This is a genomic window from Paraburkholderia phytofirmans OLGA172 (assembly GCF_001634365.1).
Taxonomy (GTDB): domain Bacteria; phylum Pseudomonadota; class Gammaproteobacteria; order Burkholderiales; family Burkholderiaceae; genus Paraburkholderia.
Genome location: NZ_CP014579.1, coordinates 173014 through 230315, shown reverse-complemented (window position 1 = coordinate 230315; position 57302 = coordinate 173014). Strand labels below are relative to the sequence as shown.

General features: G+C 56.9%; 59 protein-coding genes and 2 pseudogenes (1 of these 61 running past the window's edge). 27 read left to right on the top strand and 34 right to left on the bottom strand.

The genetic code is table 11. The features are described from left to right. The 7 genes and pseudogenes from AYM40_RS21420 to AYM40_RS43755 form a co-directional block, all read left to right on the top strand. A protein-coding gene (locus AYM40_RS21420; protein ID WP_063500606.1) for an ABC transporter permease subunit crosses the window boundary here: on the top strand, window positions 1-394 show its final stretch. The gene continues 407 nt to the left of window position 1, outside the view; only the last 394 of its 801 coding nucleotides appear in the window; its start codon lies beyond the left edge, outside the window; the stop codon is at window positions 392-394. Next, on the top strand, window positions 394-1095 hold the full coding sequence (locus AYM40_RS21415) for an ABC transporter ATP-binding protein (RefSeq protein ID WP_063498290.1): 702 nt from the start codon (window positions 394-396) through the stop codon (window positions 1093-1095). The genes AYM40_RS21420 and AYM40_RS21415 overlap by 1 nt, the downstream gene beginning before the upstream one ends. 24 nt (window positions 1096-1119) lie before the next feature. Beyond that, window positions 1120-2181, top strand: coding sequence for an NrtA/SsuA/CpmA family ABC transporter substrate-binding protein (locus tag AYM40_RS21410; RefSeq protein WP_236721052.1), 1062 nt, complete (start codon window positions 1120-1122; stop codon window positions 2179-2181). 64 nt (window positions 2182-2245) lie between these two features. Then, the gene (locus AYM40_RS21405; protein ID WP_082855226.1) at window positions 2246-3535 is read left to right on the top strand and encodes an acyl-CoA dehydrogenase family protein; all 1290 of its coding nucleotides are present in this window, start codon (window positions 2246-2248) and stop codon (window positions 3533-3535) included. After that, window positions 3532-5184: an FAD-dependent oxidoreductase gene (locus AYM40_RS21400; protein ID WP_063498288.1), complete on the top strand. Its 1653-nt coding sequence runs from the start codon at window positions 3532-3534 to the stop codon at window positions 5182-5184. Before AYM40_RS21405 ends, AYM40_RS21400 begins: the two co-directional genes overlap by 4 nt. Further along, window positions 5130-5285: pseudogene (locus tag AYM40_RS43760) on the top strand (4Fe-4S binding protein); the annotation flags it as partial. The gene AYM40_RS21400 and the pseudogene AYM40_RS43760, both read left to right, overlap by 55 nt. A gap of 30 nt (window positions 5286-5315) precedes the next feature. Then, a complete protein-coding gene (locus AYM40_RS43755) occupies window positions 5316-5534 on the top strand; it encodes a hypothetical protein (RefSeq protein ID WP_236721050.1) in 219 nt (72 codons plus the stop codon). Between the two features lie 299 nt (window positions 5535-5833). Here the strand turns inward: AYM40_RS43755 and AYM40_RS21390 are convergent, their stop codons facing one another. Further along, window positions 5834-7063, bottom strand: a complete 1230-nt coding sequence (locus tag AYM40_RS21390) for a porin (protein WP_063498286.1) — start codon at window positions 7061-7063, stop codon at window positions 5834-5836. Between the two features lie 645 nt (window positions 7064-7708). On the opposite strand from AYM40_RS21390, the gene AYM40_RS21385 reads away from it, so the two are divergent. Then, window positions 7709-8026: a hypothetical protein gene (locus AYM40_RS21385; RefSeq protein ID WP_063498285.1), complete on the top strand. Its 318-nt coding sequence runs from the start codon at window positions 7709-7711 to the stop codon at window positions 8024-8026. Window positions 8027-8041: 15 nt separating this feature from the next. Then, on the top strand, window positions 8042-8830 hold the full coding sequence (locus AYM40_RS42115) for a peptidoglycan-binding domain-containing protein (RefSeq protein WP_063498284.1): 789 nt from the start codon (window positions 8042-8044) through the stop codon (window positions 8828-8830). 115 nt (window positions 8831-8945) lie between these two features. On the opposite strand, the gene AYM40_RS21375 is transcribed toward AYM40_RS42115, so the two are convergent. From AYM40_RS21375 to AYM40_RS21350, 6 genes are all read right to left on the bottom strand, one after another. Then, the gene (locus AYM40_RS21375; protein ID WP_082855225.1) at window positions 8946-9659 is read right to left on the bottom strand and encodes a TetR/AcrR family transcriptional regulator; all 714 of its coding nucleotides are present in this window, start codon (window positions 9657-9659) and stop codon (window positions 8946-8948) included. Window positions 9660-9761: 102 nt separating this feature from the next. Then, on the bottom strand, window positions 9762-11237 hold the full coding sequence (locus tag AYM40_RS21370; RefSeq protein WP_063498282.1) for an NAD-dependent succinate-semialdehyde dehydrogenase: 1476 nt from the start codon (window positions 11235-11237) through the stop codon (window positions 9762-9764). Then, window positions 11238-12206: a PDR/VanB family oxidoreductase gene (locus tag AYM40_RS21365; RefSeq protein WP_063498281.1), complete on the bottom strand. Its 969-nt coding sequence runs from the start codon at window positions 12204-12206 to the stop codon at window positions 11238-11240. Window positions 12207-12395: 189 nt separating this feature from the next. Continuing rightward, window positions 12396-13097, bottom strand: coding sequence for a GntR family transcriptional regulator (locus AYM40_RS21360; protein ID WP_063498280.1), 702 nt, complete (start codon window positions 13095-13097; stop codon window positions 12396-12398). A gap of 15 nt (window positions 13098-13112) precedes the next feature. Next, on the bottom strand, window positions 13113-14132 hold the full coding sequence (locus AYM40_RS21355; protein ID WP_063498279.1) for an aromatic ring-hydroxylating dioxygenase subunit alpha: 1020 nt from the start codon (window positions 14130-14132) through the stop codon (window positions 13113-13115). Window positions 14133-14396: 264 nt separating this feature from the next. Then, window positions 14397-15440, bottom strand: a complete 1044-nt coding sequence (locus AYM40_RS21350; RefSeq protein WP_082855224.1) for a LysR family transcriptional regulator — start codon at window positions 15438-15440, stop codon at window positions 14397-14399. Between the two features lie 224 nt (window positions 15441-15664). Here AYM40_RS21350 and AYM40_RS21345 point away from each other — a divergent pair, with 224 nt between their 5' ends. The 5 genes from AYM40_RS21345 to AYM40_RS21325 all read left to right on the top strand — a co-directional run bounded on the left by AYM40_RS21345 (window position 15665) and on the right by AYM40_RS21325 (window position 19313). Further along, window positions 15665-16633, top strand: coding sequence for an NAD(P)-dependent oxidoreductase (locus tag AYM40_RS21345; protein ID WP_335341243.1), 969 nt, complete (start codon window positions 15665-15667; stop codon window positions 16631-16633). Beyond that, on the top strand, window positions 16630-16944 hold the full coding sequence (locus tag AYM40_RS21340) for an NIPSNAP family protein (RefSeq protein ID WP_063498277.1): 315 nt from the start codon (window positions 16630-16632) through the stop codon (window positions 16942-16944). Before AYM40_RS21345 ends, AYM40_RS21340 begins: the two co-directional genes overlap by 4 nt. Window positions 16945-17101: 157 nt before the next feature. Then, on the top strand, window positions 17102-17887 hold the full coding sequence (locus AYM40_RS21335; protein ID WP_236721137.1) for a VOC family protein: 786 nt from the start codon (window positions 17102-17104) through the stop codon (window positions 17885-17887). A gap of 84 nt (window positions 17888-17971) precedes the next feature. Further along, window positions 17972-18337: a YciI family protein gene (locus AYM40_RS21330; protein ID WP_063498275.1), complete on the top strand. Its 366-nt coding sequence runs from the start codon at window positions 17972-17974 to the stop codon at window positions 18335-18337. 10 nt (window positions 18338-18347) lie between these two features. After that, entirely contained in the window at window positions 18348-19313 is a 966-nt protein-coding gene (locus AYM40_RS21325) for a fumarylacetoacetate hydrolase family protein (protein ID WP_063498274.1), read from the top strand. 249 nt (window positions 19314-19562) lie between these two features. Here the strand turns inward: AYM40_RS21325 and AYM40_RS21320 are convergent, their stop codons facing one another. Beyond that, a complete protein-coding gene (locus tag AYM40_RS21320; RefSeq protein WP_063498273.1) occupies window positions 19563-20336 on the bottom strand; it encodes an IclR family transcriptional regulator in 774 nt (257 codons plus the stop codon). A 312-nt stretch (window positions 20337-20648) separates the two neighbouring features. On the opposite strand from AYM40_RS21320, the gene AYM40_RS21315 reads away from it, so the two are divergent. From AYM40_RS21315 to AYM40_RS21285, 7 genes are all read left to right on the top strand, one after another. Then, on the top strand, window positions 20649-20966 hold the full coding sequence (locus AYM40_RS21315) for a DUF485 domain-containing protein (RefSeq protein ID WP_063498272.1): 318 nt from the start codon (window positions 20649-20651) through the stop codon (window positions 20964-20966). After that, window positions 20963-22510 carry a cation acetate symporter gene (locus AYM40_RS21310; protein ID WP_063498271.1) on the top strand — a complete coding sequence of 516 codons (1548 nt, stop codon included), beginning with the start codon at window positions 20963-20965 and terminating at the stop codon, window positions 22508-22510. The genes AYM40_RS21315 and AYM40_RS21310 overlap by 4 nt, the downstream gene beginning before the upstream one ends. Beyond that, window positions 22511-23236, top strand: coding sequence for an aspartate/glutamate racemase family protein (locus AYM40_RS21305; protein WP_063498270.1), 726 nt, complete (start codon window positions 22511-22513; stop codon window positions 23234-23236). It begins immediately after the preceding gene. 74 nt (window positions 23237-23310) lie between these two features. Next, window positions 23311-23832, top strand: a complete 522-nt coding sequence (locus AYM40_RS21300) for a cupin domain-containing protein (RefSeq protein WP_063498269.1) — start codon at window positions 23311-23313, stop codon at window positions 23830-23832. Between the two features lie 111 nt (window positions 23833-23943). Beyond that, on the top strand, window positions 23944-24813 hold the full coding sequence (locus tag AYM40_RS21295) for an amidohydrolase family protein (RefSeq protein WP_063498268.1): 870 nt from the start codon (window positions 23944-23946) through the stop codon (window positions 24811-24813). Between the two features lie 192 nt (window positions 24814-25005). Next, a complete protein-coding gene (locus tag AYM40_RS21290; RefSeq protein WP_063498267.1) occupies window positions 25006-26193 on the top strand; it encodes a porin in 1188 nt (395 codons plus the stop codon). A gap of 203 nt (window positions 26194-26396) precedes the next feature. Next, window positions 26397-27752, top strand: a complete 1356-nt coding sequence (locus AYM40_RS21285) for a citrate synthase family protein (protein ID WP_236721049.1) — start codon at window positions 26397-26399, stop codon at window positions 27750-27752. Window positions 27753-27807: 55 nt separating this feature from the next. Here AYM40_RS21285 and AYM40_RS21280 read toward each other — a convergent pair whose 3' ends face one another. From AYM40_RS21280 to AYM40_RS21215, 14 genes are all read right to left on the bottom strand, one after another. After that, on the bottom strand, window positions 27808-28941 hold the full coding sequence (locus AYM40_RS21280; protein WP_063498266.1) for a porin: 1134 nt from the start codon (window positions 28939-28941) through the stop codon (window positions 27808-27810). Between the two features lie 100 nt (window positions 28942-29041). Further along, the gene (locus AYM40_RS21275; RefSeq protein ID WP_063498265.1) at window positions 29042-30382 is read right to left on the bottom strand and encodes an MFS transporter; all 1341 of its coding nucleotides are present in this window, start codon (window positions 30380-30382) and stop codon (window positions 29042-29044) included. A gap of 120 nt (window positions 30383-30502) precedes the next feature. Beyond that, entirely contained in the window at window positions 30503-31780 is a 1278-nt protein-coding gene (locus AYM40_RS21270) for an NAD(P)/FAD-dependent oxidoreductase (RefSeq protein ID WP_082855222.1), read from the bottom strand. A gap of 28 nt (window positions 31781-31808) precedes the next feature. After that, entirely contained in the window at window positions 31809-32780 is a 972-nt protein-coding gene (locus tag AYM40_RS21265; RefSeq protein ID WP_063500602.1) for a PdxA family dehydrogenase, read from the bottom strand. 47 nt (window positions 32781-32827) lie between these two features. Next, window positions 32828-33220: a non-heme iron oxygenase ferredoxin subunit gene (locus tag AYM40_RS21260; RefSeq protein WP_082855220.1), complete on the bottom strand. Its 393-nt coding sequence runs from the start codon at window positions 33218-33220 to the stop codon at window positions 32828-32830. Window positions 33221-33227: 7 nt separating this feature from the next. Then, window positions 33228-33680, bottom strand: a complete 453-nt coding sequence (locus AYM40_RS21255; protein ID WP_148662269.1) for an aromatic-ring-hydroxylating dioxygenase subunit beta — start codon at window positions 33678-33680, stop codon at window positions 33228-33230. Between the two features lie 55 nt (window positions 33681-33735). Next, window positions 33736-35007, bottom strand: coding sequence for an aromatic ring-hydroxylating oxygenase subunit alpha (locus tag AYM40_RS21250; RefSeq protein WP_236721048.1), 1272 nt, complete (start codon window positions 35005-35007; stop codon window positions 33736-33738). Between the two features lie 152 nt (window positions 35008-35159). Continuing rightward, a complete protein-coding gene (gene dmpG / locus AYM40_RS21245; RefSeq protein WP_063498263.1) occupies window positions 35160-36188 on the bottom strand; it encodes a 4-hydroxy-2-oxovalerate aldolase in 1029 nt (342 codons plus the stop codon). After that, on the bottom strand, window positions 36185-37177 hold the full coding sequence (locus AYM40_RS21240; RefSeq protein ID WP_063498262.1) for an acetaldehyde dehydrogenase (acetylating): 993 nt from the start codon (window positions 37175-37177) through the stop codon (window positions 36185-36187). The genes dmpG and AYM40_RS21240 overlap by 4 nt, the downstream gene beginning before the upstream one ends. Before the next feature lie 78 nt (window positions 37178-37255). After that, a complete protein-coding gene (locus AYM40_RS21235; RefSeq protein ID WP_063498261.1) occupies window positions 37256-38041 on the bottom strand; it encodes a fumarylacetoacetate hydrolase family protein in 786 nt (261 codons plus the stop codon). A 25-nt stretch (window positions 38042-38066) separates the two neighbouring features. After that, complete coding sequence (locus AYM40_RS21230) at window positions 38067-38768, bottom strand: class II aldolase/adducin family protein (protein ID WP_201788177.1); 702 nt, start codon at window positions 38766-38768, stop codon at window positions 38067-38069. Beyond that, a complete protein-coding gene (locus tag AYM40_RS21225; protein ID WP_063498260.1) occupies window positions 38765-39628 on the bottom strand; it encodes a VOC family protein in 864 nt (287 codons plus the stop codon). The genes AYM40_RS21230 and AYM40_RS21225 overlap by 4 nt, the downstream gene beginning before the upstream one ends. Window positions 39629-39733: 105 nt before the next feature. Continuing rightward, window positions 39734-40558 (bottom strand): alpha/beta fold hydrolase, encoded by an 825-nt coding sequence (locus tag AYM40_RS21220; protein WP_063498259.1) that lies wholly within the window; start codon window positions 40556-40558, stop codon window positions 39734-39736. Window positions 40559-41359: 801 nt separating this feature from the next. Further along, the gene (locus AYM40_RS21215) at window positions 41360-42259 is read right to left on the bottom strand and encodes a LysR family transcriptional regulator (RefSeq protein ID WP_063498258.1); all 900 of its coding nucleotides are present in this window, start codon (window positions 42257-42259) and stop codon (window positions 41360-41362) included. Between the two features lie 101 nt (window positions 42260-42360). Between AYM40_RS21215 and AYM40_RS21210 the strand changes: the two genes are divergently transcribed. From AYM40_RS21210 to AYM40_RS21200, 3 genes are all read left to right on the top strand, one after another. Further along, window positions 42361-43293, top strand: a complete 933-nt coding sequence (locus AYM40_RS21210; protein WP_236721047.1) for a pirin family protein — start codon at window positions 42361-42363, stop codon at window positions 43291-43293. A gap of 888 nt (window positions 43294-44181) precedes the next feature. Beyond that, window positions 44182-45462, top strand: coding sequence for an EAL domain-containing protein (locus tag AYM40_RS21205; RefSeq protein ID WP_082855216.1), 1281 nt, complete (start codon window positions 44182-44184; stop codon window positions 45460-45462). A gap of 344 nt (window positions 45463-45806) precedes the next feature. Then, a complete protein-coding gene (locus AYM40_RS21200) occupies window positions 45807-46106 on the top strand; it encodes a hypothetical protein (protein ID WP_082855215.1) in 300 nt (99 codons plus the stop codon). A 193-nt stretch (window positions 46107-46299) separates the two neighbouring features. On the opposite strand, the gene AYM40_RS21195 is transcribed toward AYM40_RS21200, so the two are convergent. After that, on the bottom strand, window positions 46300-47490 hold the full coding sequence (locus tag AYM40_RS21195) for an ammonium transporter (RefSeq protein WP_269465780.1): 1191 nt from the start codon (window positions 47488-47490) through the stop codon (window positions 46300-46302). On the opposite strand from AYM40_RS21195, the gene AYM40_RS42575 reads away from it, so the two are divergent. Next, entirely contained in the window at window positions 47459-47791 is a 333-nt protein-coding gene (locus tag AYM40_RS42575; protein WP_236721141.1) for a hypothetical protein, read from the top strand. The genes AYM40_RS21195 and AYM40_RS42575 overlap by 32 nt on opposite strands. A 2-nt stretch (window positions 47792-47793) precedes the next feature. On the opposite strand, the gene AYM40_RS21190 is transcribed toward AYM40_RS42575, so the two are convergent. Then, complete coding sequence (locus AYM40_RS21190) at window positions 47794-48132, bottom strand: P-II family nitrogen regulator (RefSeq protein ID WP_063498255.1); 339 nt, start codon at window positions 48130-48132, stop codon at window positions 47794-47796. 432 nt (window positions 48133-48564) lie between these two features. After that, window positions 48565-48768, bottom strand: coding sequence for a hypothetical protein (locus AYM40_RS40450; protein ID WP_148662268.1), 204 nt, complete (start codon window positions 48766-48768; stop codon window positions 48565-48567). Between the two features lie 281 nt (window positions 48769-49049). On the opposite strand from AYM40_RS40450, the gene AYM40_RS21185 reads away from it, so the two are divergent. Then, entirely contained in the window at window positions 49050-50108 is a 1059-nt protein-coding gene (locus tag AYM40_RS21185; protein ID WP_063500596.1) for a methyl-accepting chemotaxis protein, read from the top strand. A gap of 213 nt (window positions 50109-50321) precedes the next feature. On the opposite strand, the gene AYM40_RS21180 is transcribed toward AYM40_RS21185, so the two are convergent. Continuing rightward, window positions 50322-50513, bottom strand: a complete 192-nt coding sequence (locus tag AYM40_RS21180) for a hypothetical protein (protein ID WP_063498254.1) — start codon at window positions 50511-50513, stop codon at window positions 50322-50324. Window positions 50514-50551: 38 nt separating this feature from the next. Beyond that, window positions 50552-50800, bottom strand: coding sequence for a hypothetical protein (locus tag AYM40_RS21175; RefSeq protein ID WP_063500595.1), 249 nt, complete (start codon window positions 50798-50800; stop codon window positions 50552-50554). Window positions 50801-51208: 408 nt separating this feature from the next. Between AYM40_RS21175 and AYM40_RS21170 the strand changes: the two genes are divergently transcribed. Continuing rightward, window positions 51209-51769, top strand: a complete 561-nt coding sequence (locus AYM40_RS21170; RefSeq protein WP_082855214.1) for a TetR/AcrR family transcriptional regulator — start codon at window positions 51209-51211, stop codon at window positions 51767-51769. 18 nt (window positions 51770-51787) lie between these two features. Here the strand turns inward: AYM40_RS21170 and tnpC are convergent. The 7 genes and pseudogenes from tnpC to AYM40_RS21145 all read right to left on the bottom strand — a co-directional run bounded on the left by tnpC (window position 51788) and on the right by AYM40_RS21145 (window position 56418). Beyond that, window positions 51788-53335 (bottom strand): annotated as a pseudogene (gene tnpC, locus AYM40_RS21165) (IS66 family transposase). A gap of 82 nt (window positions 53336-53417) precedes the next feature. Next, the gene (gene tnpB, locus AYM40_RS43280) at window positions 53418-53663 is read right to left on the bottom strand and encodes a transposase (protein WP_256390505.1); all 246 of its coding nucleotides are present in this window, start codon (window positions 53661-53663) and stop codon (window positions 53418-53420) included. A 91-nt stretch (window positions 53664-53754) separates the two neighbouring features. Next, entirely contained in the window at window positions 53755-54078 is a 324-nt protein-coding gene (locus AYM40_RS43750; protein ID WP_420488499.1) for a hypothetical protein, read from the bottom strand. Continuing rightward, entirely contained in the window at window positions 54078-54263 is a 186-nt protein-coding gene (locus AYM40_RS43745; RefSeq protein ID WP_420488498.1) for a transposase, read from the bottom strand. The genes AYM40_RS43750 and AYM40_RS43745 overlap by 1 nt, the downstream gene beginning before the upstream one ends. A gap of 42 nt (window positions 54264-54305) precedes the next feature. Beyond that, entirely contained in the window at window positions 54306-54605 is a 300-nt protein-coding gene (locus tag AYM40_RS41450) for a hypothetical protein (protein ID WP_158515300.1), read from the bottom strand. Between the two features lie 167 nt (window positions 54606-54772). Then, window positions 54773-55237 (bottom strand): MarR family winged helix-turn-helix transcriptional regulator, encoded by a 465-nt coding sequence (locus tag AYM40_RS21150; protein WP_236721046.1) that lies wholly within the window; start codon window positions 55235-55237, stop codon window positions 54773-54775. A 305-nt stretch (window positions 55238-55542) separates the two neighbouring features. After that, window positions 55543-56418, bottom strand: coding sequence for a sugar phosphate isomerase/epimerase family protein (locus AYM40_RS21145; RefSeq protein ID WP_063498253.1), 876 nt, complete (start codon window positions 56416-56418; stop codon window positions 55543-55545). Window positions 56419-57302: the final 884 nt, after the last annotated feature.

Here is a 57302-nt window from a genome sequence, read left to right as displayed (position 1 = left end):
GTCGCTAGGCGTGATGTTCCCGATTTACATCAACACGGTGCTCGGCATCCGTCAGGTCGATCCGAAGCTGCTCGAACTGGGCCGCGTGATGGGCCTGTCAACGGACATTTTGATTCGCCGAATCGTGTTGCCGGGCGCCCTGCCATCAGTGCTTGCAGGAGTGCGCTATTCCCTCGCTACCGCATGGCTCGCGCTTGTCGTTGCAGAAACGATTGCGACAAGCACCGGAATCGGCTTTCTCGCTATGGACGCGCGAGAATTCCTGCGTACTGACGTGATCGTGATGACAATCGTGATCTACGCGGGAATCGGGGTGGCGACAGACGCGTGCGCGCGCTTTCTCGAGCGCCGGCTCCTCGCGTGGCATCCGAACTATACGAAGGGAGCACGTTAATGACGGGGCGTCGTAACGGGACAGGCGCCGCCGTCGTCGTGCACGACCTGCGCCGTGCATATGGCGCGCGTGTCGTTATCGATGGACTCAATCTGACCATCGAGCGTGGCGAGTTCGTCGCGTTGCTCGGTGAGAGCGGCTGCGGAAAGACCACGCTGCTGCGTGCGCTCGCAGGGCTTGACTCGGTCGACGCCGGTCGCATCGATGGTCCGCGTCTGCCAGCGGTCGTATTTCAGGAACCGCGTCTGCTGCCATGGGAAACGCTCGCGCGCAACGTCGCGCTCGGCCTTCCGCCGACGCCCGACCGTGAACAACGGGCGCAAGCGGCGCTTGCGGAAGTCGGCCTTGCCGAACGGTCGCACGACTGGCCGCGCAATCTGTCGGGTGGTCAGGCGCAACGTGTGGCGCTCGCTCGCTCGCTCCTGCAGGAGCCGCAACTTTTGCTACTCGACGAGCCGTTCGCTGCTCTCGACGCGCTTACGCGAATCAAGATGCAACGCCTCGTCAAGCAACTCGTGGAGCGGTATCGACCGGGCGTACTGCTCGTCACGCACGACGTAGACGAGGCGATCACGCTTGCAGACCGTGCGCTAGTGATGCGAGACGGCGCCATCGCGAGCGAGTACATCGTTCGTGAACATGCAAAGCAAACATTGCGCGACACGCTGCTAGCACACCTGGGCGTCGACGCCGAATCGTGATCCAGTTACTGCACGTGCGTTTCGTTGGCCATAGCGGCCATGCACCGCCCGTGCGCCCTTGAAAATCCCTTGCCGTCCTATCCCGCTAACATGCCCAACGCCTCACCTTCAATTAAATCCGTGTGGTCTCGTCGCCGCTTCCTTCAAACTGCAGCCGCGACTTCCGCATTCGCGACCGCTCTGACCGCGTGCGGTAGTCGCAAGGTCGACACCGTTCGCCTCGGCTGGAGTCCAGGCAGTCTGTCGATGATGGCAAAGGAGCGTGGTGACTTCGAGAAATGGCTCGGGAAAGACAACATCAAAGTCGAGTGGGTCGGGCCGTTCCCAAATCACGCGCCGTCGTTGCAGGCGGTCACGGGCGGTAGCGCTGATTTTAGCTTCGGTGGCAGTACAACGCCGGCACTGGCGGCGATGATTGCCGGATCCCCGCTTGTATTCGCCAGTTTCAATGCGATCGAGCCGCGTAGCACGGCAATCATCGCGCGCGACGGTTCAGGAATTGCACGCGTTGAGGACCTCGTCGGCAAGTCAGTTGCAGTCAATCGCTCCGGACTCGGGGAGCTTCTGCTGGTCGCTGCCTTGGAAAAACATCGCATCGATCGCAACTTGGTGAAGTTTGTGTACTTGAATCCGCCGGACGCAGCGCCTGCGTTTTCGCAAGGCAAGGTGGACGCGTGGGCAATGTGGAGCCCGACTGTCGACATCGCACGCGAAAATTACAAAGCTCACGACATCTTCGTAGATGGACGCGACCTGGATCTCCAAATCGATTTCCTGTCGTATGTGACAACGCGTAAATTTTCAACTGACAACCCCGACCTCGTCAGAGCCGTGAACGCCGCGTTTTCACAGGAGGCGAAGTGGGTGTCCGAAAATCCCGCCGATGCCGAAAGACTGTCTCAGGAAAAAGGCCACTATAGCGATTCCGTACGCGACTCGCTGACGGCGATGAAGCGGCAGTACGTCGTATACGGAGCTGGCGACCTAGGCTTCATTCGCAAGCTTCAGGTAGCAGCCGACTGGCTGGCTGCGCATCAGGTACTGCCAGAAAAAATCGCTGTCGCGGACTATCTGGCGAAGGCCTGAGGTCTGACGCGAGCGGCGATGATGAATACCGCGTCCTGCAGGACCATTTACGAGACTCGTCGCGATGACGCTCGTGCGGCCTGCCCCCGAATGTTTAGCTAGCGAGTCTACTGTGAATGCGCCCCTTATCTCAAGCACCGCGCCTGCTCGGCCGCGTGCGCCTTTTCCCGTCCCCGAATCTTCGATTTTCGGGGAAACCCTCCGAAATCTGACCGAAGAATTCGCCGCCACTGCAGCTGAATTGGACGCAAGCGGCGAATTTCCGCACGCCAACCTGAGCCGCTTACACGATCTCGGGTTGTCCGCGTTTACGGTACCTACCGCACTCGGCGGCAGCGGCGCGACGCTCGCGCAGGCAATGAAAGTTATTTCGGCCGTGGCGCGTGGTGAACCGTCTACCGCGCTGATCCTGGCAATGCAATACCTCCAGCATTTTCGTCTTCAACAGAACCCGCACTGGCCCGAGGCACTGCGCACGAAGGTCGCGCGCGACGCTGTCGAGAACGGCGCACTGATTAACACCTTGCGAGTCGAGCCCGAACTCGGAACCCCCGCGCGCGGAGGGCTGCCTGCGACCGTGGCGAGACGCGTGCCGGAAGGCTGGCTGATAAATGGCCGCAAGCTCTATTCGACCGGTATACCAGGACTGACCTGGCTAGCGGTTTGGGCGCGCAGTGACGACCACACGCCGCGCGTTGGCACGTGGCTCGTACGTCACGACACGCCTGGAATCCGAATCGGCAAGCGCTGGAACCAACTTGGGATGCGTGCAACGAACAGCCACGAAGTGATTTTCGACAACGTGCTGGTGCCTGCCGATCATGACGTCGACGCACACCCCCTAATCCCGACGGCGCCGCAGTTGGATCCAGTCGATTCGCTGTGGATGACAGCGTTGCTGTCTTCGATATACGACAGTGTTGCGCACGCTGCGCGAGACTGGCTGGTCAGCTGGTTGTTGGAGCGCAAACCGAGCAATCTCGGTGCTGCGCTCGCGACGTTACCCAAGTTTCAGCAAACGATCGGCACAATCGACACGCTACTGCTCAACAACCGGGTGCTGTTGGGTGCGGTGGCGGGTGGCACCGTCGATGCGACCAAAGCCGCGCAGATCAAACATCTGGTGACGACGAACGCTATTCGCGCGGTAGAACTCGCTGTCGAGTCGATTGGAAATCCGGCGCTCTCGCGCGATAACCCACTCGAACGGCATTTCCGCGACGTGCTGTGTGCGCGCATCCATACTCCCCAGGACGATACCATCCTCATCGGCGCCGGGCGCGCTGCGTTCACCGCGTTCTCGGCACCGCGACAAAAGCAGGGGCGCACGGTGTCTTCGCGTTCCGGACTATGAGCGCTTCTACTTCAGGGACAGTCCCGGCAGGCACCGCCAGTTATTCGAGCGCACATTTCTCGCGGCAGACCCGCGATCTCGAACTGAAAGCAGACGTGCTTGTCATCGGCGGCGGCCTGGCTGGCGCCTGGGCGGCGCTGGGCGCCGCGAGATCTGGTGCCAGCGTTGTGCTCGTGGACAAGGGCTACTGCGGCACCAGTGGCGTTACCGCGTCAGGCGGCCCAGGGCACTGGTGGGTCCCCCCGGATCCGGCGGTGCGCCGGGCGGCAATCGAAAAGCGCTCTGCGGCAGCCGAAGGGCTTGCCGATGAGCGCTGGATGGAACGCGTAATCGACCTTACATGGCGCACGTTACCGACGCTCGCGGGACACTACGATTTTCCCGTCGACGCGCAGGGCGTCACTCAGTATCGCGGCCTGCGCGGGCCCGAATACATGCGGGCAATGCGTAGTCTGGTCCAGCAGGCTGGCGTGCGGATCCTTGACCAGAGCCCAGCACTTGAGCTCCTAGCGGATCCGAGCGGCGGTGTCGCAGGCGCGCGCGGTGTTCGCCGGCAGGAGGGAGACAGCTGGTGCGTGAAGAGCGGTGCAGTTGTACTGGCCACCGGCGGCTGCGCGTTTCTGTCACGCCTGCTCGGCAGCGACACAAATACTGGCGACGGGTATCTGATGGGAGTCGAAGCTGGCGCGGAGCTATCGGGCATGGAATTCTCGAATTACTACACCGTCGCTCCTGCTAACTCAACCATGACCCGCTCAATGGCGTACGCGTTTGCAAACTACCATGACGCCGGCGGCAGGCTCCTGCCAATCGGCGCCGGCCCCGACTCCACCCGTGCGCTCGCCAAAGCACTGCTTGAAGGTCCAGTGTTTTGCCGGCTCAGCCGGATGCCCAACGACATACGGGAGATGCTTCCTCGCGTCTCGCCGAACGTTTCGCTTGCGTTCCGGCGACAAGGTATCGACCCATTCGTCGATGCATTCGAAGTGACGTTGCGAGGAGAGGGCACCGTGCGCGGCGTCGGAGGTCTGCGTGTGACCGACGACGAATGCCGCACCACAGTGCCCGGTCTTTACGCTGCGGGCGATGCTGCGAGCCGCGAGAACGTCGCGGGGGCGATCTCGGGCGGCGGCGCACAAAACTCAGCTTGGGCGCTGTCATCCGGACTTTGGGCTGGCCAAGGCGCCGCCCGCAAAGCGCTGGAACGACGTCAACGGGACGCCGTGCTGCGGCCGCTCGGTGAAGCGGCGCTAAGGCCGTCGACCCAGTCCGCTGTCGGCATAGATGATGCGATCCGTATCGTACAAGGCGAGATGCTGCCGCTCGACAAGAACCTGTTTCGCGACGGCCCGACGCTCACAAGTTCGTTGCAGACGCTGGATGCGCTGTGGACGGAAGCGCGTAGCCTCTCTGGTACGAACGTCCGGGACGTAGTGCGCGCACGTGAATCCGCAGCGCTGGTGGCGACAGGGCGCTGGTGTTACGCGGCTGCGCTCGCACGCACCGAAAGCCGAGGAATGCACCAGCGCAGCGACGCCCCCGCACAGGACCCGCACCTTGCGGTTCGCATCGCGGCAGGAGGCCTCGAGCGCGTGTGGACGCGGATCCCGCACCATCCTTTGACTTCAGTTCTCAAGGAGCACCTGTGATCGAACTTTTGCTCGACGACCGCTGCACCCAATGTAACCGTTGCGTCGACGTTTGTCCCACCAATGTTTTCGATGCTCGCCCGGACGGGCCGCCGCTTATCGCTCGCCAAGCCGATTGTCAGACCTGCTTCATGTGTGAACTGTATTGCCGGGACGATGCACTGTTCGTCGCGACAGATTGCGAGCACGTGACCGGCATCGATGCCGCGACCGTTCTCGAAGCCGGGTGGCTCGGCGACTTCAGGCGAGATTCCGGTTGGGACGAATGGAAAGACGATCCGCGCTATGCGAACGAACACTGGCGCATGGATGAGATTTTCATGCGGGCGCGCGCGCTCGTTTCGCCGTAGATTGACCGCCAAGGAGACTTCGTTCTGAGCAGTGGATCAATTACTGCGCAGGACCGAAGACGGCGAAATCTATGCTCGCCACAATTCCCCCTAACAGGACATGCAGCGTAAACGTGGCCGCGACATCTGGCTGGTGCGTTCAGCCACACTTGCCAATTTCAGACGCCGGTCGATCTGTTTGGCCTTTTGATCGAACAGCAGTTCAGACTGACAAGTTCCTAAGCGCGGACTGCTTTACCAAGCGACTCACTCGAGGCACTTCGCTACGTTCCGCGAAGTGCCTTATTCCCGTTTTCTGTTTAGAAAAGGTACTTGATGCCGGCAGCGACGGAAATCTGTTTATTCGTCGCGGACGGTGTTAGGTAGCCAATCTGGGCGACTGCGGCGCGTCCCAAAGAATCAACGCCGCTTGCGTGTTGAAGCGAGCTGGTTATGTACAGTTCTGTCCTCTTGGACAGCGAGTAGACACCCGCGAGATTCACCTGTTCATATTTGGCACCAGCGTTGCCGCCAGCGCTTCCGCCGGCCGTGTGATCGAACGAGGTGGCCATTCGAAAGAATGGGGTGAACTGATAGCGAAAGCTGGCGCCGACGGTGCGCAGATTCGTGGAGCCGCCGTAGTTTTTCGGGTTAAGCGAAGCAACCGATCCAAGGCCACGGAACTGGGCCGTCGAGTACGCGACGCCGAAAATCGCAGACCCCACGACGTAAGTCGTTGCAACCGCGATTGTTTGTTGGGTATGGGCCGACGCGAATCCTACGATTGCCGGATTGAATCCTGCCGCAGTCGCGGACCCCACAAAACCAAGGTTATTGCCTGTGGCAGTCGCATTGGCGTTAGTGCCGTAGAGGGAGTTGTTAGGGTTGCGCGCATTCACTACCGACGCGGCGACCGAAAGCGCTGCGCCGGTGTAACGGAAACCCGCCGACCAGATCTGGTTTTGTGTCAAGTCGCCTGCTGCGCCGCCCAAGCTGTAAAGCAGCCCGAATCGGAACCCCCTATAGGTATCAGACATGTACTTGATCGAATTATTGATTCGATGTGTGAAATTCAGGTTGTCGTAGTCGGCAGGATGGAACGCATTGTTTCCTATGTACCAGATCGGGAGTAGCGGCGACACGAATTCGATGGAAGGGTCACCCTGGCGTCCTAAGGTAAACGTGCCGTAGCGGTCGGCACTTAAGCCGACCCAGGCTTGCCGCCCGAATAGGGTTCCCCCTAATCCGAGGGTGCCATTGTTCTCGTTGATTGGGCTCTCAAGCACAAAAACCGTTTTGAGACCGCTGCCCAAATCTTCTGTGCCTTTCAGTCCCCAGCGGCTAACGTTGAGCCCCGCTGTGCCACTGTCGAGTTGGCCAACTAGCGCGGCACCGACCGGCTTTCCTGATTTTGAGGTCGCCGCCGTCTGTACATTGTTGGCGTATGTGATTCCGCCGGTCACGGTTCCATATAACGTGACGCTGCTCTGGGCACTTGCTGTCCCAGCCAACACGGAAGTAATTCCGAAAGCAAATAATAAATTCTTCATTTTAATTCGTAGTATTAAACGACTTTCACCCAGCAACCCCGCTGAGAGAGCCGAATGCGAGAAGTGCATTTTGTTTAAGAAATTTTTCGCACTTGATTTCTCCTGTGCACGTTGAGTGAACGTTTCGGAGACGGCGAAATATGTGGAAAAACATGTCTGTACAGCGTAGACATGCTATTTTCGATAGTTGGCACCCGCTCGGTCAAGTCAATTTCAGTAAACCAAAAAAATTAATTTATCTAACGTTATGTCATTTGCACTACTGAAGTTATACGCAAATATGCATTCATTTTTTTTACTTACAGCACTCTCCGACCAGCATGGTTAAGCAGAAAAGATAAGAATCGCTCCGCTACTTAGCGCATGAAAATATCGGCCATAAGTTGCAGTGGTCAAATAAATAACGAGTCGGCAAAGCGCGTTTCGTTGACCGCACATGGGAGGACCTGAAACACGGTACGGAGGCGCCTCAGATAGGCTTCCTCTGCAAATAGCGAATTTAGCGCGGCGGCACTCAAGCTTCGTGTTATGCGATGTCACTTGACAAGGAATAGAGGTCGCCTACTATCAATCTGCAGGCTCGTTTGAAGCTACCTGTGATTCAAAGTGCCGCCCGCACCTAACATACTGGAAGATGGGGGAACTGTGCTCGCTCACATCCTAGCTGAAGTCAATCAGATTTCGGATGATTTCCAGCAGACTACGCAAGTTCAGATTTCGAAGAACACGCGAGGGCTGATTGCGGAAACAATCAGCTCCATTATTCAGGATCCTCATCCGGCCTGGCAGTTGCCAGCCGGTCGCAATGAACAGTATGCTCGCGCGTATCTTCAGGCTCTGCCTCTCTTTTTCTATGGCATGCTGAAAGAAGACCCGATGAACGGCCCGATTAGCGCATTTCAGTTCCTTCACTGGCTATCGAATAACCTGAACTTCAGCCTTTGTATCATCAAAAAACCGTAGAGGAAGCTGGCAATCATGCCTCCGCCACCCACAGATGACGCTCCTAGCGGGTGGTTCGTTCTTAACGATTTCACAAAGACAATAATTACGCTGTCCAGCGCGCTGTTTGCGCTTTCGGTTACGTTCTCGGCGAACCTTCTGGGTAAGACGACAGCCGAATATCAGATCGTGCTGCTGGTAGCCTCATGGGTCGGGCTTGCTTTGTCGATTGCATTTGGCGTTGCCTCCCAAGGATTATTGATTAACTACCTGAGAGTTGGAAAAAACGGTGGCGCCACAGTGGGATGCGCGAACCTTTCCTTCCTGCTGGTCTCCGTTTCGGTCCTTCTGTTCCTTGCTTTTGCATTGGCAACATTCAACGGTGCAGGAAACTCGACTTCTGATGTGCTCTCCGCGCTTCCGAAAGCGCGAGATGCCGTACGTCAGGCATCAGGAATTTCCACGCTTCAAATGAAGGCGGAATTCGCAACCTCGCAGGAAAGAGAAAAGACCATCGAATATCTCTTTTCAACCGGTGTGGGTGGCGACAAGTACCGAGTTACGTGGGACGCATCGACTGGAAAAGCCATTCGAATCGTCAAAGAAGAAGCTGTGGCTCCAGTTGCAGCGCCAAAGCTCAGTGTGTCTGATGTACAAAGCCGTCTGTTGCAGCTCGGTTACGTAGTGGGCCCGATCGATGGAATAGTTGGTACGAAGACAGCTGCGGCAATCAGGCGTTTTCAACTTAACCGTGGCTTGCCGGTAACCGGCACGATAGACGCAGCCACCACTATCGCTTTAGCTCCGACGACACGTAGTCCGTGAAATATTCCTGCGATCAACATTGACTGCATTCAATCAAACATTGGCGCCGGCTTTGCCTGCCGGACATGGCCATTTCCGGCGATATCCCCGTCATCAACGTCGGAAACTCGCCGCTTTACTTCAATACCTTCACCCTTTCAAATATCATCGATTCAACCGCGCGCCAATACGCGTCAACGACCGTCGGATCGGAGGGCGAAAGCTTGCTGGTAACAGTCAACTCAGGCCTAAAACTCGCGAGCGAGGACGTCAGGCTCATCATCAGGTAATGGAAAAGAATCGGCTCGACTTCTGGCAACGCGCCTCTGGCCTGTGCATCGGAAATCTGCGGCAATAGCCAATCGATCAGCGGCTTCAATACCGTATCGACAAGCCACTGGAGCCGCGAACTAGACCCCAACATCTCCCAGCGCATGAGGCGGTCAAACTCAGGAAACTTTACTGTAAAGCGGAACAGCGCTCCGTACGCCAGCTTCAAGCGTTCTTCGGAGCTAACTGCGCCGGAGTCCGCCAGATGCGCATCCCATTCCGCCCGCATGTGCGCGAAACCAAGTTCCGCCACTGCCTGCCAAAGAACCTCTTTCGAACGGTAGTGGTACGTAATAAGAGGGTGCTGCAGGCCGATGCGCTCCGCGATGCTGCGAACGCTGGCAGCGTCATACCCTTTCTCGGCGAACTCCAGCAGTGCGGCGTGAAGAATCGAAGACCGGGTCTCCTGAGCTCGCGGCTGCTCTGCTCGCTTCAATTCCGCCGGGCGCCCAGTGGTGGCCGCCTTGTTCGCAATTGGGGTGCGTGGCACGGGTCGGTTGAAAATAGCTGTAGTAGCCAAGGAAGTTGCTGTTGATAGGGTAGCTTATTGGTTGGCACCGGCTTTGCCTGTGACCACAAACGGTACAGGCAAAGCCTCCTCCACGCGCGGCGCCGTACCCGCTTAACCTGGAAACGCTTCGCAGATGAACTTGGTTTCCATAAACTCATCAATGCCCTGACGTGCACCCTCGCGACCGATGCCCGATTCCTTGAAGCCGCCGAAGGGAGCAACCTCCGTGGCAATTGCCCCTGTATTCACGCCGACAATGCCGGCTTGCAGTGCGCGCGATGTGCGGTGGATGCGTGCAGCATCACGGCTGAACATGTACGACGCCAGGCCCAGTCGCGTTCCATTCGCGCGCTGCAGCAGTTCGTCTTCCGACGTGAACGTTGCTAGTCCCATCACCGGCCCGAAGGTCTCCTCGCATGACATTGCCATTTCTGGCGATATTCCCGTCATCAAAGTCGGAAGGAAGAAATTTCCTTTGCGGTCGGCTCGCTTTCCGCCCACGAGCAATTTGGCCCCACGAGCGAGAGCATCAGCGACATGCCTTTCAACCTTCTGGACCGCATCTTCGCTGATGAGCGGACCCAATGTCACACCAGGCTCGAACCCATCTCCCAGGCTCAACTCCCCAATTGCCGCGATCATGCGCTTCACGAATTCGTCGTGCACTGACGCGTCGATCAGAAAGCGATTTGGAGCGATACATGTTTGCCCGGCATTGCGGAACTTTGCAAATACCGCGCTGGACACGGCGACATCAAGGTCTGCATCGGCGAACACGATGAAGGGAGAGTTCCCGCCCAACTCCAGGGAAACGCGCTTCATGGTGTCAGCACATTGGGCTGCGAGTCGCTTGCCCACTGCAGTCGAGCCGGTAAAGCTCAATTTGCCGACCGCATGACTGGAAGTCAGCGTGCGACCGATTTCTTCCGCAGCGGGGCGGTCCGCCGTGACCACGTTCAGCACGCCACGAGGAATGCCGGCTCGCTCAGCAAGAACACACAGAGCAAGCGCGGAGAATGGCGTGTGCTCTGCCGGCTTGAGCACCATCGTGCATCCTGCTGCAAGAGCCGGTGCCGCTTTTCGCGTCACCATCGCACACGGAAGGTTCCAGGGCGTAATGCCAGCTGCCACGCCGACAGGCTCCTTTATCGCAACATACGTGACATTGCGCCGGGAGCCTGGAATCACCTCTCCGTAGGTTCGCTTTGCTTCTTCGGCGAACCACTCGACAAACGATGCTGCGAACAGCACCTCGTTTTTCGCGTCTGAAAGCGGCTTACCTTGTTCCAGCGTAAGGATGGCAGCCAGATCGGATGCATTTGCCACGATCAGCCGCGCCCACTCCTTCAACGGCGCCTCGCGTTCCTTCGCAGTTCGTGCACTCCACTCACCAAAGGCAGCTTCGGCCTGGATGATGGCGTGCTCAACATCCACCGCCGCCATATGCGGCGCCTTTCCGATAAGTTCACCCGTTGCGGGGTTCACAACATCAAAAGTCGCCCCGGACACGGCCTGAATCCATTCACCGCCTACGTATGCGCGGTCGCGCAATAGGCTGTCGTCGAGTAGTTTCACTTTTTCCTTCATTTAGAGATCGAGCACCAGGTCGCCCTGTTTGGCGCGCGAAACACAGATGCACATCTGTTTTCGCTCGGATTTGTCAGCGGCTGTGAGCACGTAATCGCGATGATCAACATCGCCTTCGATTACGGCGGTTGCGCACAGGCCGCACTCGCCCCGTTTGCAATCGTAAAGCGGCTCAATGTCGTGACGGATGACTGCGTCAAGGATGGACTCATCGCGTGCCACTTCAACAGTCATCCCACTTTGCTTCAGGATTACGCGGAAAGGTTGGTCGCCCTTCGCAGGCGCAGCGGCTCCGAAGAACTCGAAGTGCACTCGCTCAGGTGACCAGCCGGCGCGGGCGGCAGCGGCAATCACTGCTTCGTTCAGTCCGCGTGGCCCGCAGACATAAACCTCACTCCCATCCTGGGCATCACGCAGCTCTGCGCCGAGGTCAATGCCTCGAGTAACATCGCCGCCGTCGAAATAGAGAGTCAGCCGGTCCCCTGCCAAGTCAGAAATTTCAGACAGGAACGCAGCGTCCTCAGTGCTCCGCGCGCAATAGCAAAGCTTGAAGCTCTTGCCCTCCGACACGAGAACGTGGAGCATCGACAGAAGCGGCGTGATTCCGATACCGCCGGCAATCAGGAGATGGTGCTTCGCGCTTGGAGAGATGCCGAACTGGTTCTTGGGCTGGCTGCAAGTTAGCAGTTGACCAACTGCCACACCGGCATGCATCGCCGCAGAGCCGCCGCGACCAGAATCCTCCCGCAACACGCCCAGCAGATAATAGTCACGATGCGCCGGCGAACTCGCGATAGAGTACGAGCGTTGTACAACCTCTCCTGAGGCTAGCGGGACTGAAATGTCTAAGTGCGCGCCGGCGTCAAACGCCGGTAAGTCTTTGCCCTGAGGGTGGCGCAGAACAAATCCGCGAATTCTCGCCGTCTGCTGCTCCAGATCGGAAACGATAAGTGTCTGGCTATTTTCCATGCTTCATACTCCGAGGCGGCGATACTTGACCACCTCAACAGTCGCCAATTAGGCAACAATTCCCGTCAGGCAATATCCGCCCTGCCGACGGTGCAGCATTGACCGCGCACCTGCGAGAGGAATCTCATCAGTGCGTGATGTATCTGAGTTTGGAAGATAGTCCTCCGGCACGCTGGAGGACTACTTTCATCAAAGATCTGCTTCGAGACCCAAGTCTTCGAGGGTACGGCGCACCAGACCTCGAACGGCCATTCGTGCTCCCGACACATCCCCTCCTTCAATCGCGTCGACCAAGGCATGCCATAGCCGACCGACATTCTCAAGGTGCTTGCTTTTGCGCAGCGAGGCGTGGATATACATTCGCGTCTGGTACGTCAGGCGGCTCCAATTTTGAGCAAGCCTGACGTTTCCGGAACTCGTACAGATCCAATGGCTCAACTGACCGCCGATAGGCATTTGTGCATCGATGTCGTGCTTGGCAAGCACCACATCCATCTCGCGCAAAAGAATCCGCGCAACGTCTAGCTGCGACCGAGTCACTCGCCGTGCCGTAAGTTCAGCTGCGAGCTCCAGCAAGGCGAGGCGCATCTGGAAGATTTCCACGATTTCCTCGTCGCTGAGGTCCACGACACGGACGCCACGCCTAGGTTCACGCACCAGCAACTCTTCATTCACGAGCGTTTGTAATGCCTCGCGAATCGGGCCGTTCGAGACAGGGAATTCCTCCGCCAGAGCGCTCTCCCGGATCCAGCTTCCAGGCGCATAGACTCCTCCGGCAATACGATCACGCAAAATTGAAGCTATGCCATCGCCGATGGACTGAGGCGCCTGGAAATGGAGCACCGACGAGTTCACGGTCTGAACTGAGTCGGCAGAGAGAATGTCGCCCATGGTGTTGACTTGACTTTATTGAGTGACGGCGGCTGACTCTTGCCGAACGAGTTTTTCAAGAATGCGTCGCGCCGCCACAGACCCGCTGTCCGCCCGTACCCCTACTTCTGCTTTCGTGCGACTATCGGTTTCGATCATGATCTGCTGAGCTTCAAGGATTTCCACGTCTTCCATAAAGGTAGCCAGAATGGAATCGTGAATCAGCTTGGTGATTGCCTCGTCCTCCAAGGCAAAACAACGCGTGATTGTCCAATAATACTTGCTGGTACGCTCATCCACCGGCGTAATGCTATTGATGGAGAACCACCGCAAGCCTTTTTCCAGATCCTCGGTGCCGGCCGGATAGCCTCTCGCATCGATAGAGACATTCGCCGGCGGCTGGAAGCGGATCACCTGCCAACGGTCGATGTGTTCGTCCAGGTTTCGCACACGAGCAAACAAAGGAGGCGGCGGCGCATCCTTGATAATCCGCTCGACATGGACTTCGCGCCCTTCCACCCGATGCGTCATCGGCGTCTCCACCACGGCGGAGTTGCCGATGGTTTTGGCGTGAACGTATGTTTCGTGCGTCAGATCCAGAAGATTATCCGTCAGCAACTGGTAGTTGGCTTTTACATCAATGCACCCCCCAGTCGACAACCAGCCCGGCTCGCTGTTGTAGCGGAAGTCCGGAATCAGGGATTCATCGGCCGCCTCGGGGTCGCCCATCCACACCCATACCCACTGCCACTTCTCCGCCACAGGGTAAGCACGCACCTTCATTGAAGGCGGAATCTGCTCCTGCCCGGGAATCGCGACGCAGGCCCCCGCGCAGTTGAGCGTGACCCCGTGGTAACCGCATTGCACGGTATCGCCGATGAGGTTGCCCTTGGAGAGGGCTGCGCGCCGGTGCGGGCAACGGTCTTCAAGGGCAACGGCCTTTCCAGCCTCCGTGCGATACATCACAAGCGGCTCACCGATGATCCATCGCTGCGTGAGCGAGCGCTGGATCTCATGGCCCCAGCCGGCGACATACCAAGCGTTTTTCAAGTACATAGATGTGTCCAATGATTGTAAAAGATGATGTCTTTCAATGTTCTTAATTATTAATGATTAACAATCTGTAGCAACTGGTAGAAACCCTATCTAAGTATCGGCAGTGAGATTCAACGAACTCCGATGGCCGCAGCGCGGCTTGTGTGCGGGTGTCGCCCGACCGTCCGATCGACGGACGTCGCGCGCCAAAAGGCACGAATGCCGCCAACTAGCTGTCGGAACCCGGAGAGCGGTCGCGCGTTGCGGCCGCGATTAGCTATGACGTTACGGCGTAGTCGCGACGACTCGAATGCGTCGCTGCTGGCTCGGTTTGGTCCAGACTTGCTCCGACGCATGATCATCGCTTTCAGGATCCTGCAACTGAAATGGTTCCGAAAGAAACTGAAGGTCCGAACTCCCCGGAAGCAGTGGCTTACTTGCAGTTTTAAACAGGTCAATAATCATTGAGCGAAACCATCGGTTTGCAGGGTCGTGATGGTAGCGGTCGTGCCAGTAAAGCGCGATTTCAAATGGGTCCAGCCCAAACGGCTCCGGGCGATAAGTGAGCGGAAAATAGCGACTCAAAGTCGAGGCGAGTATTTCAGGCGCTATCCACACGAGGTCAGACGCCAGCAAGCAATGTGGCGCAGAAAGATACTGGGGAATTCGCACCTTGATTCGGTCCCTGGCTCCAGCCTCAATGAGCGCACGCTCAAGCAGCAGATGGCCGGTGCCCCCGAATTCCACCAATAAGTGGTCAGCGCGGGCGATGGTCTCCGCGTCGATCACCTCCTTTTCCAGCGGATGCCCTTTTCGCATCACACACACGTACCGCTGCTTGCACAATGGCTTGCGATGGATATCCTGTTCCAGCGACGGCAGATAGCCGACTGCCACGTCGAGTCGCCCGTTGCCTAGCGCAGGAATCGTGTCCTCAACCTTTGTGAAGAGCGTCTGCAGTTTGATATCCGGTGCGATACCTTGAAGTTTACGATAGAGGAGGGGCAGAATAACAACCTCCCCAATGTCACGAGTACGAATGGTGAACATTCGTTGCGACTGCTCGGGGCAGAACGGTTGAGGCACGCCTGTCGTCTTCCGCACCTGGTTGAGCGAGTCAATCAGCGGTTGAGAAATGTCGATAGCAACCGCAGTCGGTTCCATGCGCCGCCCAACCAGTATGAACAGCTTGTCGCCATACGTCGCTCTCAGCCGTTTCAACGAAGCACTGACAGCCGCCTGGGTCAGACCAAGATTCTCTGCGGCGATAGTTACAGACCTATCACGCCACAACGCTTCGAACACGTATAGCAAATTGAGGTCTTTCACGACGCCTCCTGTCCTCTGTCTCGTCTCGCCAAGTAATTTCGCCGCCTGCCTGCCATCGCATCGCGTCCGAATCGGCTTCGTATAAACAGGATTTGTATATGTAGGCCAGCGCTACCGCACTGGGGGTAAACCCGTTTGAAGGACAGGGCGTCAACCTCACGCCTCCAAGACGCCCACCAGCGCTGGATTGCGCGAAGAATAAATCACATTGATAGTTCGTAACAATTCCAGCTTACTCGACTGCGCGACGAGCCACGCTCAAAATTCATCGACATAGCGCCAAGAAAGCAAGGAGACACTCGGTGAAAACAGTGGGAATAGTTGGCCTTGGTCAACTCGGACTGCCGATTGCAGCAAATCTGATTAGCGCAGGCTTCCGCGTTGTCGGCTTCCCCCGCAGCAGTGCGGCGGCCTTCGCGGCAGTGGGCGGAATCGCGCTGGGCAGCCCGGCTGAGGTACTGAAGGAAGCGGAGGTGCTCCTGCTCTGCCTACCAAGCGAAAGTGCCCAACTCCAGGTGCTCGACGGTGACGACGGCCTGCTGAAATCGGGCGTTCGGAACAAGACAGTCGTCGAACTGAGCACGTACCGACGTAGCTTCAAGTTGGCGCAGGAGGCACGACTGGTAGATGCCGGCCTTTCCGTTCTGGAGTGCGAGGTCAGCGGTTCTCCGCCAATGGTCAGTCAAAAGAAAGCAGCACTCTTCGTCGGCGGTTCAAAGGAATTGTATGAGGGTTGCCGTGCCGTGCTAGACGCTATTGCCCCGACCCAATTCCATCTCGGCCCATTCGGCGCGGCGCTGAATATGAAACTGATCGCCAACGCCCTGCTCGCGATCCATACACTCGCAGCGGCGGAGGCCTTAAACCTTGGCGCTCGTGCCGGCTTCGACCCGCATCTTGTCGTGGAGGCAATCCGCCAAAGCGCCGGTGCCTCGACGATGTTTGCCATCCGCGCTCCAATGATGGCTGACCGTCGCTTTGAACCGGCCCCCGGGCCCTTTACCACCCTAGAAAAATACCTGGATCTGGCGTCCGAACTGGCTATCGACTCCGGCTCCGCTACACCGCTATTTGCCACTGCCCTGCCGTACTACCGACGTGCCGTCGAGCAGGGCATTGGTGACCAGGATATCTCGGCGGTCATCACACTGCTCGAGGAAGAATCTAAATCGAATATCAGGACTCTTTCATGATTATTGAACAACGAACCTACACGCTCAGACCTGGGACCGTCCATCAATTTCTGGCGCTCTACGAGGCCGAAGGTCTTGAAGTTCAGTCATCCGCGCTAGGGAATCTGGTCGGCTATTTCATTACCGAGACCGGCGAGCTGAACCGCGTGGTGCAATTGTGGGGTTTCTCGACGTTTGAGGACCGACTTCTGCGCCGCAAGGAGCTTTCCAGCTCAGACGCCTGGCGCGCCTTCCTCGCCAAGGCAGGTTCGTTCGTCGCTGAACAGCGTACCGAACTGCTGACGCCGGCACCCTTTTCCCCCATCCGCTGAGGACGACATGATCCGCAACTTGAACCACATTGGGCTGACCGTGCCGTCGCTCGAAATCGGCCGTGCCTTCTATGAATGTTTCGGTCTTCAAACGCATGCATCCGGAAAGGACCTCGTCTTTCGCTGCGAGGGACGTGACCAGGATCAGGTCCGTTTGATGGAAGGCCCGACGAAGCGTCTCGCGTACGTGTCTTTCGGTACGCACAAGGGTGGCCTGCAGCCGCTGCGAGAGCGACTTGAGGCTGCCGACGTAAAAATCGCTGATGCTCCGTTCGACGTGTCTTTCGGAGGCATCTGGTTTAAGGATCCCGACGGCGACTGGATCAACGTGCAGGAAGCAGAGGATGCCGGATCGACACTCGCACCGACGGCAGAGGTCAATTCACCGCAGCGATATCGTCGCATCGGCACGCGCGCATGTGACATCACGTCATCGCAAAAAAAGGCGCGCCCCCGCCGCCTTGGCCATCTGATTAAATTCTCGACCGACGTTGACCGAGCGGTCGAGTTCTACGGCAAAGTGCTTGGCCTGTTGGTGTCTGACAAAGGGCTCGACATTCTCGCATTCATGCGTTCACCCTTTGGCGGAGATCATCACATGATCGGAATTGCGAAAGGCCCGCATACCGGCTTGCACCATATCAGCTTCGAAGTAGGCGACATCGACGAAATCGAGATGGGCGCTCAGGCCCTGCTCGCCGCCGGCTACAAGGACGGCTTCGGTCTTGGCAGGCATGGCCCGGGCTCCAACTATTTTCACTACATCCGCGACCCGTGGAATAGCCTGGTTGAGTATTTTTGGGACATAGACGTCATTCCCGAAAACGCGGACTGGACGCCGATGCCGAACAACCCAGAAGGGGTGCACGCGGTACTTCACGCCGTATGGTCGGAATCGCCGGCACCCGCAGACTTTATCGTCAACTTCGAAGAGCCGCATTGATTGCGGTAGCACGTATTCGCAGAACGCCTGCCCGCCGAATTTCCGGCGGGCGGGTTTATTCACGAACGCCGGTTAGGTTTCCTCATGAATGATATTTCCTCTGTCCTTCAAGGGATGTTGAACAAAACCCTGTATGTAGTTTTGCGCAAGCCGCGCGATTTGACGCGAGTCTCAGAAGTTCTACCGCGCCACATTGAATGGATTATTAGCGCAGAAAGACGGGGAGAGATTTTTCTTTCGGGCCCCTTCACTGGCCCCGGGCAGCCGGGTGAACACGGCGGCATGACGATCCTGCGAGCATCGAGCGCAGCAGGTGCGCAGCAAATTATTGATACAGATCCGTTTATCGCAGAGGGTGTATTCGAGGTTGAAGTCAAACCATGGCTGCTCATGGAAGGAAGCCTGACGTGCAACTTCACCCTATCGAATCAGCAATCAAAGCTTTATTGAAGGACGACCTGTGAGCTACCAACTTTTTAGCTATCTCGACGCTGCCGGCAAACCCCGCACAGGCATCGCGATCGAAAGCGGTCATTTTGATTTCGGCCGCCTCGACCTAAGCAATTTCAATTCTGGTTCTTTTGACGTTGGCCACATCGACATTGATAACGCGTTGGAGCAGTGGCCTCAAGCTCACGAACAACTGAAAACGCTTGCGACAGCAATTTCGAAAGACAGCTCAATTGGAGCGAATGCCAAGTTGGTTGCTGACGAGTTGTCGTTCGCAGCACCGCTGAGCCGCCCCGGAATCATATACGCCGCTGGTGCAAACTACCGCGACCACGTCGAAGCGATGGGCCGGGCATTCAACATGCGCCTTGTGCTCGATCCCCGCGCGGAAGGCATCCCTCCGTGGCACTTCATCAAAGCCGGTCGTGCAACGCTCGCCGGTCACAAGCAAGATGTGACCTATCCCGGCCATACGCAACGTCTGGACTGGGAAGCTGAGCTGGCGGTCATCATTGGCCGTCCTGCACAGAACGTCAGCGTGGACGATGCCCTGAGCTACGTTGCCGGGTATAGCGTTGCCAACGATCTTTCAGCGCGCGACAATTTACGTCGTGACAAGGTTGACGCGTCCTCGCCCTTCCTCTTTGACTGGATTGGTCACAAATGCTTCACCGGAGCGTGTCCGCTGGGACCTTACTTCACCCCGGCAGAATTCGTCGCGTCTCCCGAGAACCTCGACATCAAGCTTTGGTTGAACGGTGAGCTCAAGCAGGATTCGAATACCAGCAACCATCTCTATTCAGTCGCGGATCAAATCGCCTATCTCAGCAGCCGCCTTACGCTGTACCCTGGCGACGTCATTCTTACCGGAACACCGGCCGGCGTTGGCATGGAGAGCGGAACGTTTCTTGAGCGTGGTGACGTGGTGAAAGTCTGGATTGAAAGTCTGGGACAACTGGAAACGACCATCGTCTAAGTCCGGCTTCTCTCAGAACGAGTCGCAATCTTCGACGGCACCGGAACGAAATACCAGTTCGTTCCGGTCTTTCTCCGGTATAGGCACGCGCATCAAGCGAGCGCGCAAACGAATTCAGTTCTCAACACAGATAGGGACCTCTCGCTCGAGCAAAACACCGGTGCTCAGAAAAACCGGAGAAAGGCCAGCATTTGACAACGAGACAATCGACAACCGAACGACAATAGCTACATTCGTTGGGACAGGTACTTAATGGCCCCTGATTCGTCCCGAAAACGGTGTCCCGTCGATTCGCTCAGCAAGCGTGCGTGCACCGCTTTTCAGTATCTCAGCCTGATAGTCGTAATCATCCGCCGAAACCATTTTGGTCGGATAGACAATGCCTAACGCCGCCAACAAGCCTCCAGACCGCCCAATCACCGGAACCGCCAAGGCGCCTATCCCTGGTTCCCGCTCTCCGTCGGACACTGCGTATCCTTTCCGGAATACGTTGTCTAACTCCCGCCGAATCCGGTCAGCATCAGTCACCGTTCGACTCGTTAGGCGCTCGAATGGACCGCTCGCCAGCAGTTGCTCCCGTACATCCTTTCCAGAAAACGTCGCCAGAATCTTGCCAACAGCCGTCGCATGAAACGGGAAATAGGAGCCTAAATTTGACGACAAATCCACCGGCACCGACCCCGCGATACCAAGCAGATATAGCGGCTTGAGATGGTCAAGAATCGACAGCGTCGCGTTAAATCCGCTTCGATCTACTACTCCCCTTAGGATTGGCAACGCCTGTCGTGTGAGAGGGTGAGCCTGTACGAAGCGAGAACCGAAGACAAATGCCGACAAGCCAACGGAGTAACTCCTCGATCGCGGATCCTGCTCAAGCCATCCAGCATCGCGAAACGTGCTAAGGATTCGCGAGACCTGACTTCGAGGCAGCCCGAATCGCTCAGACAACTCACCCACTGAACAATTTCCAGTTCCTTCGTTGAAGGCCTCGATGATTTGCAGAGCAGTGGCTATCGTCTTCATGTGATTTGCAAATACAGCAATACGTCTTCGGGGGCAGACTGCACAAGCATAGTTATATTGGAAAAGCGGTCTTATTTCAAAGAATCTCTAATCATTGCAAATAGCGCAACACGACGGTTTTTCTGGAGTTCCATCGCTTTGGGGTGCAAGAATAATTCCGTCGTCACGAGCGTTGCACGGCCCGGTTGTTTCGTGTGACCCACAAGCACACGCGCGCAACAAACGTAGCGCAAACGTGATTGTCAATCCAGAAATTCGCCCAGACGGATTCCGTGTCTTGCAGACATTCAAAATGACTAAAGGAGACATTTCATGCAATTGGCCTCGTCGTCAGTCGACGTCTCGCCCCCGAAAGTGGAGACTCTGCGCTCAGTTGCCGTTCGCAGACAACGGATATCCCTCACGATAACCGCCGCATTGCTTCTGACTTATATGGGATTCGTACTTCTGGTCTCATTCTGCAAGACTCAACTGGCGACGGTGCTGGCGCCTGGAATATCGCTGGCGATCGTATTGGGGATTTCCATGGTGGTTTTCACTCTTTCGCTCACGTTCGGATTCGTCGTGTGGGTGAACCGCGTTCACGACGAATCTCTGCGTCGCCTGCGCGATTCGGGAGCCACGCAATGACAGTACTCAACTCAGGCGCAGGGCACGCCAACTTCGCATCCGTACTTTTCTTCGTCGTGTTTCTCCTGTCGACACTCGTTATAACCTGGTGGGCAGCTCGCCGCACGAAGACGGCAGAACAGTTCTTCGCCGCTGGCCGTAGCATCGGCCCAATGCAGAACGGGGTTGCCCTAGCGGGTGACTTCGTGGCCGCAGCGGGCTTTCTCGGTATTTCGGGGCTTGTTTCATTGGTCGGCTTTGATGGTCTAATTTACGCGATTGGCGGCATCATCGGCTGGCCGATCATGCTCTTCCTGTTCGGTGAACCACTTAGAAATCTTGGTAAATACTCGTTTGGCGACGTACTGGCCTATCGACTCAACTCTCCGAACATCAGAATCGTCACCGGCATTACGACCCTCGGGATTACTGTCTGCTACCTGGTGATGCAGATGGTCGGCGCCGGCGAGTTGGTTCACCTTCTGTTTGGCATGGAATACGAAGTCGCGATATGGATCATCGGCGCATTCATGCTTGTCTACGTGATCTTCGGTGGCATGCTTGCAACCACCTGGGTACAGATTATCAAGGCAGCGTTGATGTCTCTCGCAGCGATTGTGATGACCTACATGTCGCTCGCACACTTCGGGTTCAATCCCGTGAATCTTCTGGCAGCTGCGAGCGCTGCGCATGGCCCCGCCGTCCTGTCGCCCGGCAAACTTATCTCGAATCCCGTTGACGGAATCTCGGTTAGCCTCGCGCTCTCCCTTGGCGTGGCAAGTCTTCCTCACGTTTTGATGAGATTCTTCACCGTTGCTGACGGTCGCGCTGCCCGAAAGTCTCTCGTCGTCGCCACAACGATCATCAGCATCTTCCTGATGTTGACCTTCATCCTTGGATTTGCCGCGATGCAACTCGTGGGTCAATCGGCGATTGCTGCGATGGATAAAGGCGGAAACATGGCAATTCCGCTGCTTGCTGAGAAGCTGGGAGGAGTTTCGTTCCTCGGCTTCGTATCGGCGGTGTCATTTGCCACTATCCTCGCGGTTGTTTCCGGGCTGCTAATCACCGGTGCAACGACTGTTTCTCACGACCTTTTTGACGCCGTCATAAAACGCGGCAAAGCAACCCAGAGACAAACCATGTTTGTCGCTCGCGTAGCGACTGTAGCACTCACGGTAATTGCCATCATCTTAGGGCTGATACTCAGAGGTCAAAATGTTGCGTTTCTCGTTGGGCTTGCGACAGCCGTCGCGGCAGGAGCAAATTTCCCCGCGATTTTTCTGGCTATCTACTGGAAGCGCTACACAGTCACCGGCGCTGTATGGGGAATGATGGTGGGCCTGATCTCAAGTCTGCTGTTCATCTACTTCTCGCCGACGATACAGGTCGATGTCCTGAAGCATCATTCCGCACTCTTGCCTCTTCGAAATCCGGCGATTTTCTGCGTTCCGTTGAGCTTCGCGGTCAGCATTGTTGCGTCGCTACTTAGCCGACGAGTCCAGGACCCAGCGCGCTATCAGGAGATTGAGCAACGCATTCTTCTCGGCGCACAGGGGCTCTGAATGCACCGTCGAACAGCTAACTATGGGCTGCGTGCCCGTCTCGGGGTGCTGCTTCCGTCCGGAAACATCGCGGCCGAGGCTGAACTCACATCGCTCATGCCGTCGGGTGTGTCCCTCCATACCACACGTCTACCTCTTACGGGAAGCGGAAGCAGTCAACTGCTAAGCATGGCATCAGAAGTCGAACAGGGGGCTTTGCTTCTAAAAGACACGCAACCGAATCTCATCGTCTTTCATTGCACGGCGGTTTCAACCTGGGAGCCGGAAATGGATTCCCGCCTTTGTGAGCGAATCGAACGTGCGACAGGCATACCTGCGATAACAACGGCGAAATCCCTGATCTCGGCTTTCAAGAACTTTCGGGCAAAAAAAATCGTATTGCTGAGTCCCTACATCGACGAAATCAACAGGAGGGAGATCAACTTTCTGGCCCACCACCAAATCGAGGTTCTCGAATTTCACGGATTGGGTATTCAAGGGCCCCAGGAAATGCACGCCGTGGCGCCCGAAGTTTGGCTCGATCTTGCGAGGACAGCCAGACGTGACGACGCGGACGCCTACTTCCTGAGTTGCACTGCAATACGGTCCATCGAAGTCGTCGACGAACTAGAACGCGAACTGGGCCGACCCGTGCTGACAAGCAACCAGACGATGGCCTGGCACGCACTTCGAAATGTTGGCGTCGACGAAAAAATAACTGGTGCTGGAAAGCTGTTCACGATTTAGCCCAACCTTCGGCGCGTCATTCCAGCAGCCATTTCGATGCGCCGATTTCATATAAATCCATAGATGGAGGCATCATGCAGTCAACGATAGCAGAACGCGAAGTTGCTCCAATTGCAAACAGCGGAAAGGAGTGGCGCGACGCGATCGCCCAGATGGCACAGCGCAAGACTCCAAGTTTTTTCCATATGCGGGCACGATTGCCAAAACAGGGGCGGACTAATCAGGTTCTCGGCGCGTCAACCCAGATGAACGTCGTTCTCAAAACGTACGCGAGCGGCGGCGAAAACGAGATTCACGCTCACTCGAACGAAGACCACCTGTTCGTGGTGCTTCAGGGCGGTGCTACTTTTTTTGGTCCTCGCGGTGAAGAACGTATTGTCGAAAAAAATGACTGTGTCCTGATTCCGTGTGGCGCTCTTTATTCGTTCCACGCAAACGAGGGTGAGCAGTTGGTCATGCTGAGAGTCGGCGCGGCGATTGATCCGTCGACAGACGTGCTAGCTCGTGTCGACGAACACGGCGCACCATTTGACGGTTTTTCCGAAAAGAACAAAGAAGTCCCGGTAATCCTCGAGCAAGATCTCTGGTTCGAATAACCAGCTGCGCGGGTCTGCGGGAAGACGCCAACCCACAACCCGACATTGACCCGTGAAATATGCCAGCACGCTTGAAACCAAGATGCGGGCAACGATTGAAATGGAACTCATATGATCGAACTGTGCCAACCACCAAACGCGAATCCTCGCCGACCCGCCCTTTTGTGCCCAGCCGGCGCCACCGATTGTCATGTTCACGTCTACGGCCCAAACAATGCGTTCCCAGTCGCAGCCACTCGGGCGTTCGACGTTCCCGAGGCACTGCCGTCCTCACTCTCCGACTTGCTGGATATGCTTGGAATCCAACGAGTTGTACTGGTTCAACCCAGCGGATATGGAACAGACAATAGCAGGCATCTGACTGCGCTGAAGGAAGTTGGGCGGCCCGCGCGCATGATTGCGTCCCTGCGCTCAGACGTGAGCCCGACTGAACTCGACCGTATGCACAAAGCGGGAGTTCGAGGCGTCCGATACACCATCGGACACGCGGGCGCGGCGCCCATCGCGGAGATGCCTGAACTGGCGAAGCGCATTGCGGAGTTCGGCTGGCATGTCCAGCTCCATGTGATGAATGACGGCAGTGGCAACGCACTCGTCGAGATGGAAAAAGCCCTCGAGAACTTGGCCACAGATCTTGTTATCGACCATATCGGATCAATTCACCCCGCCGGCGGCCTTGAACAGCGCGGCTTCGCTGCTCTGTTGCGGCTATTGGAAACCGGGCGATGCTGGGTAAAGCTCTCCGGCGCGTACCGCGTATCCAAGGCTCCTCCCTATGAAGACATGATGCCGTTCGTTGAAAAACTCGTTGCGGCAAATCCCGACCGTCTTGTATGGGGCAGCGACTGGCCTCACGTGGCATTCAAGGGATCTATGCCCAACACCACAGACCTGCTGGATCAGTTAATGGCGTGGATTCCGGATGAGACACAGCGCCATCGCATTCTAGTTGGCAACCCGGCAACGCTATACGGCTTCTAGCCCTTGTCCGATTTTCATCGGCCGTCACTCGGTAGCCGCCGATCAAGTCGTTTTACATTATAAATTCACAATTCGTATTGTTCGCAGTCCTACTGTTACGAATTGCCTGGCGCCTGAGCTACTAATCCATCTCACTCGTGGGCACTCAAGGATGAGAAACACAGTAACGATTTCGCGACGGGCGAGGAGACCATGAAAAAAGCCATCTATGTAGGTGTCGGTACCGCAATCTCGCTGGCAACTGGCTCGGTGTTTGCACAAAGCAGCGTGACTCTGTATGGGATCATTGACGAGGCAGTTAGTTGGGTCAACAGTGTGCACACGGCGGCCGGGGCGGGGCACTCCCAGGTAGCGTTGCAAGCCAACGGACTTCAGCCGAGCCGCTGGGGTCTTCGAGGCACCGAAGATCTCGGAGGCGGGTCGAAAGCCGTGTTTGTGCTTGAAAACGGATTCGATCCGACGTCCGGAAAGTTTTCCCAAGGTGGGCTTGAGTTCGGCCGCCAGGTCTATGTTGGTCTGTCCAATCCGGTTGGGACGGTAACCTTTGGTCGTCAATACGACTCCGTTGTCGACTATGTCGGCTCGTTTGTATCAGCCACCCAGTGGGCGGGTATTACGATGGCTCACGGCGGCGACCTCGACAACCTGGTCAATTCCTATCGAACGAATAACGCAATCAAATACGCCAGCCGCGTCATCAACGGGTTCCGCTTTGGCGGTATGTATAGCTTCGGAGGTGTTGCGGGAGACGTAACACGAAATCAGATCTGGTCTCTTGGAGCCGGATTCTCGCGCGGCCCACTGTCTGTCGGCGCAGCGTACCTCAATGTGCGGCAGCCAAATCTGAGCTTCTTTGGAAACAGCACGACAGGCACGCCGTCAGCGGCCACAGCAAACAATCCATCGCCGGTCATTGCTGGTTTTCTCTCGGCGCACAGCTACCAGAACCTAGCTCTTGGCGCGGCCTATAACGTCAGCAATGTCACAATTGGCGGCGCATTCTCAAATGTCAGGCTTTCCGGACTTGGGGACACAAGTGCAGGTCCAAACCCCAAGGGATATCGAGGCTCTGTGACCTTCAACAGTATTGAAGGTAATCTTCGATACCTGGCTGCGGCAGACCTTTCGATCGGAGTAGCGTACGATTATCTACGCCAGAACGCGACCGGAACTTCGAATGGAGCAACGTATCAGACCGCCTCAATCGGAGCTGACTATTTCCTGTCAAAACGCACGGACCTCTACACAATAGCCGCTTTTCAGCATGCGAGCGGAACCGCGTCGACCGGCGGGCCGGCCGTAGCAGACCTCACAACGCTCACACCTTCGAGCGGCAAAAATCAGTCTACCGCGAGAATCGGTATAAGACACAGGTTCTAGATTCTCTCGGGTTCAGGTGACGGAAGGAAGGCGCCATACGGCGCCCTGCCACTAGCCTCCGCGTAGTCCAGTCGGTCTGGTCACCTCCATGACTGGCACCGATTGTTGCGCGCTATCCACCCTTCTCATGGTTTCCGCCGTAGCGAGATCGCAAGCTGTCTGATTAAAGAGTTGCGGCCGTTTTCAGAACACTGGCGTACAGTATGATAATGATCAATCTTGTACACCCGATCAATATGGCTGAGAAAATCGAACGGCCGACTCCGGAGCACACAGCTGCTGACGCCACGCGCAAAAAGGCCCACGCCGATTACGCGACTGCTGCGGAAGCGATGAAAATCCTCAACGTCCGCCAGCAGACGCTGTATGCGTATGTCAGCCGTGGCTTGATTCGAAGCATCTCGCAGCCGGGCCATAAGGGGCGTCTCTATTGGCGCGACGATCTCAAGCGCCTTGAAGCCCGCTCTCTCGCCCGGCATGGCCACGGCGCAGTGGCGGCCTCGGCGATGAACTTCGGTGAACCGATTATTCCGACGTCCATCACAGAGATAACACCGGATGGCCCCCGCTATCGAGGGCGGCTTGCGGTTGACCTGGCGCGTGCACGCGTGCCGTTTGAGGCGGTGGCGCAATTGTTATGGACAGGGATATTGAATGACGGCACGGCCATCTGGAAGAAAAGCAAACCGTGGCCGGAACTGAACCAGCTAATTGAATCCTCGTGGTCTTTGCGGCATGGCAGCCTTCTCGACATGTTTTCTCTGGTCACGTTGTACATCGGCGGAAGCAAGCAATCTGCAATGGAAAGTATGGACGACGGGCATATGTTTAACGCCGGCCGCCAGATAATCCAGACTATGGTCGGCTGTTGCGGGCTGGTGTCAGATCAAAATCGCTACCATCCAATGGGGAATAACCAGACGGTATCGGAGGGGATATTAGCCGCGCTTTCGATCGAGCCAACCAGCGAGAACCGAGAGGGAATCGAGGCCCTTCTCATTCTGCTTGCTGACCACGAACTGTCGCCAGCCACTTTCGCTGTGCGAGTATCGTCCTCGACGGGTTGTACTCTTCATAGCTGCATCGTCTCCGGAATCTGCGCAAGCACAGGTACGCTCACGGGCCAGCTCTATGACCGGGTCGACGAGTTCTTCGACAGCGTGAGTACGGTTGGCGCGCTGGTGCGGCGGGCGACTTCCTTGCACGAAAGAGGTATGGCAATTCCCGGTTTCGGCCACCCTCTCTACCCGCGCGGCGACCCGAGAGCCCGCTACATGATCGAACTGGCCAAGCGCCGCGCAGACCAACCACGGCAGATGACGGCAATTTACAGGTTTATAGAGGAGATGGGGTCCTTGCACGGCTTATTGCCACGGCAGGAGTTGGGTACGGTCGTGTTGACGCGAGCGATGGGCGTGCCGAAGCACACGGCGGGGGCGTTGGCCGCCCTCGCCCGGGTCGCGGGCTGGCTGGCACACGTCCAGGAGCAGCGGATGTTTGGCACTGTGCTCAGGCCCCGCGCACGCTTCGTCGGTTCCCCAGCAGGATCCGCCATCTAGCCAAGCACAGAAAATCGGCCACTCCGAGACTGGAGCGGCCCAAGAGCGCGCTGGCCTAGAACAGATGCCGAATGCCAAACGTCACTTCGGCTTGCGTTTGCGAACTCGATTGCTGAACGAAGAAGATCGCAGCGTTCCGCGCCGAACCGGCCGCCTTTTGATAGATCGCGAACGCGTACAAATCTGTTCGTTTGGAGAGCAGGTAGTCAATGCCGAAGTCAACCTGATGCCACTTGGGACTCTTGTTGATTTCGTCGTAGCGACCAATGGTGAAAATATAGGCGAGCCCTGCAAAGAATTCCGGCGTGATGCGCCACGTGCCATTCAGTTCGGCGTTGTCCAGACGGAGATGGCTTCCATCTAGATAACGGTACTGTATGTGGGAGTACACCAGATTCTCTTGCGTCGGGCCGACCGCGTACGAAGCAGTCGCGTCATAGATTCGCTGCGTGTCCACCAACGCGGTCCGCGCCCCGACGGCACTGGTCTTGAAGAGACTAAACGGCGCCGGATAGTCGCTACCCGCCCCTCCATTAGTATTATCGGTCGAGTTCGGGCGATTAAGCTGCAGGTACCCAAGCGCGAGTTTGAGATCCCCGCGCCGGTAGGCTACCGTTGCGCTATATGCGCGATTGTCGGCGAACGCACCAGCGGCGTTGCTGGCTGCATACATCGCTGCAAATGCCAGACCGCCGAACGTCGGGCTGGTGTATTTCACTGCGTTCTGGAAACGCACCGAACCGAACAGATTATCGTTATCCGAAACGTGCGCTCCGTTCCCTGCAAAAAGTTTCGCAGCGCCCGTGTCGGCCATGAAGTCGTAGTTGGTGTCGTACTGGCGACCAAGCGTAATTTTTCCGTACGCTCCGCTCGACAATCCCACAAATGCCTGTCGGCCAAACAGGCGGCCGCCTTGACTTAAGGTGCCAGCGTTGCCATCAAACCCATTTTCGAGCACAAAGATTGCAGCCAGGTCCCCGCCGAGTTCCTCGCGGCCCTTGAAACCAATCCGATCACCCTGCATGAAACCACTCAACGACTCAATCAGTCGATGTCCACCGACATTGCTAATGTACGCGGGGCCGGTGTCGATAATGCCGTAGAGCGTTACGCTGCTTTGCGCGTTCGCGACCGAAGCAACGGTCGCGAGTCCTGCGACCATCACTGCATCAAGATATTTTTTTCTCATTTCAGGTCTCTCTCAAGGATTACGGGCGAGCGGGTACCTTGGCCGTGCCGCTCTGCCGAGCGGCGCATGGCACAAAGCAAATCGTTGGACAGCGATTGAATTACTCTGCGATATCAGCGTTGCATGTTTCCCGCGTTCGCAGAATCACTACGAGAGCAACGGCAGCGAGGCAAAGGTAGTAGACGCCAATGCCGCTTGGGTCGCCGTGATTCCTCGCCACGAGCGTGGCCGCTATCATCGGCGCGATCCCACCACCGAGCACCGTACCAAACGCCTTTCCCATTGAAAAACCGGTAAAGCGGACACGTGTCGGGAAGAGTTCGCCGTAGAAGCTGCCGAACATCGCATACATAGGTGCGTGAATCACACCTACAGCAATCACCACCGCCAGCACGATGACAGCCGGTGAACGCCCGAGCAGCAGTTGAAAGAAGAAGTGCAGATAGATTGCAGAGGCCACAATCCCGATCAGATATACGCCTTTGCGGCCCAGACGGTCAGAAAGCGCGCCGTAAATCGGCACCGAGACAAGTGCAAACGCATTGGCGCAGGCAATCGCACCGATAGCGACCGACCCCGGCATGTGCATCGTCTTTGTAACAAAGGAAACCGAATAGACACCAGTGAGATAGTAAAAAGTGCTCTCCGTTATGCTCACGACGAGCACCACAAAGACTGGCCATTTGAAGTTGCGGAGTGTTTCGAGAACCGGAACGCGGGCGAGTTCCTGCTGACCCTGCTGTTTTTTGAACGCGTAGGTCTCTTCGACGCGCAAACGAATATACATCCCGATGATGACCAAGACCGCACTAAGCAGAAAAGGTACTCGCCATCCCCACGACAACAGTGTTTCGTGAGGCAAGCGGGAAACCAAGAATACGGCAAGCGATGCCAGTAGTACGCCGAGCGGACCGGCGCTCTGCAATGCAGCCCCGAGAAAGCCGCGCCGCCCCTGAGCAGCATTTTCAAGGACCATCAAACTCGCTGCAGCCGACTCACCGCCTAGCGCGAAGCCCTGAAAAAATCGGAGAATCACAAGAGCATATGTTGCGGCGATTCCAATCTGGCCATAGCTTGGTAGCAACCCAATCAGCGCCGTGCCGACGCCCATCATCAGTAGCGTGACCAGCATCATGGATTTGCGGCCGACCTTGTCGCCGAAATGCCCGAAAATAAGACCGCCGAGCGGGCGACTGGCATAGCCAACTGCGAAGGTCGCGTAGACGGCTATCGTGCCGCTCAGCGGTGTGAGTTTCGGAAAAAACAACTCTTCGAAAACCAACGGCGCAATGAAGCCGTACAGAAAGAAGTCGTACCACTCGACCATAGTGCCTAGAAAGCTGGCAAAGAACAGCCGTTTCCCACTGGCGGATTTGGCTTGCGCAGGGTCTAGTGGGGCGGCGGCGTCGGACCAATCGTGCGGCGTTCTGAGCGTTTTCATGCTTTGTCTCCATTAATGAGAGTGGGGGCAACGAGCTTGCCCATCCCTCTGTTCTTGATAGCTTTAAGTCATGACCTGCACCAGGGCGGCGAGCGTCATGCTCTGCGCCGCTTCCTGAAATTACCCACTTGCCGCCACGTCCGTTGCAGGCATGGTCTGCAACAGCTTCTTCAAACTTAGCGATGGATCGCACAACTGCGCCAGATCCACACGGACCCGCTTCTGCACGAGTCGCTTGATGACCAGCATCTCCGCAGGCGCATCGACACAAATGGCCGCGTCGATAAATCCTTCTTTCAACCAGAAGAAAATCGATTGGTTACCGTTCAGGCGTGTTACGGGCGTACGCGACGCGTCGGGAAATCCTAATATTTGCAGGTTCGTATCGCCCTGCTCCGACCAGAACCAAGGCAACCCCGGATAGCTGGCTTCCTTGCCGAGCAGCGCGAAAGCACACGCCGCTCCTTGTCGCTCCGCGTTGTCCCACGACTCCAGACGTGCTGGTCTCGCAGGTCCTGCTGGATGCGTGAACGCTGCAACATCACCACAAACAAAGATGTCAGGGTCAACGGTGCGGCCCACGGCATCACAAAGGACACCATTAGCGCACGGCAATCCCGCACACGCTGCAAGTTCGTCGTTCGCAACCATACCGACACCGGCAACCACCAGATCGAACTCAAGTTCTTCGGTTCCGACCACCGCTCGCAGCGCGCCCCCCGCTACAAGTTCAAGGCTGTGGATCTGCGTGGCAAGTCGGACGTCAATGCCGTTTGCTCGATGCCTGCTCAGCAAGATGTCGCTAACGACAGGCGGCACGGTGCGTTCGCACAGTCGCGTACAGGCTTCGACGAGCGTGACCTCCAATCCCAACTCACGTGCGCAGCAAGCGGTCTCGAGCCCGATCCAACCACCACCCAGTACCAGAACGCGGGCCGCACGCTTCATCCGTTCACGCAATGCAAGCGCGTCATCAATAGTGCGCAGGTAGGCAATCTCATCCGTCGCGTTGCCCGCCAATTCCAACTGGCGTGGGCGGCCACCGGTGGCAATGACGAGCTTGTCATAGCCGATCGACTCTCCGTTGTCCAGGTAAACCAGCCGGTTAGATCGGTCGATACGTTGTGCCGCTACGCCAGCATGAACTGCAACCTCGAGTTCACCCAAACGGTCGGCGCTGAGCAACACCGTGTCAGCCGGCGCCTTGGTGCCCAGCAGTATCCCTTTCGAAAGCGGCGGTCTTTCGTAGGGTCCGAATCCTTCCGCACTTAGCATTGCGATTCCGCCACGATGGCCCTCAGCCCGCAACGTACGCACAACGGCCGCCGCTGCCTGGCCACCGCCCACCACTACGACATGCGAATCCGAATCACGCACATCGTTCAGGTCGTTTTCCACGAATCAATCTCCTTGACCATTTAGCAGGTCACGCCAGAAAGCCCCTTCCGGCTGCAAGGGCGGCGGCGGTACGGAATGCGGACAGCATGCTGTGGTGCTGTGCGACGTTACGCCCGGCAATATCCATCGCTGTTCCGTGTGGTACGGTCGCACGCACGTAGGGCACGCCTAGACAGATCGTGCAGGCGCCTTCAAAAGCGGCCGACTTCAACGCAATCTGCCCTTGGTCGTGGTACATGCTGACAATGACGTCGTAGCGTCCCTCAAGGCCGTGCCTGAATATCGAATCTGGCGCGCTTGGCCCGTGTGCGTCGATTCCCCGCGCTTGCGCGTCCTGTACCGCTGGCTTGACGATGTCCGCGTCCTCCTCGAACATCGCGTGGGGATTCAAACCGGCTACTCCGATGCGTGGCTTTGCAATGCCCCACGCGCGTAGCGTTTGGTCAACAAGCTCAATGAGGTTAAGGACGGCCTCACGCGTCACAGTCGAAGCAACGTCACGAATTCGAATGTGCTCTGTCAGCGGTACGACCCTCAGCCGGCCGCTCATACGAAACATAAACGTGCCTGTCGGCTGGAGGTCATCGATGCTGTCAACAGCTCCGGCGAGCTTGAGCGACGTGGAGTCGACCGGCCCCATGATCCAGCCGTCAAGGCAGCCATCCCGCGCGAGCTCATCAGCGAGATCAATCCACTTCACCACTGACCGCCCCGCTGCTGCCGAGGGTTCGCCAATCCGGTAGTCGCCTGCACCGAGATCGCCAGGGTCAAGCACTACCGTCTTGCCCGACGTGAAGGCCGCAGCATCGAACGTCTTGATGACCTCGAATTCAGCGCTCGGCGACGCGAGCACTGCCGCTGCGCGAATCGAAGCGATGTCGCCAATCAGCAGTGGACGGCAAACGCCAGCAAGTTCACCGCTGACTGCGGCCTTGAACGCGACTTCCGGCCCGATTCCGGCTGAATCGCCGATCATTGTCGCGATAATCGGCAGGTCCATCTTCTGCTCCGACCTGATCATTGCAATTTCCCGTCAGTTGTTGCACTTCACGATGACTGAACACGTTCCAACTTTGCCAACACGTGCCCGTCTTGCACACAGGCCGGATACGAAGCAATCGCCTTGCTACACGGTGCCGCCAGCACCAGACCTGTCCGAATATCGAACTCGCCCTGGTGCAAACCGCAGACAATCGAAAATCCGTCAAGCATGCCGTCACAAGCGAGTGAAGCTTCGCCGTGCGTGCAGGTGTCGTCAGTTACGAAAGCCTGCTCACCTACACGCCAGACAGCAAGCACCTGTGCGTCGACGGTCACCTGGATGCCTTCGCCGTCAGGCACTTCGGAGAAGGCACAAAGCTCTGTCCACGGTCCGTCGGGGACGCCGGCGGTGCCGGCGACGTTTGCCCCATTGATCGCAGGGTTTGTTGAGTTTTCCATCGCGGACTCAAATCAGGAAAGTGAGGTTGTTCATGGGGCTGTCGTTGTTCAGCAGAAAGACCTTTTTTTCCTTGATGCGAAGGCCATTCGGTTCTCGCAACAGCACATGCCGGTTACGACCAAACCACGTCTCCTGGCGATCGCTGCGTACTTCGCCAAGCACGAAGTTCGAACGCACGGTGACGGACTCCGTAGATGCCTCCTCTATCACCATGTTCGATACCACCCGCATCAATCGTGAGCGCGGGCTCTGCGCATGTGCGTGACGCCCTTTGAGCCGGAACACGCGGTCATCAAGCTGGCTGCGCGTTTCATAGATAAGTGAAACCGATTTGTCCGGAGTCAGATTTTCTGAGTTGCACGGAACCCAATAGAGCCCGTCACTGCACCAGAGATCGAGCCAGTCGTTAAACCGATGCGAGTCCATCAGTTCGGCTTCACGAAAGAGGAACTGTGCCACCTCGCCAAAGTGAACGTCGCTCGCGCCATGCGCATTCAGAACCGTCGCGTCTGCGTTATTCAATTTCCGCCCCTTTCGTCATCAATTTGAGCCAATAGCGCATCTGGCCACGCTGCGGCACTTCATCCGAGATATGGCCGATGATTGTTCCGTCTAACTCGACCTTCTCGCGCCCGATACCCCGCGAGATATCGATCCATGGGTCAACTTGGGCATTCATCCCGCGCTGCACCCGCTCGAAGATCTCCGCATCGTCAGGCGAACCGGCCCCAGCTGGCCCGTAGAACGACTCATGCTGACGCAGCCGCATAGTGTTGATCTCAGGACTCACACCCTTGAGCAATACGGGGAACATCAATACCTCTGTGCGGCCGGCCTCAAGCGGCACCATGATGCGGATCTGATTATTTATAATCTGCATGTTGGGAAACACACCGATATGCGGATCGCCTGCGATGGCAAGTAGCAACTTCGCGTGGTCCGCGCCGTCGCGTGCATGCAAGGCATTGATGTATTCAGCGCCGCCTGTTACGCCGCGCAGAAATTTCTCATAGTCCGAGAAATGTTCCACCCGATGCTCACGCATATCGAGCATCGCGTGACCGTGGCCTAAATCTCGCGTGAAGGTCTTCGCTTTGCCATCGAACGGATCGGCGCGGTGCGTAGCGCCGATACCGCTGTCCGCCTGGCGTTGCCACATCGAGACAACCGATGCGTGCACGTAATGCGGGTGGTAGCCATCCATGCCGACCAGCTTCCAGTTCCCGTTGTAGACGGTCTTGTGAACGCCGGCGCTCACTTCAATCTCCCGATCGGGAGAAGCGTCGACAAGCAGGTCAATCATCTGCGCGGCCTGCCCCAGATATTCTTCGAGAGGCGGCACGTCGGATGACAGTGACGCGAATACAAAGTCCCGATAGACCGCAACACGCGGAGCCGCCGTCAGCGAATGGTCGTCTAGCGAGAACGACGGGCCATAGCCCTCGGGGTCGGTCACGCTGACTAATTTCCCGGTATTGTCGTAGGTCCAGCCGTGAAACCAGCAGCGGAAGAATTTTTCCCGCCCGGCCTCAACTTCGCACACTGCCGCGCCACGATGGCGACAGCGATTCATCAGCACACGCACGACGCGGTCATGCCCGCGTACCATAATGACCGGCTGCGTACCAAGCCGCCGTACGCGGAAATCACCGGCCACCGGTACTTCGCTTGCATGGCCAACATAGACCCACGAGCTATGAAAAATCTTTTCAATTTCGAGCTCGAAGATTTCAGGCGAGGTATACAGCGCTGAGTGCACTCGGCCTGGGTCGACCAGTTCACGCAAGGCTGCGGGGTCGGCTGCGTGCACATTCCGCACAAAGCGTACGGGACTTATGGCGTTTGCCTGGGGTGAATCAAAATGTGAACAAATGTGTTCCATGATGCCTCCTGCATGTCTTTCTGTATTTCGTTCTGTATAAAGGTCGCTCGCCCGGTCTAGCTCGCAGAAACGGGCTGCTTCGCTTCAAGTAAGTCCAGCGCCGCGTCGACGATCATGTCTTCCTGGCCACCCACCATCCGGCGGCGACCCAGCTCAACGAGGATGTCGACAGTCTTCAGCCCATATTGCTGCGCAGCTTTTTCCGCATGTCGCAGAAAGCTCGAGTACACGCCGGCATAGCCCAAGGCGAGGGTCTCCCGGTCGACCCGGACCGGGCGGTCCTGCAGCGGCCGCACGATGTCATCCGCCGCGTCCATTAGCGCGTAAAGGTCACAGCCATGCTCCCAGCCAAGGCGACTCGCAGCTGCGATGAAAACCTCCAACGGCGCGTTGCCCGCGCCCGCGCCCATACCTGCCAAACTGGCGTCAATCCGGTTACAACCTTCCTCGACAGCGACAATGGAATTCGCGACGCCCAGACTAAGGTTGTGGTGCGCGTGAATCCCCGTCTCTGTTTCTGGCCGCAAAGCGCCCTTGAGGGCTCGCATCCGATCGCGAGTGCCGCTCATCGTGAGAGCGCCGCCGGAATCAACGAGATAGATGCACGTAGCGCCGTAGCTCTCCATAAGCAGTGCCTGCCGGGCGAGTTCGGAGGGCTCAGTCATGTGGCTCATCATGAGAAAGCCCACCGCTTCCATGCCCAGATTTCGAGCGGCTTCGATATGCTGCTTCGAGACATCCGCCTCAGTACAATGGGTTGCAACACGGACAACGCGTGCGCCAGCGTCATAAGCTTCACGCAGGTCGTGCACGGTGCCAATGCCCGGCAACAGCAGGGTTGCCACACGGGCGTGGCTCACTTCCTCCGTCACTGCCGCAATCCACTCGACATCCGAGTGCAAGCCAAAGCCGTAATTGAACGACGAGCCCTGCAAACCGTCGCCGTGTGCAACTTCGATGGAATCGACTTTCGCGGCATCGAGCGCTTTGGCGATTTTTCGGACTTGCTCGATGGTGTACCGATGCCGGACAGCGTGAGAGCCGTCGCGCAGAGTCACGTCGGAGATGTAGAGTTTGTCTTTCATTGCGTACTCACCGTGACGGCGTCATGTTTCGTGCTGGCCTCACCGCCACTGCTCAAGTGCGCGGCCATTGCCTCTGCCGTGGCCAAGGCAGCCGAGGTCATGATGTCCAGATTGCCGGCATAGGCTGGCAGGTAGTGCGCGGCGCCTTCCACTTCGAGAAACGCAGAAGTCTTAAGTCCGCTCAATAGTCCGATGCCGGGGACGTTAATCGGCTGGTCGGCCGGAATGTGTTCAAACTGGACGCGCTGTTTCAGGCGATAGCCGGGTACGTACTTATTCACTCGCTCAACCATACGAGTGATCGCGGTCTCAATCTGCTCCTCACTACCGCCTTCAGAAAGCGTGAAAACGGTGTCACGCATCAAGAGTGGCGGCTCTGCAGGATTCAACACGATAATCGCCTTCCCACGGCGCGCGCCTCCGACTGTTTCCAGCGCGCGCGAGGTAGTCTCGGTAAATTCGTCAATGTTCGCTCGCGTGCCAGGTCCGGCTGAACGGCTCGAGATGGACGCAACGATCTCGGCATAGTGGACTTGAGAGACGCTCGAAACCGCTGCTACCACTGGAATCGTCGCCTGACCACCACAGGTGACCATGTTCACGTTCCGCGCCCGAAGGTGTTCTTCCAGGTTGACGACCGGAACACAGTACGGGCCGATGGCGGCTGGCGTCAGGTCGATCACATGAATGCCCGGCTTCACCCGCCGCAGTAGCGCCTCATTCTGCAAATGCGCGGCAGCCGAAGTCGCGTCGAATACCACATCGACGTCTTCGAACACCGCCATACCGACGAGACCCTCAACTCCCGTGTCGCAAGTCTGGACACCGAGTCGGCGCGCACGCGCCAGTCCATCCGAAGCCGCGTCGATGCCGACCATGACGCTTGCCTCAATGTGCTTTCCGTGACGAAGGATCTTGATCATCAGGTCGGTCCCTATGTTTCCGGAACCGATAATGGCCGCCTTCAGCTTTTTGTCTTGCTGGTTCATCTTGTCTCCACTCCAAACTGGAATTCGAATCTCGCCACCGTCGCCTGTTTTGCCGTATGCCGAGTTGTTCGGAACCACCTATGCGAATGCCACCTCCGCGCTTCCAATACCTTGCAGCTCGATTCGCATCCGATCACCGGCTCGAGCCACCACCATTGCGGAGAGCGCACCTGACAGCACGATCTCACCAGCCCGTAGTGAAACACCGAGTTCTCCCAGCTGGTTTGCAAGCCATGTCACCGCATTCAGTGGGTGGCCGAGTGCTGCCGAACCCAGCCCGCGCCCGATTTCTTCGCCATTGCGTTCGAACGTCATACTGACTGCGGCGAGATCCAGTGAGCGAGGATCAACGCGTCCTTCGCCGATTACGAAGGCGCCCGAAGATGCGTTGTCGGCCACGGTGTCCTGAATCCGGATCTTCCAGTCGCGAACCCTTGAGTCGACAATCTCGAAGCAAGGCATGACACATTCGGTCGCGTCGAGAATGTCCTGGCTCGTCAGTCCGGGGCCGCTAAGGTCTCGCCCGAGCAGAAAAGCAATTTCGCCCTCCGCCTTTGGTGCGATCAATCCATCGAGCGGAATCGTCGCGCCGTTTGCGAACCGCATGCCGGAGGTGAGTTGGCCGAAGTCAGGTTGACGCACATTAAGCATGTCCATCACAGCCTGGCTCGTAATGCCGATTTTCTTGCCAACGATGTGTTCTCCAGTCTCCCGAAGGCGGAGTTCCATCATCAATCGCTGGACCTCATAGGCGTCCGAGATGCTCATTTCCGGATCGGAATCCGTGAGCGGGGCAATGGGTTTCCGGGTAGCGAGTGCCTGGTAGAGCGCCTTTGCCGAAGTGCCGATTTCGTGTGTGTTCATATCTCTTTTCGTTCGCTGATCAGGATCACAAGGTGCCTGCATCCACTTCAACATCGCCCACTGTCAAGTAGTCCCACATGCGTTCAATGATTCGGCCGGCTGTAGTTGCGCGCTGGCGGGAGTCCTCTTCACTGAAAACCGCGCTGTCCGCAGCACCTATCGCCCGCACTTCGTACTCAACCCGCGCCGCGTCTTCCAGAAACCACGTCATGGCGACTGCTTCTTCAAGCGTGCCACCCACTACTACGGCTCCGTTCGCACGCATTACAACGGCGCGGGAAGTCCCTAACGTATCGACCACACCCTGAGCCTGACTCGCAGAACGCACGAGTTGGACGTCCCTCCAGAGAGGAACACTCGGCGCAAAATATGACCCTGGCCCATGGCGCGCGATAGGGGTGATGGAGGCGGCCGACAAGCTCATGAGATAACGCGGCATACTTCGCACGACAGCGCCCACCTCAGGTCGTCGCACGTATATCTGTTGATGCACACAAACCTCGCCAAGCACGCCGGCGGGTAGCGGCCCCCGGATGGGGACTACAACTCCGGGCTCCTTTGTCACCAGTCCCATCGGCATGGCGGCGCATACCAGTAGGTGCTCATCATCCAACCGGACGCTGCAGTGGCCATATGCATGGACGAGATTGGCCCGCCCCAACGCCCGCGAGGCAACACGCAGCAGCCGTTGCTGTGCATCGCTCGCTTCTGGCGGTATCGGATTCACGAGTGAAACTCCATGCCTTCCGGCTTCGAGCCCCACATGCAGAATGAGATCGGCTCAAACGGGAACTGGCGGGGCTGGTGAGTCTTATCCTCTTCCTCGGTCAGAATCCGCACGCCGCTTGAATACTCAAACACCATCCCATCCGGACCCTCGAAATAAAGGAACATGGCGCCGGAAGTCGGATGCCGTCCGGGACCAAAGCGAATCCGAACGTTCTTTTCCCGCAGGATGTACCAGGCGCGCATGATGTCGTCGATGCTTTCGACCTGGTGATTAATGTGCTGAACGCCGCCCTTTGGCGCCGGCAGCAGTGCGACTTTGTGATGCACTCCGTCGATGCGCAGCAAAGCCGCGTCACCGATCCGGTCGCTCACTCGCGCGCCCAGCACCGTGGTCCAGAAGGCTTCGTCACGCTTCGCATTGGTCGTACACAATCCGATGTGGCTAAAGCCAGTGATTCCCGCATCACGCGAAGGAAAATAGCGGCGCCCGCTGTGATGTGGCGCAATAACCAGGTCGATGAGGTTTCCGCTAGGATCGGAAAAGGTGATGAAGTCGTTGACGCTCCGCTGCTCGGCCTCGGCAACGCTCCCCTGCTTGATAGCGACACCCGCTGCTTCGAGCACGGCGGCGGCGTTCGCGAGTTCGTCCGGTGTGCGGACCTGAAAGCCGCTGACCTGGTCGCCAGTATTCCCTTCCGTGTAGACAAGCGTATGGTCTCTGGCATCCGAGCGAAGATACACACTCTTACCGCTACGGCGTGCTACCTGAAGGCCGAGAACTTCTGTAGCGTAACGAACCGAACTGTCAAGGTCCGCCGTGCCAAGACGAACGTATGAAACGTCGAGGAGGTCGATCATTTTGTGTCTCCTGTCGTCCGGACGGGCGTCCGCCGACGTTGATATGGTTTTGTGAGGCCTGTACTGCCTGACGCAGCGCCTGTGGGCGGCGAACGCGAATAACGTCTACGTTTCGGCCAGAAAATTGGCGACCAGCTTGTTGAAGCGGTCCGCCTGCTCAATCTGTGTCCAGTGCCCGCATTGACTGTAGATGTGCAATTGCGAATTAGGGATCAGCGAGTGGAGCCTCAACGAGGTGCTGGTCGGGATAACCCTGTCTTCACGACCGTGCACAATCAACGTTTCGTGTGGCAATTGACGCAGGCTTTCCTCAGGGGTCGTCATCGCGTCAACCCAGCGTTGGCGCGGCGCCGGGAACATCTGTGCGAACGCTTCACTGCAGCCGGGGCGAATGCTTGCCTGGTAACGCATTTCCGCCAATGCGGGGGTAAGACGCGAGCGGTCGAAAGCAAAGTACTGAAGAATCTCTTGCATGTTTTCGAGCGAAGGCTTGTAGCCCCACACGGCGTCGAGACCATCGGTAATCGGAAACGTCACACCGACACTTCCCATCAACACGAGCCGTCTGACGCGCCGTGGCTTTCGCGACGCCATCGCGAGCGCAAGTGCGCCGCCAAACGAGTTGCCAACGACGTTCGCCGATTCAATGTCCAGTTCGTCCATGAAGGCGAAAATGTGTTCGACCCATTTGTCGAGCCCGTATGCACCGTCTTCCAGCCGATCCGTATAACCGAAGCCAAGCATGTCTGGCGCGACGACGCGGCCCTGCTGCTCCAACGCAGGAATCGTTCGTTGCCAGTTCGCCCATGCAGTCACGCCCGGACCAGAGCCGTGAATCAATAAGGTCACGTCCCCCGTGCCGATGTCGTGATAGTTCGTCTTGATGCCGTTGGCCAGGATTGAGCGGCCAATTTCAGGGTTCTCAGTCACTTTCCGTGCTCCGCCGTTAAGGACAGGATTCGCGTACCCGTCCTGACGGAATCAATATAGGACTGCGCTTTCTATTGATCAATCTTGATTATCCAATCAACATCAAATCGAAAATCCCTGCTTCCGTTTCAGTCTCTAGCCCGGCGTTCGCAATGCCGCCACTGCTACTGCGTCGACTTCGACGCATGCAAACACAGCAACGCGCCTGCCTATTTGCTCCCTACATACGTCGAGCTGCCGTGTGCAACGCATGCCGCGCGGCGGTCGGCTACTTTCCTCGCTCCATTGCCCAATTGTGTCGGTAGGCATCAAATCGACTATCGGTGGATTCGGTCTGTAGGCAGGTGTTTGATAGCGCGCAATGACATGGCAACTCGGGAGGAGCCCCGCTGAGTTCACGTCGCGCGTAGGCCGCAAACCTAATCAAGCGAGACTTGAGCTGGAGGAATTGACTGAGAAAAGTCGAGCGTGGAGTTCAATTGTGGGACTACCTGTCCGACCCGAATTCTGAATTTCTTCGTACAAGTAGTCTTAAAGAGAGCCACGGGGAAAGCGCAAAAATACGATCGCACCTGGTAACGCGAATATTTTTTGCCTTGATGGACTAGATTTGACTTGCTAATGTTGGCAACGCAACTCTCCAAGGGATGCGAGCTTAGTGTGGCCCCGTCCCATTCATGGACGGGGCCTTTTTTTATATCGGCTTCCTAAATTCATTCACGAATGCTTAACCCGGCAATATTTATCGAGGCAAGTAATCAAGCTTGCGATCACTTTCTTCGCCGAGAGCCCCGGTCCGCGCTATTCGGAGTTGCACTGCTTAAGCCGATCCAGGAACCAACGACCGGCGGGCCCAGGCGGTGCGTCCTTCGGATATACAGCGAACATCGCTAGTAACGGAGCATGTGGTTGAAGATTCTCGACTCGAATCTGCACCAACTCACCGGAATCGAGATCGGCCTGCACCATTGCAAGCGGCATGTGCCCCCACCCGAATCCTGCTCGGAGAAATGCGTGCTTCGCTCCGAGGTCAGCCAGCCGCCAGGTCAGTGGTGAGTACACTCCGAACTCTTTGCTATCTGTCAGTTTCGAGCGATCCGTCAGAACTAGCTGCACATGCTGTTCAAGCTCGCTCATACGAATAACGCCTGTCTTTGAGGCCAATGGGTGCGTCGGGCCAGTTACGGTCGTCAGCGGCACGTCGAGCAACTTTTCGGCATTGACCGTATCCGGTATGTCAGGCATAGATCCAATGATTCCAAATCTACAAACGCGATCTATAACTGACTGCACTACTGCACCAAGCGCTTCCACGTACAATCTTAGGGGAGTATCCGGGAAGGCCTCCCGAAACGCCCCGACAGCGACTGTAAGTGACGCCATCGGATACATAACATCTACGACGACTGAAAGCTCCGGCTCCAGACCTTCCGCTATGGAACGTGCCTTCGCCGTGAAGCTATCCATGGCAGTGACGACCATCCGAGCTTCGGCGAGAAGTGCGGAGCCCTGCTCTGTCAGTCGCGGATAACGGTTGCTTCTGTCAAATAACTGCACATTGACTTGTGCTTCCAGATCGGCGAGTGTCTGGCTGACGACAGATTGAGCCCGTCCGAGCTTGCGCCCGGCAGCGGAGAAACTTCCCTCATCCGCAGCAGAGATAAAAGTCCTTAGTTGGTCCAAGGATATGCCCTTGAGCATCTATTGCTCCCAACGATGGTAACCATCAAAAGATATAGGCTTCCCGCGATTAAGCCAAGCGTCTATCCTTGGGCCGATACCATCTTCCGAACGAATTATCCATGGAACATCCTGCGAACGACGTCCTAGAGGCACCCGTTACCCCTTCCCAAATGACGCGCTCGGCCGCCGAGCGGGCTATCTCAAGAGGCGAGTTGAACGTCGATACACCCACGTCGGTATCGCGTAACGTTGTGACACGCACAACAGGACGTCGACACGGTCCTGTTACGCGGATTGTCAGCCCGTCGGACATTGGCGCACTCATCAAGCCATTCGTGTTCCTGGACTATTTCGACATAGTGCCCAACGACGACTCGCTGTTTCCGATTCACCCCCATTCGGGCATCGCGACAATTACTGTGCTTCTATCGGGAAATTTGCGATATGAAGACACGACGGGGGCATCAGGGACGCTTTCCGCCGGTAGTGTCGAATGGATGAGCGCGGGCAACGGTGTCTGGCACGAAGGGGGCCCTAGCGGGCGGGAGCGATTTAGGGGCTATCAGATTTGGGTGGCCTTGCCCCACAACCTCGAAAATGGCCCACCTTGCAGCCAATACCTGCCGGCAGAAGGCGTTCCGAATGTCGGGCCCGCACGTATTGTGCTGGGACAATACGGCGATAGCCGCAGTGAAATAGGCGCTCCGCCGGGCATAAACCTGCTGCATGTCCGCTTGTATGCAGGACAACAGTGGTCCTACAAGCCACCAGTCGGGCACACCGTCGCTTGGGCACACGTCAACAACGGCACTCTCGTCGCCTCCGGCACGCGCCTTCGAAACGAGTTTGCCGCGTTTACCGCATCAGAGGAGCCGCTGGAGTTTGTCGCGGAGGATGACGTTGATTTCATCGTTGCGTCAGCCATACCGCATCCGCATGATCTCGTGTTGGGCTACTACTCCGTACACACATCGAAGGAAGCCCTCAGCAGCGGCGAAGCTGGAATTGCAAGAATCGGCAAACAGCTGCGTACTGAGGGAAGGATCCGCTAACTCCATCGATTGCCGGATCGCTTTTTTTATACTCCGTCGCCAGCGCCGCAGTCCTCAGACGTGGCGCTGCATATCGACCGCGATTCGCTTTCCCGTCAGCGATTCGAACCGGACCAGAAGAGTCGCGTCATAGCGCTGCACCATACAGAATGCATGAAGGGAACCACCCAAGTTCCTCAAAGCACGACTTGTCGCAACGAATGATGGACCGCGACGGGTCGTTTTTAAAGGAATAAGGTGGAGAATCTGATGTACACGATGAATAACTCATTGCGTTTGATGGTCGAAAAATGGCTATCCCCCTCTTCGACAATGCCAGCTCGAGTGGCGCGATTCGGTCGCATGTCGTCGAACCGCTTGCGCTATGTTTGCGTAGAGGCGCTGCGCCCCACAGGTCCATTAGCGCTATATTTCTTCCTCCACGACGACGGCAAGTGGCGCGTATTTCCGCCAGACGTTGCGCGGCCAGCCATGGGCGTGTCGTCAGTTAGTCGCTAACTTCGGTTTTGGGTTATGCATAAGGTTGCGACAAAAGTTCTTCAGACAAGGAGTCAACCCTGGCGCATTTCTCGTAGATGAAAAACTAGTTGATTTTTGATTTGAAGAAAAGTCGGGTACTATGAAAATGCCACGCCGAGGGCTGCTGGCCAGGACGCTTTAGACCACTGCATCATTATCGAAGAATGAAGGCGTAGCGAGCACTTACGCGAATCATGGTCCTGCTTTTTTGTTTGGTATTTTTTCAACACATGGACGGCCAGACCAGCCGCTCTTTGCATCCGACGACAAGACCTCTCTACCGGCGAGTTTAGGAAATTGCTCGCGCAAAGAAGGGCTCATTACTCCGGCGCCGCGCATAACTGCTCTGCGTGAGACGTCGCTACAGAGATGATCAAATTGACATCTACCAATCTGCTGGAATTTCCTGGGGGTTGCAAATCCTCGGACCACTCCTTCGCACATTTCGGCGAGTTAACACTCACAAGCGCTTTCCAACCTATTTTCAGCCTTTCTCACCGCCGATCGATCGGGTATGAGGCTCTTCTCCGCGCGCGCGACGGTTCCGGCAATATCGTGTCTCCGCTGGAGGTATTCGAACGCTCCTCCTCCATTGGTCGTTGGAATAACCTTGAACGCGGCGTTCAGTTGATGCACGCGTCAAACTTCACGCGGGTCGCGACAGCCCACGAATGGCTTTTCCTCAACACTCGCCCTGACGGGTTTATCGTCTCCGATACTTACCGTCATCTGGTTGAAGATAGCCTGAGACATCTTCACCTGCCGCCTGAGCGCATTGTTCTCGAAGTGCTTGAGACACCAAATGGCAATTTGCAGAGGCTGATTGAAGGCATTGCGTCCTTTCGACAAAGGGGTTTCCTGATCGCTCTAGACGATTTTGGAGCCGGTCACTCAAATATCGATCGGGTTTGGCAACTTCAGCCCGACATTGTCAAGTTGGACCGCAGGGTGATAGAGCAGGCGGCTCGATTCGCACACGTTGCACGCCTACTTCCTAGATTGATATCCCTTCTTCATGAAGCTGGCGCGTTGGTATTAGTCGAAGGCGTGGAGACGCTTCAGGAGGCGCTCCTCGCGATGGAGTGCGATGCAGACTTCGCACAAGGATTCTTTTTCGCCCGTCCGGCACCGGGCGGCGTGGACAGAACCGAATCCCGAATGGTGATAGACAACCTTTGGCAGTCTTATCGAAAGCACGCTGAGGAAAAAAGCAACGAGCAGGCCGTCCTGCTGGCAGCCTACGCAACCGCGCTTCAATCGGCAGCCGACCGTTCTAATGAAGGCGCAGAAATTTCGTCTACCTGCAAGGACCTTTTGCTACTCGACGGAGCGGTACGGTGTTTCATACTGAACGCCCAAGGCGAACAGATAGGCGGCGACGTAAGCGCGAACGGTTCGGGCGCGTCCTCACCCGGCCCATCGCTCGGTTTGATTGACCCACGCGGAGCATGCTGGGAACGGCGGCCATATTTTAAGAACGCGGTCGAACATCCGGGGGTGGTCCAGATTACCAAGCCCTATCTTTCAATCAATGGCGCGCACTTTTGCGTCACTCTTTCAATTGCCGCAGTTATTCGCGGTGAGCTGAAAATCCTGTGCGCGGATATCGATTGGCAGCGGGCAGCGCAGCGAGATAGTGTTGCAGCCTGAAGAGTTAATCCGCCGCGCACGTCGGAATGTTGTCCGGCTTCACGCCGATTCCGGTGCGTTGCCTCAAAGCTGCAAGTTAAGCGCGTCGAAAAACGATAGGCTCACGTAAGCGTTTCGGGCTGGTATAGTTAGCCACGTAAGCATAAAAAAGCAGCAAGATTTCCCTCTCAATTCGCCTGTCGATTTCAAGCGAAAAATCGCCCATGCGTGCAGATTGACAAGTTCGGTCGGAAAACGCCGTAACATCGAGTGAGTGCGGAAAGTCCGCTAGTGACGACTCGAGCAGGGGCGTCGGGTCGGTTCGAAAACCATGCGGACAAACGTCACAGGGGTCGCGTTCATCCATGTACAAATTCCGTCAGTATCATCCTGGAGTATTGACGACGTTGAGCTGTCAGCTCATTTGTCTGGCGGCATTCTCGTGGAATGCGAACGCATCGGGTCATGAGAAGTGGCTGGAGATCCTGCTAGGATCCAGCCTCGTCGCCGGTTTGATACTGTCGTTGGGATTTTTCGGTGTCTGGCTTAGGTTCAAGTCCGAAGTTGATCTGCACAAGTTTCTCAGTACCAATCCGGTCTATTTAGCCATTGCAATTGCTACGTTGGGCGAAGTGCTGACCATTATGCTTGCGCCGCTGCCGTAGAGAGCTCATCCGCGCGTAGAGCAATTCGAACTAGCCACCTCTGCAACACCCAATCACTTTCCGCGCGAAAGTGTTCGGACTCGAAAAAGTGCTTCTGCGTAGGAATGGCGATGGACCATCTTTGAAGCCTGTCCGACTTAAGGACCGCCCATCGCCTACATCAATTACTTTCTTTCTGGACGCTACGAGGCTGTCACTCGACAGCTTCGCCGTGGAGCACCACATCCAAACCTTCGCGTTCTTCGTCTTCGGTCACACGGATACCCATCACCATGTCGATGACCTTTAGCAAGACGAAGCTAACGGCGCCGCTGTAAATCAACGTTGTCAGCACGCCCTTGGCTTGCAGGATGACGCTGCCGTCCGCGCCGCCGATGTCCTTGACCGCGAACACACCGGTCAGGAGCGCGCCCACGATACCGCCGACGCAGTGCACGCCAAACGCGTCGAGCGAATCGTCGTAGCCGAGCTTGTGCTTAAGCCACGTTGCCGACCAGAAACAAACCACGCCAGCCACAATACCAATCACCAGCGAACCTGCCGTACCGACGAAGCCCGAAGCCGGTGTAATCGCCACCAGACCTGCCACAGCGCCCGACACGATACCGAGTACCGACGGCTTACCCTTGGTCGCCCATTCAGCGAACATCCACGCGAGTGCGGCTGCAGCAGTCGCCACTTGGGTTGCGAACATCGCAAAGCCGGCGCGACCGTCTGCCGCCACTGCCGAACCCGCGTTGAAGCCGAACCAGCCTACCCACAACATGGCGCCACCAATCAACGTGAGGATCAGATTGTGCGGCGGCATTGCTTCATCGCCATAACCAACCCGTTTGCCGAGCATCAGACAACAGACAAGCCCAGCAACGCCGGCATTGATGTGTACCACCGTGCCGCCGGCGAAGTCGAGGATACCCGCGCTAGCGAGCCAGCCGGTAGGTTCCCAGACCATGTGAGCAATCGGCGAGTAGACGATGATTGACCACAGCGTCATGAACACCAGCATCGCCGAGAACTTCATACGGTCGGCAAATGCGCCCGTGATGAGTGCCGGGGTAATGATCGCGAACGTCATCTGATAGACGAAGAAAACTGACTCCGGAATCGTCGGAGCCAGATGGCTGACGGTCAGCGTCGTGGCCTTGTCGCCCTTGATGTAGTTCATGCCCATCATGAGGATTCGCGAGAAGCCACCAATGAACGAACCGCCGGGGGTGAATGCCAAGCTATAGCCTATGACTGTCCAAACAATCGTGACGACGCAGGTGATCGCGAAGCTCTGCATCAGCGTGGCAAGCACGTTCTTCTTGCGCACCATACCGCCGTAGAACAGCGCCAGACCCGGAATCGTCATGAACAGCACGAGCGCAGCGGAAGTCAGCATCCAAGCGGTGTCGCCCGAATTGATCTTCGACGAATCGACCGAGAACGGCGCTGTCGGGGCTGCCGGCGCGGCAGCATCAGATGCCGCCACAGAAGCTGTTGCGGGAGCAGAAGCACTTACCGCCGTTCCCGGCGCAGCATCGGCGGCCGGTGCGGCTGCTGAGACGGCCGCAGGGGCTGAGGCGTCATCGGCGACGGCAACGCTGACACCGCCCGCGAGCAGCGATCCGGCCATTAGAAGGGACATCAATAATTTACGCATCTTTGGTTCCTCTTATCGCTATTTGTGTTTCTATCTTTAGTCTTACAACGCTGCAGCGTCGGTTTCTCCGGTACGAATCCGGATCACCTGCTCAATTGACGTCACGAAGATCTTGCCGTCGCCGATCTTGCTGGTGCGTGCCGCCCGTTCGAGCGCCTCGATTGCCTCGTCGGCGATGTCGTCCGAGACCGCAACCTCGATCTTCACCTTCGGCAAGAAATCGACGACGTATTCAGCTCCGCGATACAACTCTGTGTGCCCTTTCTGACGGCCAAATCCTTTAACTTCCGTCACCGTAATTCCGGAGACACCAGCAGCCGACAAAGCAGCGCGAGCGTCTTCCAGCTTGAACGGCTTGATGATCGCGGTAATTAGTTTCATGAGATCTCCTCTTGATTGCTGACTTCTGAGCCGACGTGCTTGTCGGCCTTGCATTGACTGAGCCGGGGCACATAGAGCAACTGTCATGCCAATCAAGCAGCAACAAACATCGAAAATGTATGGTTTGCGTTTTCAATCACGGACCCAGGCGACGCGAATACACTCGTCTCATCGGGCCAGGAAGCGCTGCCAGACCATCTGGGAGATTCAACAAATTGAATTCCTCGCCGTGTCATTTCTCCTCCGACACGTTTGGAATGCATATCGATACTTGCCTAGTTAAGTTGCACCATGAGCAAGCCAACTTCGCACCGCCGAACCAATAGAGTGCGCGCTTGAGAATGTTCGTTGCGTCTATGGGGTGATAGTCGCAACGAGAACTTGTTCTACGTTCGGTGTTCTTAGGAAGGGCTCGCCTCGTGACCACCTTCGTCAAGTATCTGCTGGCTCCGACATGCGTTGAACACCAGGAAATTTCAAGCGCAATGCAGCCGCTGTCGGGTGGCCCCATTCTCTGCGCACGGCATTCAGCGTTGTTTTTTCCGGGAATTTTGACATTTCGCGTTGTAGGCCAAATGCCGCTGATACAATACGCATACGTCTGCTGATATGAATTACTCCGGCACATTTTTTCATATGTCCGCGTTGGGCCTGCAGCTGCTAGACGTATGTCGCGAGCTCGCACAGACAGTCTGGTTCGGAACGCACGCCCCACGTGTTTTCGCCGTACGGCAGAAATCCGACCGGCATGAACGAATTTTGAGGCCATGACGTTGAGTTGGTCCGTAGACAATTGGCTCTCCACCATCGTTGCGCCACCTGAGGACCTTTGCGTGTTGGTCACCAAGGTGACGGGGCCTGCCGTCCGGATCAAAGCTTACTTATTCGCAGGCACAAGCAACCTAGACGGGGCATCCATGTCGGATCCACAAGAGATAGTTGATCTCACATATCAAGTGAAAAAGCTTGCCATTGGCAAGATATCGGACATTAACGACATCAACCGGGAAACGACCTTCCTGGCCCTCAACGCATTGATTGAAGCGGCGCGTGCGGGCGATGCGGGCAAGGGATTCGCGGTAGTCGCCAATCAGGTGAAGCATGTCTCCAACCGCATCTCCGAAATAACTGGAATATTGAACAAGGAGTTGGCGGGGTCGCTGTCCAAGTTGACCGACCTTGGAGATAGCATGATTGAGCGACTTCGCTCGCACGAAGGTCAGCGATACGCGGATCTTGCGTTGAATATGATTGACGTCATTGACCGTAACCTATACGAACGCTCGTGTGATGTCCGCTGGTGGGCAACGGACTCGGCGATCGTCGATTGCGTTGCGAATCCGGAGGCATCAGTTCAGCGCTATGCGTCGCAAAGACTCTCGGTAATTCTCGGTAGCTATACCGTTTATCGGGATCTATGGATCGTAGATGCGAAAGGCACCGTGGTGGCCAACGGTCGCCCAGATACATACGGAGTAGTAGGCAAGAGCGTCGCAGAGATGGCTAGCTTTAAGTCCGCCATGAAAACACGAAATGGCGACGACTACGTCGCAGCAGACGTCGAGGCACTGGCCATGTTAAGGGGTGCCCCGGTCGCGACCTATGCAACGGCAATTCGAGCGAATGGAGATGCGAACGGTCATGCACTGGGAGCGTTGCTAATATTCTTCGACTGGGGACCGCAAGCCTCCTCAATAGTGAAGGGAGTGCGCCTGACCGACGAAGAATGGAAACGAACCCGCTGCATGATCGTCGATTCGGCCTTCCGAGTCATCGCAACATCAGATGACAAAGCCACGCTAGGTGAACATCTCAAAATCGAGACTAACGGTAAGAAGAGTGGCTTTTACCAGGCTCTAGACGGGCGCATGGTCTCGTTTGCGGTAACACCCGGCTATGAGAGCTATCGCGGCCTGGGTTGGTACGGCGTAATCGTCCGCGAAAAGCCCGATGCACGGCCCGCGACCGCTCGATAGCAATTCGGTGCACGCGTCATCTATGCCTCTGGCTTTGCATCGATCTGCGAAGCGCGGTTGATACGGATACTACAGCGGCATTCGACGCCCGCACCGGTTACCGGCTTCCCCGGGGCGGACGAAGAATCGAGCGTCAATTCGGGCGCGTCTTCCGTCTGAAGCGGCCATGAGATTTGCGGCCGCCTCACCCTGCTCTGGAAGATGCCGTCAACGCTATGCGCGCACGTTGGACTGACACTGAGACCCATCGGACTCTTCAACATTCGTCAATGCCGATTCCAACGCCTGAACAAAACGGTGAAATGCATCGAGGGTCCCATGGACGCTTCGGTACTCGGTGCAACCGATTCTGCCGTCCAGTACGACGAGCATTCCAGCATCCCCCGCCAGTTTCAGGATGTTCATAGCTTTCTCCTCAGATCACCTGCCTATCGCCCCATCGCTTACGCCGCAAGCTGGTAAGCGTGCATCGCCGGCGTGCTCCTCTTTGCGGGAAACACGTTCCACGAACCGTCATCGTGACGGAAGAACACGATGGTCAAAGTTCCATCAATCCGCGCCTCGCCGATGCGCACGTAGCGCCTTCGATCCGTTGGTGTGCGGCTGAACTCGACTACACGTATGGTCATCATCCCAGAAGGGCCAAACCACTTACCGACCAGCCGCCGCAAGCACTTCTCACCGGAACCCATCTCGCTCTCCTCTGACTGCGGTGCCACGATTTCCCGCCACATCGCAACGTTTCATCGATTGCCTATCAGTAAATATAGGTTAGACAACCTATAAGTCAACCATCTAATTTGAAGATATAGGGTAAACGATATAGCCGGTAAAACCCTTTTACATCATCCATTTCCGACACGAATGGCTATGAAAAACAGGTTACGCAACCTATACTTTATATCGTCCGGTCAACCTATTACGCTACATACATCCGGATGCCGCCGCAGCACCCGCCCAGCTGTCAGCGGGATGTCCGGCAGACGCAGAATTGCAACCTTGATTGTTGCGCCACCGCGTAAGCGCGCCCCCACGGCCGCCGCCGGACGCCAACTTTATGCTGAACAGCGAGACAGTCAGCGCCTCAAAACGGAGTGCAAGTGAAGAAACTGACCCTCAGTTCCACAGCGATATTTGATCCGCAGACCGCAGCGTCTGTCAGGCGTCGCGGCAATCGGGAAAGCCGGGTGCCCGAGATCATCGATGTTTCGATTGATGTGCTGGTTGCAGTGGGTTACGCGGGATACACGATCAACCGGGTGGCCAACGATGCAGGCATTCGTCTGAGCACGCTACAGCACTATTTTTCGACTCGTGAAGCGCTGTTGCGCGCCACAATCGCGGAGATTGCAAAACGGTACTTCGAACGCTTTCGAAAGTTCGCCGAAAACAGGAATCGCTCCCCGCAGGCACGGCTCGACTCAATCATCGACGATGCATTCGCAGACTTTGTCAAACCTGGATTATCAGCAGGTGTAGTCGAAAGTTGGGGCTTGGCGCTGCACGAATCGTTCGCGCGCGATGTCGTTGTGGATGTACAAAAGCAGTTCACCGGGCTTTTCGCACAGCTCGTCGGTGAAATCAATCCGCAGCTGTCGATGGAAGGTAAGCGATCCATTAGCGCCGTCCCTCTGAGTAGTGGACGAGCGTGGTGTTTGTGAAGTAGATTTGGCGGCGGATCAGCGCAGGGAGAGTGGCATTTTCCAGGGCATCAAGGCGTCGTAATCATCAACGGTCTTTGCCAGGGGGAGCCGTTCAAACAGCCAGGTCAGATAGCGGTACGGATCGATACCATTGGCTTTCGCCGTTTCAACAAGAGAATACAGATTGGCGCTCGCGTTAGCGCCGTCAACGGTATCCGAGAAGAGCCAGCCACGGCGTCCCAGGCAGAAGGGGCGAATGGAATTTTCACAGGCGTTGTTTGAGATTGGCCAGTCACCGTTTTCGATGTAACGAACCAGCTTCGGCCACTGCTCACGCAGATATGTCAGCGCCTTGCCAAGCAGACTCTGCGGCAGCACGCCAGGAGACTGCTTGATCATGAGATCCTTGATGACCGCGAGTACGTGGGCACTATAGCGCTGCCGTAGGCGCAGACGCCGGTCAGCACTCCACGTTTGACTGCGTGCCTCGGCGGCAAACAACTTGCCAAACAGCTTGATGAAGCGTGTTGCGAGCAGATCTGGCGTACGTGCAGCCTTGGGGACGTTTTCTTCTGCTTTGACGAAGTAACGGCGCGCGTGAACAACACAGCCAAGATGCACAAGCTTGTATCGCTCGGCGATACCGTTGTATGGCTCGTAGCCATCTGTCATCAGTACTGCGCCCTCCCGCACACCTGTGAACAACTTGTCGGCCAGTTTCGCACCACGCCCCGGCGTATAGGTAAAGCAACGGATCGGGATTCCCGTGCCCGTCATCTGTGACCACAGATAGCTCTTCGTCTGTGGCTTTCGTCCTTTCTCCTTGAGCACCTGGAAGGTCGTCTCATCGCACAGGATCACCTCGGCATCAAGCAGCGCGTCGCGCATCAGGTTGATCACTGGTTGGGCCGCCAGGCCGACGCGAACCATGCTGGCTGCGATCGTGTTGGATGCGATCGTGTTGGATGAGATATCACCGCCGAAGCGACGCAGCAGTCCAGCCTGGCGGTACAGCGGCATACCGAACTGGTATTTGCCGGCCGCGATCCACGCGAGTGCCGATTCGGTCAGTAACCCCCGGGGATGATGCGCAGCGGCGCCGGCGTGACCTTGATGCCCAGATCACAGCACGGGCAGGCATACTTGACCCGCTGATGCTGGATCACGCGGACCTGTTCCGGAATCACGTCGAGCTGCTCGCTGATTTCAACGCCGAACTCCACCAGCGCATGGCCGTCGTTGCTGCAGAAACGCTCGGCTTCCGGAAGTTCGTGCCGGCGAATCTCACGGGGCAGATTGGGATCAAGCGGCTTGCGGTGACCACGTTTTTTGCGTGTGTGCTCCGCGACCTTCGTCCCGGGAGTCTCTTCCTGGGCAGGTGTCGCATTCGCACCAAGCGCTTCGGCCTCGTTGAACCAATCCAAACTGTTCGGAGTCCCGTGCTTCGCCTCTTTGCTCCCAAACAGATCACGCCGGTAAGCACGCAGCCGTTCCTCGGCCAGGTCGCGCTCCGCAGTCATCAGACGCAGCATGCTGCGGGTTTCTTCATGCGCGCGCTCCAGGGGTGGCGTACGCCTCCCGCATGGCGAGTAACGCATTGAGTTCGTCGGCGGAGATCGTGATCTGGGCAGGCATGCCGGGTTAGACCAGCATGCCTGACGCGCGTTCAGCTCACGCGCAGATATTCCCGCCTTGGATGGCGATGGATGGTGGTAATGTCGTCGCCGTCGAGCAGCGCGTGCAGCAGATCGGTTGTCAAGGTCACGACTTCGGTCTTGTTGCCGGGCCAGATGAAGTGCTCTGCCTCAAGTCGCTTCGTCATAAGCCAGAACCCGCTGCCATCCCAGGCCGAGGATCTTGATGCGGTCGCGACGCCGGTTCCCGAAGATGTAAAGAGAGGAGTCCATTGGATTGAGTCGCATTGGCCTGCTCGACGAGGATCGAGAGACTGTTCATGCCGTAGCGGAAATCAACCGGATCGCGGTGGAGGTAAACTTTCAGGCTTACGTCGAACCGGAACATGGCAGCCTCCCCAGCATCTGTACGACGGTGGTCAACTCATCAATGCTTGCCTTGCCGAGGTCGAACTCAACGCCGTTGGACAGGCGCACGTGTAACGAGAGCGTCATCGCCAACGCTGGTGCCATTGGCAACGGCGCCGGCATGACCGGCACAAAGGCGCCGGGAGGTTGCTCTGTCACCGGGTGCCTCTGCGAATTGACAATCTCAACCGGTACACTGTCGATGACTTGCCCAGCACTCAGTCCATGCGGTTCGTCGGCGCCGCTATCCTGCGGCGCCTGCGTGAGTGCCTTCTCGCGCGCCATCAGGTACTTGGTGATCCACTTGCGCAGCAGATTTGCGTTAAGCCGTGCTCCTGCGCAACACGGGCAACGGATACGCCGGGCTGCAAGGCTGCCTCGATGAGCGCGCGCTTTCCTTTTTCGTCGTAGCGCCTGCGCCCATCGCGGCTCTGGAACACGACTCTCAACTCAGGATTATTGTCAGCCATAGGTGTCCACCTCAATGTTAGGTGGACACCTATGCTCCTCGCTCAGAGCGTCAGTTGGTAGACGCCGAAGATGGATCGCTTACGATGGAAGAACGCGAATTGCGAGGTGCGTTGATCATGTCCAGTTGCCAAGGCCTGGTTATTTTTCTTCGCTGGAGTGAGGATGATGCTTCGCGATTGAATGCCTTCCGCAGGGCCGTCAAGGTCGTTTGGAGTGGTCTCGGTAAAGCTGACGAATGAGGACGTGCGGCGGCGGGGCGGAACGTGCAATGCATCGCAAGCGGCGCAGTATTCTGACCGATGCATGAACGGATGCCAGTACGTAGGCTGGTTCTGAGTCACAGCCGCCTGTCCGACATCTGACGGATACCTTAGCGTCGGGTAGCTATTCAGCAGCCCCGCTGCCTTCCCATGTTCGCCTCCTGACCGGTGTACTTGCACTTTCGATGGACCCATGGTCTTCTATGCCGAGTCATTTACGGGCAAAGACCGACAGGCGCCCGAGCGAGCTAGTCCACAATCGTATCCTCGTCAGACTTCCCCGTGAGGTTATGCGCGATCCGATGCAAAACACCCCAGAAGGTGAGCATGTCGTCAGGTTTCACCCCGTCAAACGAGTCGGACACAATGCGGATAATTTCCGGCATCAATTTATCGACCAAACGCCTGCCATCGTCAGTGAGGCTGACGTAATACTTACGCCGGTCCATAGGATCGCGAGTCCTCTTGAGCAAGCCGCGCTTTTCCATGCTGTCCAGAGCGGGTACAGCAGTTGTCGACGCGATTCCCACTCGTTTGCTTAGTTCGAGCTGATTCAGTTCGCCGCGCTGAGCCAGCACCCGCAAGTAGTACCAATGGGCGATGGGCAAATTTTCCGGGCCGAAAATTTTTCGCGCTTCGATGTCATAGAGTCGATGCAGCGTTCGGGTCATCCATGGAACGGTTCTGCCCGAATCGTCGGCGATCGCTGGCAACTCCTCGCCCTCCGAACTACACGCCGACTTCGCAGTGTCATGAGCCGAATCGGTTGCGGCAAAACGGGGCCTAACCATTAGCTTATTCCTCGCCCGATCGACGCGACTCAGCGCAAGGTGGAGGCACCCAGCCCAGGAGTACGGTCAAAACAGTTACCAGGGAGAATCGCCCGATGTCCCTGACTTTGTTCATTCCACAATGCATGATTCTATGCAAACTTATCGCCCATTTTGCGTAAAGCACAGCAGGCTTCTCTATATTTTTGGTGCTGGCCCGGAACAAAGGGTGCGGTATTTGTGGTGTGTTAGCCGCGAGTAACTCCCAACTGCTCGAGTGTCGTCGCCAAAGACTGACCGCATGCACGACCAATATCTTTCGCAGACATTGAATCGAACTTCCGCGAAAAGATCTCAGGCCCGACCCGGCTCAGACCATTGATATCTTTTAATACGGCAAGGATGTCATGGACTGGCAGATCGCCTTCTCCAGGAAGTCTCCTATCCTCGAGACAATCCTGGAAGAGCGAACGGTGCGCGGGCACGCGCGCGCTACCATCGCACAATTGCACGTACGAGATTTTGTTTCCAGGAATCGTTCGAAGCGTCTCGAGAGACGATCCACTTCTGCAAAAGTGCCACACATCGAATGCAATCCCGCTATTGGACCTATCGGCGTCCCGCACGATCCTCCAAGCGGTATCGAGGTCTGGAATACTCCAATCGAGGGGAATGAACTCGAGGTCGCAGCGAATACCGTCGTCGGCTGCCAAATCGCAGAGCCTTGCGAAGTCCTCGGTGAGTTGCTCAACCGAGGTTACTTCGGGAGGAGCTATCGATATGGCAGTAATCGACTCAAGCCGCAAAGCGCGTGCGATGCTGAGAAAATCCTCGACTGCGAAAGCAAAGTACCCGATAGAAAAGATAGCCGGATCAATGTTTTGTGGTTGCCATCTCTCCGACCATCGAGCCAGCGGGTCCAACTGTGTCAGTTTTATGCCCGAATCCGACGCCATTGCCAAAAGGTCTGCGCTCGACATACCTGCGGCTAGGGCCTGCGTGTATTGCAGGGGAGTCACTGTGAGCGTGTCAAACCCAGCTGCAACCGTCGCTTCGATTTGCTGCGCAAATGAAAGACGCCGCACGTTGCCGGCCCACATCGTCGTTTCCGGATAAGGGTTCATACTTATGTCCTGACTATTGTGCTGAGGCTCAAGAGGGTGTGAACGGCTCGTTTCGCTTCGCGCTTGGCATTACCATCTGCATAGGCAATGGTCGCTTCGAGTGTCCCTAGTTTTTCAATCCAGACTCGCAGGTGGTCACTTCAGGCTAAAAGCGTACCGCGCAGGTCGCAAGCCGACAAACCACTAGACCTTCACGCGTTGTGTCGACAATGCCAGGTTCACCCTGCTCGACAATCGTCCTCTTTTGGTGCAACCGATTGTCGCTTACAGCAGAGGGGAAGTCGACGCTCCCTGGCTTATGCAGCGCTATAAGCCACATCAATGGAAGCGTGGGCCCAACCACAAGCTGCGTCGCACCGAAGGTTCCCACCGATTCGCCGTGGAAGCGTCACGGACTCACGCGACATTTATAGTCACCTGGCAGGTTTTAGTTGCAAGCATTGCCATATCCCGTGCATGCGCGCCACCCAAGAGAATCGTATGCAGTCCTATGTCCGTCGAATAGATAGGGCAACGGGAACAGATTGTTCCGCTCGTAGACGCAAGGCAGCGGACTGAATGGGCGCGGATGACCGGTTCCATCGTTGGCTCACCTAGCGCGCGCTCGATTGGGACAAGTGCCAGACCTGCGACACTGGTGAGCGAATCGCTGGAAGCCCCAACGCGAAGATGAGTGGACACCTCAGCGTGTAAATTTAAGATGCAAAACACCCATTTTCGTAGGCATTTTTTTCCCTAAAGTTTTCCCGACAATCGCCGACATCAGAGAAATGACAAACACTACATTTGGAACGGGACATCCTCTTTACCTCGAGGCCCAGGCCCTGTCTCAAAGTCTCGCCGCAATCCGAAGGGCACAGGGCAAGCGAAATCCGTCCGACAGC

Coding starts and splice junctions, on each gene's coding strand:
- AYM40_RS21415 (WP_063498290.1), top strand. CDS start 394: ATGACGGGGCGTCGTAACGGGACAGGCGCCGCCGTCGTCGTGCACGAC.
- AYM40_RS21405 (WP_082855226.1), top strand. CDS start 2,246: ATGACGCTCGTGCGGCCTGCCCCCGAATGTTTAGCTAGCGAGTCTACT.
- AYM40_RS21400 (WP_063498288.1), top strand. CDS start 3,532: ATGAGCGCTTCTACTTCAGGGACAGTCCCGGCAGGCACCGCCAGTTAT.
- AYM40_RS43755 (WP_236721050.1), top strand. CDS start 5,316: ATGTGTGAACTGTATTGCCGGGACGATGCACTGTTCGTCGCGACAGAT.
- AYM40_RS21390 (WP_063498286.1), bottom strand. CDS start 7,063: ATGAAGAATTTATTATTTGCTTTCGGAATTACTTCCGTGTTGGCTGGG.
- AYM40_RS42115 (WP_063498284.1), top strand. CDS start 8,042: ATGCCTCCGCCACCCACAGATGACGCTCCTAGCGGGTGGTTCGTTCTT.
- AYM40_RS21370 (WP_063498282.1), bottom strand. CDS start 11,237: ATGAAGGAAAAAGTGAAACTACTCGACGACAGCCTATTGCGCGACCGC.
- AYM40_RS21365 (WP_063498281.1), bottom strand. CDS start 12,206: ATGGAAAATAGCCAGACACTTATCGTTTCCGATCTGGAGCAGCAGACG.
- AYM40_RS21360 (WP_063498280.1), bottom strand. CDS start 13,097: ATGGGCGACATTCTCTCTGCCGACTCAGTTCAGACCGTGAACTCGTCG.
- AYM40_RS21355 (WP_063498279.1), bottom strand. CDS start 14,132: ATGTACTTGAAAAACGCTTGGTATGTCGCCGGCTGGGGCCATGAGATC.
- AYM40_RS21340 (WP_063498277.1), top strand. CDS start 16,630: ATGATTATTGAACAACGAACCTACACGCTCAGACCTGGGACCGTCCAT.
- AYM40_RS21335 (WP_236721137.1), top strand. CDS start 17,102: ATGGAAGGCCCGACGAAGCGTCTCGCGTACGTGTCTTTCGGTACGCAC.
- AYM40_RS21330 (WP_063498275.1), top strand. CDS start 17,972: ATGAATGATATTTCCTCTGTCCTTCAAGGGATGTTGAACAAAACCCTG.
- AYM40_RS21320 (WP_063498273.1), bottom strand. CDS start 20,336: ATGAAGACGATAGCCACTGCTCTGCAAATCATCGAGGCCTTCAACGAA.
- AYM40_RS21315 (WP_063498272.1), top strand. CDS start 20,649: ATGCAATTGGCCTCGTCGTCAGTCGACGTCTCGCCCCCGAAAGTGGAG.
- AYM40_RS21310 (WP_063498271.1), top strand. CDS start 20,963: ATGACAGTACTCAACTCAGGCGCAGGGCACGCCAACTTCGCATCCGTA.
- AYM40_RS21305 (WP_063498270.1), top strand. CDS start 22,511: ATGCACCGTCGAACAGCTAACTATGGGCTGCGTGCCCGTCTCGGGGTG.
- AYM40_RS21300 (WP_063498269.1), top strand. CDS start 23,311: ATGCAGTCAACGATAGCAGAACGCGAAGTTGCTCCAATTGCAAACAGC.
- AYM40_RS21295 (WP_063498268.1), top strand. CDS start 23,944: ATGATCGAACTGTGCCAACCACCAAACGCGAATCCTCGCCGACCCGCC.
- AYM40_RS21290 (WP_063498267.1), top strand. CDS start 25,006: ATGAAAAAAGCCATCTATGTAGGTGTCGGTACCGCAATCTCGCTGGCA.
- AYM40_RS21285 (WP_236721049.1), top strand. CDS start 26,397: ATGATAATGATCAATCTTGTACACCCGATCAATATGGCTGAGAAAATC.
- AYM40_RS21280 (WP_063498266.1), bottom strand. CDS start 28,941: ATGAGAAAAAAATATCTTGATGCAGTGATGGTCGCAGGACTCGCGACC.
- AYM40_RS21275 (WP_063498265.1), bottom strand. CDS start 30,382: ATGAAAACGCTCAGAACGCCGCACGATTGGTCCGACGCCGCCGCCCCA.
- AYM40_RS21265 (WP_063500602.1), bottom strand. CDS start 32,780: ATGGACCTGCCGATTATCGCGACAATGATCGGCGATTCAGCCGGAATC.
- AYM40_RS21260 (WP_082855220.1), bottom strand. CDS start 33,220: ATGGAAAACTCAACAAACCCTGCGATCAATGGGGCAAACGTCGCCGGC.
- dmpG (WP_063498263.1), bottom strand. CDS start 36,188: ATGAAAGACAAACTCTACATCTCCGACGTGACTCTGCGCGACGGCTCT.
- AYM40_RS21240 (WP_063498262.1), bottom strand. CDS start 37,177: ATGAACCAGCAAGACAAAAAGCTGAAGGCGGCCATTATCGGTTCCGGA.
- AYM40_RS21235 (WP_063498261.1), bottom strand. CDS start 38,041: ATGAACACACACGAAATCGGCACTTCGGCAAAGGCGCTCTACCAGGCA.
- AYM40_RS21225 (WP_063498260.1), bottom strand. CDS start 39,628: ATGATCGACCTCCTCGACGTTTCATACGTTCGTCTTGGCACGGCGGAC.
- AYM40_RS21215 (WP_063498258.1), bottom strand. CDS start 42,259: ATGCTCAAGGGCATATCCTTGGACCAACTAAGGACTTTTATCTCTGCT.
- AYM40_RS21210 (WP_236721047.1), top strand. CDS start 42,361: ATGGAACATCCTGCGAACGACGTCCTAGAGGCACCCGTTACCCCTTCC.
- AYM40_RS21205 (WP_082855216.1), top strand. CDS start 44,182: ATGATCAAATTGACATCTACCAATCTGCTGGAATTTCCTGGGGGTTGC.
- AYM40_RS21200 (WP_082855215.1), top strand. CDS start 45,807: ATGTACAAATTCCGTCAGTATCATCCTGGAGTATTGACGACGTTGAGC.
- AYM40_RS42575 (WP_236721141.1), top strand. CDS start 47,459: ATGAACAGCACGAGCGCAGCGGAAGTCAGCATCCAAGCGGTGTCGCCC.
- AYM40_RS21195 (WP_269465780.1), bottom strand. CDS start 47,490: ATGCTGACTTCCGCTGCGCTCGTGCTGTTCATGACGATTCCGGGTCTG.
- AYM40_RS21190 (WP_063498255.1), bottom strand. CDS start 48,132: ATGAAACTAATTACCGCGATCATCAAGCCGTTCAAGCTGGAAGACGCT.
- AYM40_RS40450 (WP_148662268.1), bottom strand. CDS start 48,768: ATGAAAAAATGTGCCGGAGTAATTCATATCAGCAGACGTATGCGTATT.
- AYM40_RS21185 (WP_063500596.1), top strand. CDS start 49,050: ATGTCGGATCCACAAGAGATAGTTGATCTCACATATCAAGTGAAAAAG.
- AYM40_RS21180 (WP_063498254.1), bottom strand. CDS start 50,513: ATGAACATCCTGAAACTGGCGGGGGATGCTGGAATGCTCGTCGTACTG.
- AYM40_RS21175 (WP_063500595.1), bottom strand. CDS start 50,800: ATGGGTTCCGGTGAGAAGTGCTTGCGGCGGCTGGTCGGTAAGTGGTTT.
- AYM40_RS43750 (WP_420488499.1), bottom strand. CDS start 54,078: ATGGCGCGCGAGAAGGCACTCACGCAGGCGCCGCAGGATAGCGGCGCC.
- AYM40_RS43745 (WP_420488498.1), bottom strand. CDS start 54,263: ATGGCTGACAATAATCCTGAGTTGAGAGTCGTGTTCCAGAGCCGCGAT.
- AYM40_RS21145 (WP_063498253.1), bottom strand. CDS start 56,418: ATGAACCCTTATCCGGAAACGACGATGTGGGCCGGCAACGTGCGGCGT.